The organism is Bradyrhizobium yuanmingense (assembly GCF_029167105.1).
Lineage (GTDB): Bacteria > Pseudomonadota > Alphaproteobacteria > Rhizobiales > Xanthobacteraceae > Bradyrhizobium > Bradyrhizobium yuanmingense_A.
Window position 1 is genome coordinate 7501 of the sequence record NZ_JARFML010000034.1, and the last position, 56644, is coordinate 64144.

Consider the following 56644-nt stretch of genomic DNA (forward strand, 5'->3'; position numbering starts at 1 on the left):
GCGACGCCGTGTTGATCGCGGCCTGATAATGCTTCGGCAGCGCGTTCCACTTCTCGAGGTTCATGACGTTGTGGCCCTGGCCGGTGCCTTCCCACCAGCCGGGATAATAATAGTACTTTGCCACCTTCACGAAGCCGAGCTTCTCGTCGTCATAGGGACCGACCCACTCCGCCGCGTCGATCGTCCCCTTCTCCAGCGCCGGATAGATGTCGCCGGCCGCGATCTGCTGCGGCACGCCGCCGACCTTGGCGATGATCGTGCCGGCGAAGCCGCCGACGCGGAATTTCAGGCCCTTGAGATCATCGACGGTCTTGATCTCCTTGCGGAACCAGCCGCCCATCTGAGCCCCGGTCGAGCCGGTCGGCACGCCGATCGCCTTGTGCTCCTTCAAGAGATCGTTGAGCATGTCCTGACCGCCGCCCCACAACAGCCAGGAGATGTGCTGACGTGTGTTGAGGCCGAACGGCAGTGATGTGCCGAAGGTGAAGGCTGGATTCTTGCCCCAATAATAATAGAGCGCGGTGTTGCCCATCTCGACCGTGCCGTTCGAGACGGCGTCGAGCACCTGCAGGCCCGGCACGATTTCACCGGCCGCAAACGGCTGAATCTGGAAGCGGTTGTCGGTGATCTCCGCGACGCGCTTGCAGAAATATTCGCAGCCGCCATAGAGCGTATCGAGTGACTTCGGCCAGCTCGCCGCCAGCCTCCATTTCACCTCGGGCATCGATTGCGCGATCGCCGGCGCAGCGACTGCACTTGCGGCAAGGCCCAGCCCGCCTGCCGTCAGGAATTTACGACGTTCCATGGTATCCCTCCTGTGATGTCGTGTCCTCGACGAGGGATGGCGGTCTTGCTGCCGCTTTCGTCTCCGCCGGTGGCCGACGTTTCTTGATGTCCGAAATTCAGTATTCCCGGATCGTGGTCAGGATGACCAAAGGGGAACCGCAAATCAAGCGCACTTTGGTTGTGGAGCCGCCAACGGTCGATCAATGCTGCGGTGCGAACGCGGCTTCCATGGCCTTGCGCGTCTTCACCGTTTCGTTGCCGGAGTCGAATTCGACATCGCTCCAGCGTACCAACGTGCCATGGGCGATGTCGTGCTTAAGCTTGAGGCGATGTGCGAGCCCGATCGGCAGGGCGCCGGCCTTGAGGCTCGCGGCCGCCGGTATCAGCTTGCCCCATACCGTGTAGCCGCCTTCGCCGTCGAGCATCTCCCCGGCACGCAAGTTACGTTTGGCCACGGCGGCGATGTCGCCGCGGAAGCCGTAAGGCTGCCCGGTGGGCTCGCCCCGCAGCGCGGCCGACAGCACCGAGATGTTCAGCTCGAGCCCGATCAGGTGATACGGCTTGTACATGGCGGCGAAGCGTCCGCTGGCATCGGTCTTCAGTCCATATTGCCGGAAGCAGTCGGCGGCATAGTCGCTCGGTGCTTCCAGCACGACATAGACGCCCCAGCGCAGGTCGCGAAACACCGGCCTGCCGTCGCGCTCGAGCGAGGAGACGACTTCGACGACACCGGACCGCTCCAGCACGCCGCCGCGCGAGCGCGGCCGCATGATGTGCGGCAGATCGTCGACGCCGCACGGCGGAAACGCCAGGCCCTCCGCGGGCACGTCGAGGCCGCAGGCATTGGCGATTGCGGCCATCTCGATCGCCGATTTGGTGCCGTCGAGGAAAGAGTTGAACATCTGCGGATTCATGCCGGCCGACTGCGCTTCGCCCGCGGTCAGGCCGTAATGCTGCCAGACCCCGTCGGGCGTCACGTCGTGATAGGCGGGCAGGTACTTCGTGCCCTTGCCGGCGGCAACGACGTGAAATCCTGTGGCGCGGGCCCAATCGACCATCTCCGCCGTCAGGGCCGGCTGGTCGCCATAAGCGAGCGAATAGACCACGCCGGCTTTGCGCGCTTCCTCGGCGAGCAGCGGGCCCGCCAGCACGTCGGCCTCGACATTCACCATCACGATATGCTTGCCCGCCGCGATCGCGGCGCGCGCGTGGCGGATGCCGACGGCGGGATTACCGGTCGCTTCCACCACCACGTCCATGGCGCCGCCGGCGACGGCGCGCACGCCGTCATCGGTGAACACGGTCGCGGCGATGCGCTCGGCGTCCCAGCCGACGGTGCGGCAGGCCTCGCGCGCGCGGTCGCGGTCGATGTCGACGATGATGGGCACCTCCAGCCCCGGCGTGTGCGGCACCTGTGCGAGGAACATCGAGCCGAACTTGCCGGCGCCGATCAGCGCGACGCGAACGGGCTTGCCGGCGGATGCGCGGGCTTGCAGGAGGCGGAAGAGGTTCATGTTTATTTTTCCAGTGATACGGAAGTCGTGAGAGGCATGTCTCTATCAGCTCGTCATGGCCGGGCTTGACCCGGCCATCCACGTCTTCCTGCCGGCGAACACGTCAAGACGTGGATGCCCGGGTCAAGCCCGGGCATGACGACTGAGAATGTTGCACGAGACCTGTTTCACTCCGCCGCCTGGCGCGGTGCCCGTGCCAGCCGCAGCAGCGCGTCGTCGTCCACCGTCTTGATCGGCGTGAAATCGCGATGCGCGATGTAGTCCGGCCGCGTCGGTGTACGGATATGGTTCGAAACCGCGTTCAGCGTCAGGTACACGATCTTGCGCGGATAGGGTGTGATGTTGCCGCTGGAGCCGTGCACGAGATTGCCGTGGAACATCAGCATGCCGCCCGGCTTGCCGGTGGGCGCGACGATGCCGCCCTGCTTGACGAGGCGCGTCACCGTGTCCTCGTCCAGCGTCCATAGCGGATAAGAGGTGGTGGCGAGGTCATGCGAAGCCTCGAGATCGCCGGCGTTCTGGCTGCGCGGCACCAGCATCAGGGGACCGTTGATCGGCATCACCTCGTCGAGGAAGATTGCGATGTTCATCGCCCGCGGCTCCGGCATGCCGTCGTCGCGCTTCCAGGTGCCGTAATCCTGGTGCCATTGCCAGACGTCGCCGGTGAAGGCCGATTTGGCGTTGATCTTGAACTGGTGCATGTAGACGGGCTCGCCGAACAATTGCTCGACCGGCTCGATCATGCGCGGATGCGCGCCGAGGATTGCGAACGCCTCGTTGTAGAGATGCGCGGCAAAGGCCGTGCGCGGCGCGCCGCTCTTCTCGCGCCAGACCTCCGGCCGGTTGGCCTCGTAAATAGTGACCGCCTCGCGCGCGAGCAGGTCGACCTCCTCCTGGGCGAACAATTCGGGCAGGAACAGCCAGCCCTCGCGGTGGAAGAACTCCAATTGCTCCTGAGACAGTTTCATGGGTCGTCCTCCTGTTGCATTGTTTTTGTCATTCCGGGGCGCGACGAAGTCGCGAGCTACGGTGCGCAATTGCGCACCTGAGAATCCATTCATCTACAGTCTCTGCCGCTCAATGGATTCCGGGTTCACGCTTCGCGTGCCCCGGAATGACGGTGCAAATGGCTACGCCGCCTCTTCCGTCGCCCGCAATCTCTCCTCGGTCATCCGTCCCGCCGTCTGCGCGTGCGCGAGCGCGGCGCGTTCGGCCGCTTTCGCGTTGCCGCTGAGAATGTGTCCGGCAATATCGGCATGCTCTGCCCAGGCGCTGGCGCGATAATCGAGCTCGGAGAGCACCGTCGCCATCGAGCGCCGCATGTGCGGCCATTGCGGCGCCATGGTCTCCTCGATCACTGGATTGCCGGCGAGTTGATAGATTGCGCGGTGAAAATCGACATCGAGCGTGATGAGCTCGGATAGAATCGTGTTGCGGTCGCTGCGGCGCCCGGCGGCGAGCGCTGCCTCCAGTCGCGCGCGTCCCGCCGCGTCGCTGGCCGCGCGCGGAGCGGCAAGCCCGGCCGCGAGCGCGTCGATGGCGCCGCGCACCTCGTAGAGCTGGCGGATGCGCGCGGGATCGAGCTGCGTCACCTCAAAGCCGCGGCGGCCGCTCTCTGCAACCAGGCCCTGCCGATGCAACAGATGCAGCGCATGCGACACCGGCTGGCGCGACACGCCGAGCCGATCGGCGAGCTCGTTCTGCCGGATGCGTTGGCCGGGCTGAAGCGTGCGGTCGGAGATCGCCTCCAGGATCCGCGCATAGACCTGGTCGATCAGGTTCGGGAGCGGGTCGAGAGGGATCACGCCGGCAGCTCCAGAAGAACGAAGGAATACGGAATTCCGTATTCGAGCTTACGTGAAAGCGCCAAGAGTTTCAAGTGGTATCATGAAACCGCAGAAAACTCCTTCACTGCCCGGCCAAGCTATTGATTTTGCTGGCGCCCTCTACTGTGCATGGGGTTGTTTTCGAGAGAATACGAATCTCCAGAGGCTGCCGTGAGAGCGCCTACTCCGTCAGGAATCTGCTCACCACCTCGCCGAACTCGAGCGGCGCCTGCTCGAACATCCAGTGGCCGGCGTTCGCGATCACCGCCGTCTGGGCGCCCGCGATGTGCGCGGCCAGCACGCGCCACATCACCGACAGGCTGCCGGTGGTGGCGCTGCCGCCGATCAGCAGCGTCGGCGTCCTGATCGCCTGCGCATCGCCGAGCGTGTAGGGCCGGCGCTGCTCGTTGATCTGGCCGAGGAAGGTCAGCGCATTGTCGCGCAGTTGCTGCTTGGCCGCAGCCGGCACGCGCCGCCAGGAGCCGTCGCCCTCGATGCCTTCGTAGAAATTCTGCAGCGCGCCTTCGATATCGCCGGCGCGGATCATCTCGACCGATCGCGCGGTGCGGGCCGCGATGGGCGGATGCGCGGGCGTGCCTTCCGGCACAGGGAGCGATGCGTCGAGATCGCCGCCGGGCTCGGCCAGCACCAGCTTGCGCAACAGATCAGGCCGCGCCTGCGCCACGCGGAAGGCGATGTGTCCGCCGCGCGAATGGCCCATCAGGTCGACGGGGCCGGGCTTGACCTGCGCGATGAAGGCGATCGTATCGGCAACGTGCTGCGCCATCTTGTAGTCGTCGCCGACGGCGTCCCAATGCTCGGGAAAGAAGTGCCGCAGACTCACCGCGATCACGCGATGGGATTTCGACAGCGGACCGAGCACCGAATACCAGGTGCGGAAGTCGCCGAGTGTGCCGTGTACGCAGACCAGCGGCGGGCCCTCACCGACTTCGAGATAGGCCATGTCGTAACCGGTGACGCGGAAGCTTTGCATGGTCAGCTTGCCAGAAAATCCAAAACCACTTCGGAGAATTTCTGCGGCGCCTGCTCGAACATCGGATGCGTCGCGTTCGGGATGATCGCCGTCTTGGAATAGGGCACATGCGCGGCCAGCGCATGCAGCACTTTCGGCAAGAGGCCCTTGGTTCGCGCGCCCAGGATGAACAGCGTCGGCATCTTGATCGCCTCTGCGTCCGCCCTGGAGAACGGCGGGCGGCTGTCGCGGACCTGGCCGATCAGGGTATAGGCGTTGTCGCGCAGATTCTGCTTCACCATCGCGGGCAATCGCGGCCAGGTGCCATGGCCTTCCAGCGTGTCGACGAAGACGGCGAGCCCGCCGTCGACATCGCCGGCCGCGATCTTCTCGGCCGAGGCCGTGAAGCGCGCCAGCAGTGGCGAGGGGCCGCCGACGTAATCCGGATCAAGGCTCGCATCGAGCTCGCCCCCGGGCTCGGCCAGGATCAGCCGGCGAAGCAGGTCGGGTCGCTGCTGCGCCACGCGGAAGCAGATGTGCCCGCCGCGGGAATGGCCCATCAGGTCGACCGGTCCGAGATCGAGCTTGTCGATGAAGGCGACGACGTCGCTGGCGTGCTGCGCGATCGAATAGGTGGCACCCACGCCGTCCCATCGCTCCGGGAAGAAATGCCGCAGGCTGACGGCGATCACCCGGTGGCGCTGCGTCAACGGCCCCAGCACGCAGCCCCAGACGCGGAAGTCATTCAGCGATCCATGCACGCAGACCAGAGGCGGGCGGCCCCTGTCCTCGCCCACGTCGAGATAGGGCATGTCGTAACCGTTGACGTGGAGGCTCTGCATTATGGACTCGCGGGAGAGGATTGGAACGCCTGTGCAAGATTCCCGGAAACCGGGTGGATCGCAACTATTTCCAAGCCTAGATTTGGCGCGAGAAGAAAGTGGGGCCTGCAACGAAAGCAATCCAGGAACCAAGCCATGACCGACCAGCATTTTGCCCTGTTCGACACCAGGATCGGCCTGTGTGCCATCGCCTGGGGCCCGCGGGGCATCAACGGCACGCAATTGCCGATGGGCGGCGAGCAGAAGATCCGCACCCGCATCAGCCAGCGTCACGCCGACGCCGTCGAGACCGAGCCGACCGCCGAGGTGCAACAGGCGATCGACCGCATGACAAAACTTCTCGCGGGCGAGCCGGATGATCTCACGGATATCCCGCTCGACCTCGACGGCGTGCCCGAGTTCAATCGCGGCGTCTACGAGATCGCCCGTGCCATTCCACCCGGCAAGACCATCACCTATGGCGACATCGCCAAGCAGCTCGGCGGCGTCCAGCTCTCGCGCGACGTCGGCCAGGCGCTCGGCCGCAACCCGTGCCCGATCGTCGTGCCCTGCCACCGCGTGCTCGCCGCCGGCAACAAGCCCGGCGGCTTCTCCGCCAATGGCGGCGTGGTCACGAAGCTGAAGATGCTCGAGATCGAAGGCGCGCTGGTGAACCACACGCCGAGTTTGTTCGATTGAGGATGCGAAAGCTTGCTCGGCGTCATGGCCGGGCTTGACCCGGCCATCCACGTCTTCCCTCGCAGTACAAAGAACGTGGATGCCCGGGACAAGCCCGGGCACGAGGGGGTTGGGAGCGGCCGCTCGCCCTAAATCTTCGCCGCCGTCTTCGGCCAGTATTTGTCGCGCAAATGCCGCTTCACCAGCTTGCCGGTCGGCGTGCGCGGCAGCTCGGCTTCGAAATCGATCGAGCGCGGGCACTTGATCGCGGAGAGGCGGCTCTTGCAATAGGCGATCAGATCGGCCTCCAGCGCCTTGCCGGCGCGGCTCATGTCGTGCGGCTGCACCACCGCCTTGACCTCTTCGCCCATCTCCTCGTTCGGCACCCCGAACACCGCGACGTCGGCGACCTCGGGGTGCGTGATCAGCACGTCCTCGGTCTCCTGCGGATAGATGTTCACCCCGCCGGAGATGATCATGTAGGACTTGCGGTCGGTGAGATAGAGGAAGCCGTCCTTGTCGAGATAGCCGACATCGCCGAGCGTCGACCATCCCTTGGCGTTGTAGGCCTTCTTCGTCTTCTCGGGATCATTGTGATAGGTGAAGGCGGGCGCGTCGGCGAAATAGACGGTGCCGATCTCGCCGACCGGCTGCTCCTCGTCGTTCTCGTCGAGAATCTTGATCTTGCCGACCACGGCGCGGCCGACGCTGCCGCGATGCTCCAGCCATTGCTGCGAGTTGCAGACGGTGACGCCGTTCCCTTCAGACCCGGCGTAATACTCGATCAGGATCGGTCCCCACCATTCGATCATCTTCGCCTTGACGTCGACCGGGCAGGGCGCTGCGGCGTGGATGGCGCCCTTCAGGCTGGAAACGTCGTATTTGGCGCGCACCTCGTCCGGCAGCTTCAGCATGCGCACGAACATGGTCGGCACCAGCTGCGATTGCGTCACCTTGTACTTCTCGACCAACCTCAGGAACTCTTCGGCATCGAAGTGCTCCATGATGATGGAGGTGCCGCCGAGCACGATCGCCATCATGTTGAACCGCAAGGGCGCCGCGTGATAGAGCGGCGCCGGCGACAGATAGATGCTCTCCGCGTTCACGCCGCACATGTCGGCACAGAGCACGCGCAGGAAGGCGTTCGGCACGTCGATCCTGTTGCCTTCGAACGCCTTCTTGATTCCCTTCGGGCGGCCGGTGGTGCCCGACGAATACAGCATGTCGTAGCCAGCGACCTCGTCGGCGATCGGTGTCGTCGGCTGCGCGGCGGCTTCCTTGTCGTAGGAGCGGAAGCCGGGCAGGGGGTCGTCCATCATGTAGAAGATCGGCTCCCCTAGCGCGCCCCTGATCAGGCCCTTGATCTGATCGGCGCATTTCGGCGTGGTGATCACGACCTTGGCGCCGCAATCGGCGATGATGTAGTCGATCTCGTCCTGCTTCAGGTAGCGGCTGATCGCGGTGTAATAGAGCCCGCTGCGCTGTGCCGCCCAGCACAGCTCCATGAAGGCGAGGCGGTTCTCCATCAACAGCGCGATGTGGTCGCCGGCCTTGAGGCCGAGCGAGCGGAACAGATGCGCGCCCTGGTTCGAAAGCTCGTCGAGCTCGCGATAGGTGATCGCCTTGCCGGTCCCGGCCATCTGGTAGGCGATCTTGTCGGGCGTCGTCTTGGCGTGGATACAGGGGTGGGTCATGGCGTTTCCTCAAAACGCGAATGGCGAGTAGCGAGTGGCGAATAGGGAAGAAGGGCAAACCGCTCCTCTCCTACTCACGATCCGCTACTCGCCACTCACTGCTCGCTTTTGTTTTTCTTACAGCCGCTCCACGATCGTCACGTTGGCCATGCCGCCGCCCTCGCACATGGTCTGCAGGCCGTAGCGCTTGCCGCGCTGGTGCAGGGCGTGGACCAGCGTCGTCATCAGCTTGGTGCCGGAGCCGCCGAGCGGATGGCCGAGCGCGATGGCGCCGCCGTTGACGTTGAGACGCTCCGGGTCGGCGCCGGTGGTCTTCAGCCAGGCGGTCGGCACCGAGGCGAAGGCCTCGTTGACCTCGAACAGGTCGATGTCGCCGATCTTCATGCCGGCCTTCTCCAGCGCGCGCTTGGTGGCGTGCAGGGGAGCATCGAGCATGATCACGGGATCGCCGCCCGTCATGGTCATGTGATGGATGCGGGCGAGCGGCTTGACGCCGAGCTGCTTCAGGCCCTTCTCGTTCACCACCATGACGCCGGAGGCGCCGTCGCAGATCTGGCTGGCGCTGGCCGCAGTCAGCTTGCCGTTCTCGGCGATCAGCTTGACGCCCTTGATGCCGTCGAGCGTGACATCGAAGCGGATACCTTCGTCGATGTGGTGGGTGTCCTTGCTGCCGTCGGCACGGGTGATCTCGAGCGGCACGATCTCCTTCTTGAAGTGACCTCCTTGCGTCGCCGCGATCGCGCGCTGATGGCTGTCGTAGGAGTACTGGTCGAGCTCATCCTTGGAGAGGCCGTACTTCTCGGCCATCATCTCCGCGCCGGTGAACTGGCTGAACACGATGTTCGGATACTTCTTCTCGATGCCCGGGCTCTTGTAATTGCCAAAGCCATTCTTGGCCGGAAGCTGCGACGACAGGCCCATCGGCACCCGCGTCATGGATTCCACTCCGGCGGCGATCACGACGTCCATCGCACCCGACATCACCGCCTGCGCGGCGAAGTGCAGCGCTTGCTGCGAGGAGCCGCACTGGCGGTCGATCGAGGTGCCCGGCACGCTCTCCGGAAGCTTCGAGGCCATGATCGCGTTGCGCGCGACGTTGTTGGACTGCTCGCCGACCTGCATCACGCAACCCATGATCACGTCCTCGACCTGGGCCGGGTCGACCTTGGTACGGTCAACCAGCTCGTCCAGCACCTTCGCGGCGAGATCGGCCGGATGCCAGCCGGCGAGGCGGCCCCCCTTGCGCCCGCCGGCGGTACGCGCAGCGGCGACGATGTAAGCCTCGGCCATTCGGTCTCTCCCATGATTGTTTTGGATTGGGTTGTCGGGGCGGATTTAAGGGGCGGACCATCGTTTAGTCAATCGATCAATTAACTCTTGTGATGAGGCGCTGCATGCGCTTATCTGCGCCCCGCTTCCAGCGGCCAAACAGGGATCTCCGTGTCGACCAGCGTACCGAACAGGCTCCCCAGCGGGAAAAATTCCACGGCAGAGAAATTGCTGGTGGCCGCGAGCGAGCTGATGATCGAACGCTCCTCGATCGAGATCTCGCTGTCCGACATTGCGCAGAAGTCGGGCGCCAACGCCGCGCTGGTCAAATACCACTTCGGCAACAAGGACGGCCTGTTGCTGGCGCTGCTGGCGCGGGATGCCGCGACCGAGATGACCAACCTCGAATATCTGCTGGCGCAGCCGATCACGTCGACGGCGAAGCTGAAGCTGCACATCGCCGGCATCATCCGTGCCTATCACCGGTTCCCCTATATGAACCGGCTGATCCACTATCTCTTGCACGAAACCAGTGCGAGCTCTGCCGACGAAGTCTCGAAATTCTTCGTTGCGCCGCTGCTGGATTTCCACCGCCGCCTACTAGCCGAAGGCGTCAGCCGCGGCGAATTCCGCCAGACCGATCCGGTGCTGTTCTACACCAGCCTGATCGGCGCCTGCGATCACCTGTTCTTCGGCCGGCACGCGATGTCCCGCGCGACGGGCGTCGGCCCGGTCACCGACGATGTCTGCCGGCAATACATCAAGCACATGGAAACGCTGATCTGCGGCGGCATCCTCACGCAAGCCGGGGAAGCGGCCGCGGCCGGATAGTCCGGCCGTCACTTCACAAGTCCAGAGAAGAAACGCCCAAGGAAAGGTACACGCGATGCAGTTGAAAGACGTAGCCGTTCTCATCACCGGCGGTGGTTCGGGCCTTGGTGCCGCGACCGCCCGCGCCATGGCGGCCAAGGGCGCCAAGATCGGCGTGATCGACCAGAGCAAGGAAAACGCCGAGAAGGTGGCTGCCGAAGTGAAGGGCGTCGCGCTGCATGCCGACGTCACCAGCGAGGAGCAGATCAAGGCGGCGATCGCCAAGGCCGAAGCCGCACACGGCGTCGCCCGCGTGCTGATGAACTGCGCCGGCATCGGCGGCTCGCAGCGCATCGTCGGTCGTGACGGTGTCTATCCGCTGGAAAAGTTCGCGCGCATCATCAACGTCAACCTGATAGGCACGTTCAACTGCCTGCGTCTGTTCGCCGAGCGCCTCGTCACTGCGGAGCCCATCGGAGAAGAGCGCGGCGTCATCATCAACACCGCCTCGGTTGCGGCCTACGAAGGCCAGATCGGCCAGATCGCCTATTCGGCGTCAAAGGGCGGCGTCGTCGGCCTCACGCTGCCGGCCGCGCGCGATCTCGCCAGCCAGAAGATCCGCGTCAACACCATTGCACCCGGCCTGTTCTTCACGCCGCTGCTGATGGGCTTGAACGAAGAGGCGCGCAAGAGCCTCGGCGCCCAGGTGCCGCATCCTTCGCGTCTCGGCGATGCCAACGAATACGGCATGCTCGCGGTGCACATCGTCGAAAACCCGATGTTGAACGGCGAGACCATCCGCCTCGACGGTGCCATCCGCATGGCGCCAAGGTAGGTACTTTCTTCCTTCTCCCCTTGTGGGAGAAGGTGGCATAAGCGGCCTTCGGCCGCCGTCCTTAAAAGGACGCCGAAGCGAAGCTTCGGCTATGGCGCCGGATGAGGGGTTGTCTCCACAATCTCATCTGTGGAGGCAGACCCCTCACCCAAGCGAGTGTGCGGCTAGCGATTTACATGCCCTCTCCCACAAGGGGGAGAGGGCGCAGCCAATCGGCGCCGCGACCCGCGGCAAGCACGAGGCCCCCATGTCCCAACCGCTGCTGATCGAACACAACGACGGCGTCGACCGGGTGACGCTCAATCGGCCCGAGCACCTCAACGCCCTCGATCCCGCGCTGATCGAAGCGCTCAACGACTATTTCCAAGGCTTGCAACGCAATCGCGACACCCGCGTCGTCGTGCTCAAGGGCGCCGGCAGGAATTTTTGTGCCGGCCTCGATCTCAAGGCTGCGATGGCGCGCCGGGCCGGACAGCAGGAGCCACCCGGCGTCACGGAGTCGCTGGATTCGCAGCGGCGCATCGCCGACATCGTGATGCTGATGCGGCGCTGTCCGCAGCCGATCCTGGCGCTGGTGCAGGGCGCGGCCGCCGGCGGCGGCTTCGCGCTGGCACTGGCGTCCGACATCCGTATCGCAACCAAGTCAGCGCGGATGAACTGCGCCTTCATCAAGCTCGGTCTCGGCGGCTGCGACATCGGCACCAGCTATTTTCTGCCGCGCCTCGTCGGCGTCTCCGTCGCATCCGAGCTGATCCTCACCGGGCGCTTCATCGGAGCGGAGCGCGCGCTCGCGGTCGGTCTCGTCTCGGAGGTCGTGGACGAGGACAAGCTCGACGACGCGGCCGCGCCTTACGTCGAGGCGATGTTGACGGCCTCGCCCGTGGGCCTGCGGCTATCCAAGGAATGTCTCAACATGAGCGTCGATGCCGGCTCGCTGGAAGCTGCGATCGCGATGGAGGATCGCAACCAGGTCCTGTGCAGCCGCTCGGAAGAGTTTTCGGAAGGCATCAGGGCCTTCCTTGAGAAGCGAAAGCCTGTCTATATCAGGCGCTGAACGATGAAGATCCGCAAAGGACAGTAATTCCGGGAGACGCAAAATGAGTGGAAGCGCGGCGGCGGTGATGACGAAGCCCGCCTTTCGCAAGGTCCAGTGGCTCGCGCGCGACATCGACGTCGAGCGCCGCGGCGACGGCACGGTGGTGCTGAAATCGCGCATTCCGCTGCAGCCTTATGAGAAGCACATCCCGGCGTCGCTGGCGAAATGGGCGAAGGAAGCGCCCGAACGCATCTGGCTGGCACAGCGCGGCGGTGCGAACCGCGAATGGCGCAAGGTGTCCTATGGCGAAGCCAAGCGCATCGTGGACGCGCTGACGCAAGGCCTGCTCAATCTCGAGCTCGAGGGCCGGCCCGTCACGATCCTCTCCGGCAATTCGATCGAGCATGCACTGATGACGCAGGCCGCAATGCAGGCGCGCGTCCCGGCAGCGCCGGTGTCGCCGGCCTACTCCTTGATGAGCCACGATCACGTCAAGCTCAAGTACCTGTTCGACCTGATCAAGCCGGCCGTGCTGATGGTGCAGGACGGCCCGACCTTCGAAAGGGCGCTGAAGGCGCTCGATCTCAGCGGCGTCACCGTGGTTCACGTTGCGCGGCCCTGCGAGGGCATCAAGAGCGTCAGCTTCGCCGAGCTCGCGGCAACGCCTGTCACGGCCGATGTCGAGGCCTCGATTGCGAAGATCACGCCGCAGACCGTCGGCAAGCTGCTGTTCACGTCGGGCTCGACCGGCATGCCCAAGGCCGTCATCAACACGCAGGAGATGATGTGCGCCAATGCAGCCATGATGATGCAGGTGCGGCCGCGCGATCCGAACGGGCCGATCTCGACCATGCTGGACTGGATGCCCTGGAACCACACCATGGGCGGCAATGCCGCGTTCCACCCGATCCTGGTCGACGGCGGCACGCTCTATATCGATGACGGAAGGCCGATGCCGGGCCAGTTCGAGGAGACGCTGCGAAACCTGCGCGAGATCTCGCCGACTTATTACGCCAACGTGCCGGCCGGCTACGCCGCTCTCGCCGCCGCCATGGAGAAGGACGACGCGCTCTGCCGCTCGTTCTTCAAGAACCTTGCGATCATGGCCTATGGCGGTGCGCGGCTGCCCGACGATCTCTATGAGCGCATGCAGACGCTGGCGGTAAAGACCACCGGCGAGCGCATCGTGTTCTACACGGGCTGGGGTTCGACTGAGACCGCGCCGACCTCGACCGGCACCTATTGGGACACCGAGCGCGTCGGCCTGATCGGCCTGCCGTTTCCCGGCGTCGAGTTGAAGATGGTGCCCTGCGGCTCGAAGTACGAATTGCGCCTGCGCGGCGTCAACGTCACGCCCGGCTATTTCGGCCAGCCGGAGCTGACCAGGAAGATGTTCGACGAGGAAGGTTTCTACTGCATCGGCGATGCCGGCATCTTCGTCGACGATGCCGATCCGGTGCAAGGCATCATCTTTGCCGGCCGCGTGGTGGAAGACTTCAAGCTCACCACGGGCACATTCGTGCATGTCGGCTCGCTGCGGACCGATGCGATCGCGGCCGCCACGCCTGTCGTGCACGACGCGCTGGTCGCGGGGCAGGATCGTCCCTTCATTGGTCTGTTGGCCTGGCCGAACCTGCACGCCTGCCGCCAGCTGGTCGGCAATCCCGATCTGAGTTTTGCCGATGCGGTGAGACATCCCGAGGTGATCGCCTGCTTCAAGCGCGGCCTGGAAGCCCACAACCGGGAGTGCGAAGGCGCCAGCAGCCGTATCATCGCGCGCGCGATGCTGATGGTCGAGCCGCCCTCGATCGACGGCAACGAGCTCACCGACAAGGGCTACATCAACCAGCGCGCCGGCCTGGAACGCCGCGCGGCGCTGGTGGAGCGGCTCTATGCGGACGCGCCGGATGAAGATGTGATCGTGCTGAAATGAGCGCTCAACTCTCTCACCTCGTCATTCCGGGATGCGCCGCGAGGCGCAGGCCCGGAATCCATAACCCCGGCTTGTGGCTATGGATTCCGGGCTCGCGCTACGCGCGCCCCGGAATGACGGTGCCAATAATTGACAACGAATAAACAAAGGTAGCCCGCCATGAACTTCGATTTCTCCGACGATCAAAAACAGCTCCGCGACCAGGCGCGCAAGTTCCTCACTGAAAAATGCTCGCCCAAGGCGGTGCGTGTCGTGCTCGACGGCAAGGCGCCGTATGACAAGGAGCTGTGGAAAGGCCTCGCCGAGATGGGCTTCCTCGGTGTCGCCATTCCGGAGGAGTTCGGCGGCGCCGGCGCCGGTCATCTCGAGCTGTGCGTAATCGCGGAAGAAATGGGCCGGGCGAATGCGCCGGTGCCGTTCTCCTCGACCGTGTACCTCGCTGCCGAAGCGCTGCTGATCGCGGGCAGCGACGCGCAGAAGAAGAAATGGCTGCCGGCGATTGCTTCCGGGGAGGCCATCGGCACGCTGGCGCTGTTCGAGGGCAAGGGCAATCCGGCTCCGAAGAACGTCAAGCTGACGGCTGCGAACGGGGTGCTCAACGGCGTCAAGAAGCCGGTCGCCGACGGTGCGATCGCCGATTTTGCGGTGGTTGCCGCGCGCGCGGGATCGAGCGGGCGCGAGGCCGACATCTCGCTGTTTCTGGTCGATCTCAAAGCCGGCGGCGTCGAGGTCAAGAACCTCACCAATCTCGATCCGACCCGCGGGCAGGCCGAGATCACCTTCAAGGACGCCAAAGCCGAGCCGCTCGGCGCTGCGGGCGAAGGCTGGAGCATCCTCACCCAGGTGCTCGACCGCGCCGCGGTGCTGTGCGCGTTCGAGCAGGTCGGCGGCGCCGATCGCGCGCTCGAGATGGGGCGCGACTACGCGCTGGACCGCATCGCCTTCGGCCGGCAGATCGGCTCGTTCCAGGCCGTCAAGCACATGCTCGCCGACATGTACGTCTCGGCGACCCTGGCGCGCTCCAACAGCTATTACGGCGCCTGGGCGCTCTCGACGAATGCGGCCGAGCTGCCGGAAGCCGCCGCTGCTGCGCGCATCAGCGCGACGCAGGCGTTCCAGCACTGCGCCAAGAACAACATCCAGGTCCACGGCGGCATGGGCTTCACCTGGGAGTTCGACTGCCACATGTACTACCGCCGCGCCAACGCCATGGCGCTGGGCCTGGGCAGCCTCACTTATTGGGAAGATCAGCTGATCGATCGGATGCGGAAGAAGAACGCGGCGTAGTTCCTGTCGTCATTCCGGGGCGCCGCAAAGCGGCGAACCCGGAATCTCGAGATGAGGCCGTAACCTCTGGATTCCGGGTTCGATGCTTCGCATCGCCCCGGAATGACGGAAGAGAGAGAACATATGAACTTCGACGACACCCCGCAGGAAGCCGAGTTCCGCGCCACCGCCCGCGCCTGGATCAGCGCCAATGCACCTAAGCAATACGAGGAGGAGCTGCGCAAATCCTCGCTCGGCCGCACCGTGCTCAAGAACGCTGACATCCTCCAGGTCGCAAAAGCCTGGCAGAAGAAAAAGGCCGACGCTGGTTGGGCCTGCCTGCACTGGCCGAAGGAATATGGCGGCCGCGGCGCCTCGCCGATCGAGCGCGTGATCTGGCAGCAGGAGGAGGGGCCGTTCGGCCAGCTCTCCCGCATGTTCATCATCGGCCACGGCATGTGCGGGCCGACCATGATGGCGTTCGCGCGCGAGGAGCATAAGCGCACCTATCTGCCGCCGCTCGCCTCCGGCGAGAAGGTCTGGTGCCAGCTGTTCTCCGAGCCCGCCGGCGGCTCGGACGTTGCTGGCCTGCGCACGCGCGCGGAGAAGGACGGCGACGACTGGATCATCAACGGCCAGAAGATCTGGACCTCGGGCGCGCATTATTCCGACTACGGCATCCTGCTCACCCGCACCGATCCGACCGTGCCCAAGCACAAGGGCCTCACCATGTTCTTCCTGGACATGAAGAGCCCGGGCGTCGAGGTGCGGCCGATCAAGCAGGCGAGCGGCGCCTCCGACTTCAACGAGGTCTATTTCACCAATGTCCGCATCCCCGACCATCAGCGCCTCGGCGAGGTCGGTGACGGCTGGAACGTCTCGCTGACCACGCTGATGAACGAGCGCAGCGCGATCGGCGCGGCCGTGTCGACCGGCTTCCCCGAATTGTTCGAGTACTGCTCCAGCCTGATGCTCGACGACGGCCCGGCGATCGAGGATCGCGCGGTCCGCTCCAAGCTGGCGAACTGGGCGGTGAAGGCGAGCGGCCTGAAATACACCAGCATGCGCGCGATCTCGGCGCTGTCGAGGGGCGAACGCCCGGGGCCGGAGAACTCCATTGGCAAGCTGGTGGCCGGCTCCATGATCCAGGACGTCGCGACCTATGCACTCGATCTGCAGGGCGCGTCCGGCGTCGTCAGCGGCGAGGATGGCGAGCTGGCCGGCCGTTTCCAGGCCATGCTGCTGCGTGCGCCGGGTACGCGGGTCGAAGGCGGCACCGACGAGATCATGCGCAACATCATCGCCGAGCGCGTGTTGGGCCTGCCCGGCGACATCCGCGTCGACAAGGACGTGCCGTTCAACAAGATCCCGACGAAGGGAAGAAATTAGCCGTCATTCCGGGGCGGCTCGAAGAGCCGAACCCGGAATCTCGAAGTGAAAGATGCAAGTTCTAGCTTCCGGGTTCGCGCGTTGCGCGCCCCGGAATGACAAGAAAGGGAAGCGCCATGAATTTCGATGACACCCCGCAGGAAGCCGCGTTCCGTGAGACCGCGCGCAAATGGATCGAGGCCAATGCGCCGAAGGAACTGCATGGCGAGCTGTCAAAGTCCTCCCTCGGCCGCATCCGCCTTGCCAATCACGACATCGTCGATGTCGGCAAGGCCTGGCAGAAGAAGAAGTTCGAGGGCAATTGGGCCTGCCTGCACTGGCCGAAGGAGTATGGCGGCCGCGGCGCGACGCCGATCGAAAAGGTGATCTGGCAGCAGGAGGAGGGCGTCTACGGCAAGCTGACGCAGCCGTTCCAGATCGGCGAAGGCATGTGCGGCCCGACCGTGATGGCGTTCGGCAGCGAGGAGGCCAAGCGCCGTTACTTGCCGAAGCTCGCATCGGGCGAGGAGATCTGGTGCCAGCTGTTCTCCGAGCCGTCCGCCGGCTCCGATGTCGCAGGGCTTCGCACCCGTGCCGAGAAGAAAGGCGACAATTGGGTCGTCAACGGCCAGAAGATCTGGACCTCGGGCGCGCATTATTCCGACTACGGTCTATTGATCGCGCGCACCGATCCGAACGTGCCCAAGCACAAGGGCCTCACCATGTTCTTCCTGGACATGAAGAGCCCGGGCGTCGAGGTCAGGCCGATCAAGCAGGCCAACGGCATGCAGGAGTTCAACGAGGTCTATTTCACCGATGTGGTGATTCCCGACAGCCAGCGGCTGGGCACTGTGGGCGACGGCTGGAACGTCTCGCTGACCACGCTGATGAACGAGCGCATGTCGATCGGCGCGCGGCTCGCGACCGGCGTGCCTGAAATGTTCGAGTTCTGCTCCGATTTGATGCTGGAGGATGGCCTCGCCATCGACGATCCCGCCGTGCGCTCGAAGCTCGCCAGTTGGGCGGCCAAGTCGAACGGGCTGAAATACACCAGCTACCGCACGATCTCGGCGCTGTCGAAGGGCGAGCGGCCGGGTCCGGAGAATTCGATCGGCAAGCTGGTCTCGGGCATGATGCTGCAGGACATCGCGACTTACGCCATGGACCTGCAGGGCGCGGCCGGTGTTCTCACCGGCAACGACGAGGAAACGGCCCAGGGCCAATTCCAGCAGATGCTGCTGTCCTCGCCCTCGATGCGCATCGCCGGCGGCACCGATGAGATCCTGCGCAACATCATCGCCGAGCGCGTGCTGGGACTGCCCGGCGACATCCGCGTCGACAAGGACGTGCCGTTCAACAAGATCCCGACAAAGGGGCGGTGATCGCGCGCCGCGTGGCTATCCCAGGTGGGCAAAGGCGCACGGCGCCGTGCCCACCCTTGCCTGTTGCTCACTCCACCCCGATCGTCGTCAGGTCCTGGAACCAGTGCTGCGCCTGCACGAACTGCTTGATCTTCGGTGACAGCGCGTGCGGATTGGTGTCGTGGACGACCCACACCAGCGTGGCATCGTCCACGATCAGCGCATGCGCCTGCGCCAGCAATTGATCCTGCTTGGTGCTATCGAAAGTCTGCTTGGCCTCGTCGATCAGCGCGTCGACCTTCGGATTCTTGTAGCCGCCCCAATTGACGCCAACCGGCGCGATCTGGCCGGAATGGAAGAAGCGGACGATGGCGTAGAGCGGATCTGAGGTGACGTAGGCGATGTTGTTGGAGGTGATGCCGGCGTTCATCTCGTCGGCGGCGCCCTTGCGCCAATGCGTATAGAGCGTCTCCAGCTCGACCACCTTGAAGTCGATCTCGATGCCGATCTCCTTGAAGCTTTGCTGCAGGAATTCGTTCATCGGCAGCGACAGCATCTGGCCGGTGCCGCCTTGCGCGATGATGAAGGTGGTCTTCAGCGGCTTTGCTTTGGAATAGCCCGCTTCCTCCACCAGCTTCTTGGCGGCGGCGAGATCATATTTCAGCTCGAAGCTGGGCTTGCCGAACCACGGGCTCGACGGGTCGACCTGGCCCTTGGCGGGCTTGGCGAGGCCGTTCATCAGGCCGACGACTTCGTCGCGGTTGATCGCAAGATTCAGCGCCTTGCGCAGGCGGATGTCGGTCCAGGGCGAGCCCGGCAGCACGCTGAGGTGATAATTCCACACATGCGGCGTGACGTTGTCGACCAGCTTCATGCCGGCCGCCTTCAGCTGCGGCACGGCATCCGGCGCCGGCGTCTCGATCAGGTCGACCTGGCCGGCGAGCAGCGCATTGGTGCGCGTCAGCGCTTCCGGCATCGGCACCAGCACGATCTTGTCGACCTTCGGAATGCGCTTCTTGTTCCAATAGTCCGGATTTTTGCTGAGCTCGGCGAGCTCGCGCGGCACCAGCTTCGTCAGCTTGAACGGGCCGGTTCCGGAGGGCTGGCTGGCGAACTTGTCCCAATCCTTGCCGAGCTTTTCATATTGCGCCGGGCTCGAGACCAGGAACCACAGCATCTGATAGGGGAAGAAGGAATCCACCGTCTTGGTGGTGATCTCCACGGTGAAGTCGTCGATCTTGGCGTAGCTGGCGACGGAGGGGAGGCGGGTCTTCACCTGCGCGCTCTGCCGCTTGTCGAATTGCGGCGCCTTGTCGTTGAGCACCTTGTCGAGATTCCAGATCACCGCATCGGCGTTGAAATCGCTGCCGTCGTGAAACTTCACGCCCTTGCGCAGCGTGAAGCGCCACTTCGTCTTGTCGGCGTCGTCCACCTTCCATTCGGTGGCGAGGCCCGGCACCAGCTTGCCGGGGCGGTCGGCGACGTCCATCTCCCAGGCCACCAGCGGATCGTAGATCGTGTAGGCCGTGAACTGATAGGCGCCGGCGCCACGATCTGGCTGGCCGGTGGTGAGTGGAATATCCGCCATCGAGATGCCGTAGCGCACCATTGTTTCGGCGTGCGCCGTGATTGCGGACACCGCCAGTGCAAGCACGGCGAGACAGGTCGATAGACGAATACGCATGGCCTAAAGCTCCAGGGGGATCTGGGACCAAACCTGCAATCTTGATGCCAGAATAGGCAGCGCGCCGATTTCGCCCGTGCGTCATCACAAGGACTTGTCGTCGCAGGGGCAATTCGCAGAAAAAGTTTTCCCTTGGCATAGCCATTGCATACGATTGCATCAAAATTAATCATCGGAAGCCGGAAAGGGACTGAGGCGATGTTTATCAAGAACAACAACACACGGGCGGCGCTGATCGCGCTGTTGGCGCTGGGCAGCGCGGCCGCATGGCCGCGGGTGGCGGCTGCCGAAACTGTGCTGCGCATCGGCATGACTGCTGCCGATATTCCGCGCACGCTCGGCCAGCCCGATCAGGGTTTTGAGGGCAACCGCTTCACCGGCCTCACCATGTACGATGCGCTGACCAGCTGGGACCTGTCCTCTGCCGACAAGGCGAGCGTGGTGATCCCCGGCCTTGCCACCGAATGGAAGGTCGACGATGCCGACAAGACCAAGTGGACCTTCAAGCTGCGCCCCGGCGTCACCTTCCATGACGGCTCGCCGTTCAATGCCGATGCGGTGGTGTGGAATGTCGAGAAGGTGCTGAAGCAGGATGCGCCGCAATTCGACGCCAGCCAGGTCGGCGTCACGGCCTCGCGCATGCCGACGCTGGCCTCCGCGAAGAAGATCGACGACATGACCGTCGAGCTCACCACCAAGGAGCCCGACAGCTTCCTGCCGATCAACCTCACCAATCTGTTCATGGCGAGCCCTGCGAAGTGGCAGTCCTTCTACGACAAGGCCGAAGGCGCCGACGCCAAGGCGAAGTCGCAGGCCGCATGGACCGCCTTCGCCAAGAGCGCCTCGGGCACCGGCCCGTGGAAGATGGCGAGCTTCACCCCGCGCGAGCGGCTCGAGCTCGTCAAGAACCCGGACTACTGGAACAAGGCGCGCGTGCCCAAGGTCGACAAGATGGTGCTGCTGCCGATGCCGGAAGCCAACGCGCGCACCGCGGCGCTGCTGTCCGGCCAGGTCGATTGGGTCGAGGCGCCGGCACCGGACGCGCTGCCCGAGCTCAAGCAGCGCGGCTTCAAGCTCTACTCCAACGAGCAGCCGCACGTCTGGCCGTGGCAGTTCTCGCGCGTCGAGGGCTCGCCCTGGAACGACATCCGGGTGCGCAAGGCCGCGAACCTCTGCGTCGACCGCGAAGGCCTCAGGGACGGTCTGCTCGCGGGGCTGATGGTGCCGGCGTCCGGCACCTTCGAGCCCGGCCATCCCTGGCGCGGCAATCCCACCTTTCAGATCAAGTACGACAAGGCGGCTGCGCAAAAGTTGATGCAGGAGGCCGGCTACGGTCCTAACAAGAAGCTGACCGTGAAGACGCAGACGTCGGCGTCCGGCTCGGGCCAGATGCAGCCCTTGCCGATGAACGAGTATCTCCAGCAGGCGCTGGCCGAATGCTATTTCGACGTTCAGCTCGACGTCATCGAATGGAATACACTGTTCACCAACTGGCGCCGCGGCGCCAAGGATCCCAGCGCCAACGGCTCGCACGCGACCAACGTCACCTACGCGGCGATGGACCCGTTCTTCGCGCTGGTGCGCTTCCTGCAGTCGGGCATGGCGCCGCCGGTCTCGAACAATTGGGGCTTCATCAACAACCCCAAATTCGACGAGCTGGTGAAGAAGGCGCGTCAGACCTTCGATCCCGCCGCGCGCGACGCCGCACTCGCCGAATTGCACGCAGCCTCCGTGGATGACGCCGCCTTCCTCTACGTCGCCCATGACGTCGGCCCGCGCGCCATGAGCCCGAAGGTGACAGGCGTCGTGCAGCCGAAGAGCTGGTTCATCGACTTCTCGCCGGTGTCGATCGCGCAGTAAGGTGAGCACGCTCTATCGACGCGTCATGCCCGGGCTTGACCCGGGCATCCACGTCTTTCTTCCGTCATTCCGGATTCACCCTTCGGGTGCCCCGGAATGACGGCGCAAGCGGCGCGTGGATGGCCGGGTCAAGCCCGGCCATGACGATCCGCGAAGTCTACGCACTAACCTGAGTAACCCAACGTGCTCGCCTATATCGCCAGACGCATTGTCTACGTCGTCCCGATCGTCATCAGCGTCGCGCTGGTGTGCTTCCTGCTCGTGCACATCACGCCGGGCGATCCGCTGGTCGCCGTGCTGCCGGCCGACGCGTCGCAGGAGCTCGCCGCGCAGCTGCGCGCCGCCTACGGCTTCGACCGGCCGTTGCCGGTTCAGTTCGGCCTGTGGCTGTTGCGTGCCCTTCACGGCGATCTCGGCAATTCCATCGCGACGGGCCGTCCGGTGCTGGCCGAGGTCATGCGCGCGGTCGGCAACACCGTCACGCTCGCGATTGCCGCCGCCATCATCGGCTTCACCATGGGCGTCCTGCTCGGCCTGATCGCCGGCTATTTCCGCGAGACCTGGGTCGACAAGGTCGCGACCTCCTTTGCCATCGCCGGCGTCTCGGTGCCGCATTACTGGCTCGGCATGCTGCTCGTCATCATCTTCTCGGTCCAGCTGAACTGGCTGCCTGCGGTCGGCGCCGGGCCCAGTGGCTCCAACTCCTGGGCCTGGGATTGGGCGCATCTCAAATATCTCGTGCTGCCCGCGATCACGACGTCGGTGATCCCGATGGGCATCGTCACCCGCACCGTGCGTGCGCTCACCGGCGACATTCTCTCGCAGGATTTCGTCGAGGCCTTGCGCGCAAAAGGCCTGCACGAGCGCGGCGTGTTCCGCCACGTCATCAAGAACGCCGCGCCCACCGCGCTCGCGGTGATGGGGCTGCAGCTCGGCTACATGCTCGGTGGATCGATCCTGATCGAGACCGTGTTCTCCTGGCCGGGCTCGGGCTTCCTGCTCAACTCCGCGATCTTCCAGCGCGACCTGCCGCTGCTGCAGGGCACGATCCTGATCCTGGCGCTGTTCTTCGTCTTCCTCAATCTTCTGGTCGACATCGCCCAAGCCGCGATCGACCCGCGCATCAAGCGGGGCTGATGCAATGAGCCCAGCTGTTGCCAGGCAAACGGTGCGCTCCCTCCCCCGCCTGCGGGGGAGGGTTGGGGAGAGGGTGTTTCCGCTCGCGAGAACCCCCAAGAGGCGAAAGCCCTCACCCGTCGCTTCGCGACGACCTCTCCCGCAAGCGGGAGAGGTTAAGGGAGCCCGCAATTCGCACCGACTACACCCATACGCGACGGGAGCCAGCCGATGAGCGAGCTCCCGTTGTCCGCCACCGCCGATGCTGCGCTGCAGGCCGCGCCCGCCACCAAGGCGCGCGGCTATTGGGCGACCGTCGGCCGCCGCATCATGCGCGACAAGGTCAGCATGGCCTGCGCGCTGGTGCTGCTGCTGATCTTCCTGTCCGCGATCCTCGCGCCGTGGCTCGGTCTCGAGGATCCCTACAAGGGTTCGATGATCCGGCGGCTCCGCCACATCGGCACCACAGGCTATCCGCTCGGCACCGACGAGCTCGGCCGCGACATGCTGGCGCGGCTGATCTATGGCGGGCGCCTGTCGCTGGTCATCGGCATCCTGCCCGTGATCCTGGCCTTCTGCATCGGCACCTCGCTCGGCATCATCGCCGGCTATGTCGGCGGCAAGCTCAACACCGCGATCATGCGCACGGTGGACGTGTTCTACGCCTTCCCGTCGGTGCTGCTGGCGATCGCGATCTCCGGCGCGCTCGGCGCCGGCATCCTCAACTCCATCGTGGCGCTGACCATCGTGTTCGTGCCGCAGATCACCCGCGTCGCTGAGAGCGTCACCACCGGCGTGCGCAACATGGACTTCGTCGAGGCCGCCCGTGCCTCCGGCGCCGGCGCCTTCACCATCATGCGCGTCCACATCCTCGGCAACGTGCTCGGCGCGATCTTCGTCTATGCCACCAGCCTGATTTCGGTCTCGATGATCCTGGCCGCCGGTCTGTCCTTCCTCGGCCTCGGGACAAAACCGCCGGAGCCGGAATGGGGCCTGATGCTGAACACGCTGCGCACCGCGATCTACGTCAATCCCTGGGTCGCAGCCCTGCCGGGCGCGATGATCTTCGCGGTCTCGATCTGCTTCAATCTCCTTTCGGACGGCCTGCGCAGCGCCATGGACATCAGGAACTAGGCCATGAGCGAGATCAACGCATCTGTCGCCATGCTGGAGCCGGTCGAGGACCGCGGTGGGCTCGCGCAGCCGCTACTGCAGGTCAACGGCCTGACCAAGCATTTTCCGGTGCGCGGCGGCCTGTTCGCCGCCAAGCGCACGGTGCGTGCCGTCGACAATGTCTCCTTCTCCGTCGCCAAGGGCGAGACGGTCGGCATCGTCGGCGAGTCCGGCTGCGGCAAGTCCACCACCGCGCGGCTCCTGATGCACCTGATGCCGCGCGATGACGGCGACATCATCTATGACGGCATGTCCGTGGGCCAGTCGCTGAGCTTGCGCGAGCTGCGCCGCGGCATGCAGATGGTGTTCCAGGATTCCTACGCCTCGCTCAATCCGCGCCTGACGATCGAGGAGTCGATCGCTTTCGGGCCCAAGGTCCACGGCATGGCCGATGGCGCGGCGCGCACGCTCGCGCGCGAGCTGCTCGGCAAGGTCGGCCTGCGCCCGGAAAACTTCGCCAACCGCTATCCGCACGAGATTTCCGGCGGCCAGCGCCAGCGCGTCAACATCGCCCGTGCGCTGGCGCTGTCGCCGCGGCTGGTGATCCTGGACGAGGCGGTCTCGGCGCTCGACAAATCCGTCGAGGCGCAGGTGCTCAATCTGCTCGCAGATCTCAAGCGCGAATTTGGCCTCACCTATCTCTTCATCAGCCACGACCTCAACGTCGTGCGCTACATCTCGGACCGCGTGCTGGTGATGTATCTCGGCGAGGTCGTCGAGCTCGGCCCGGTCGACCAGGTCTGGGACAGCCCGGCGCATCCCTATACCCGCGCGCTGCTCGCGGCGATGCCGTCTTCCGATCCCGACAGGCGCACCGAGACGCCGCCGATCACGGGCGACCCGCCCAATCCGATCGATCCGCCGCCGGGCTGCCGTTTCCACACCCGTTGCCCGTTTGCGGAGCCGCTCTGCGCAAATGCGACACCAAAGCTCAGCGCGCTGGATAATATGGGCCACGAGGCCGCGTGCTACATGGCGATACCGGGTTCAGGCCACAGCCGCGCCCCCAGGGGAGACACCGCATGACGAGACCGACACCGAAAGAGATCAAGCCGATCGCGCACATCGCCGGCGTGCCCGTGGACGACGAGATCGCGATCCGCATCTCCAATGCCATCGGCCCCGCCTTCGAAGGCTTCGCCGCGATCGCCGGCACGCTGCCGTTCGATCTGGAGCCCGCCACCTATGTGCTCGCGCAGACGCAGAAGGTGTCGAAATGAGCCGTGAGCCCGCCTTGATGACGCTCACCGAGGTCGCGCGCGCGATCGCGATGAAGCAGGTGTCCTCGCACGAGGCGACGCGTGCGCTGCTGCAGCGCATCGCGCAGTGGCAGCCGCATCTCAACGCCTTCATGTCGATCGAGGCCGAGGCTGCATTGAAAGCGGCGGATGCCGCCGATGCCGAGCTCGCCAAGGGCAATCTCCGCGGTCCCCTGCATGGCGTGCCGCTCGCGCACAAGGACATGTATTACGATGCCGGCCACGTCTCGACCTGCGGCTCGCTGATCCGCCGCGACTTCGTGCCGAACGTCACGTCCACCGCCTTGCAGCGGCTGAAGGACGCCGGCCAGGTCCGGCTCGGCACGCTGCATCTCGCCGAATTCGCCTATGGCCCGACCGGGCACAACGCCCATTACGGTCCGGTGCGCAATCCCTGGAACGTCGCCCATATCACCGGCGGCTCCTCGTCGGGCTCCGGCTCGGCGGTTGCCGCGCGCCTGACCTATGCGGCGCTCGGATCGGACACCGGCGGCTCGATCCGCATGCCCGCACATTTCTGTGGCGTCACGGGGCTCAAGACCACGGTCGGCCGCGTCAGCCGCGCCGGCGCAATGCCGCTGTCGCAATCGCTCGACACCGTCGGCCCGCTGGCCCGCACTGCCGAGGATTGCGCGCTCTTGCTGGCGCTGATGGCCGGCCCCGATCCCGCCGATTCGACCTGCAGCCACGAGCCGCTCGCGGACTACGTCGCAGCCACCAAGGCTTCGCTGAGGGGTCTCAAGATCGGCGTGCCCGCCTCGTTCTACGTCGACGATCTCGACAGCGAGGTCGCGCGCGTGCTGGACGAGACCATCGCGGTGCTCAAGCGCGAGGGCGCCGACATCGTCAAGGTCGAGCTGCCGGACCAGCGGCAATTGTCCTCGGCCAGCCAGCTCGTGCTCGCCGCGGAAGCTGCCGCCTTCCACAAGCGCTGGATGATCGAGCGTCCACAGGATTACGGCGCGCAGGTTCTGATGCGGCTCCAGAACGGTCTCACGGTCCCTGCCATCACTTACCTCGAGGCGATGCGTTGGCGCGGGCCGGCGCTCGCGGCCCATAATGCCGCGACCTCAGGCGTCGATGCGGTGATCGCGCCGGCGTCCCCGGTGCCGGCGCCGACGATCGAGGAGAGCGACGTCGGCGGCGGCCCGAACGCGCCGGCGCTGCTGCAGCGGCTGACGCTGTTCACCCGCCCGGTGAATTTCCTGGGCTTGCCGTCGCTGACCATTCCTTCGGGCTTCACCACGACCGGCCTGCCGGTCGGCATGCAGCTGATCGGCCGCTCCTTCGACGAAGCCACCCTGCTGACCATTGGCGCCGCGTTCCAGCGCGTCACCGATTATCACGACCGATTGCCGAAGCTGCCGTCATGACAAACCTCGTCGAGATCTCAGGCCTCAACATCCGCTTCACCGGCGAGCGCACGGTCTATGCCGTGAACGATCTCAGCCTCTCGCTGGGGAACAGCGAGGTGTTGGGCCTGCTCGGCGAATCCGGCTCGGGTAAGAGCGTGACGCTGCGTGCCTTGATGCGGCTATTGCCGAGGAAGCGCACGCAGATTTCGGGCACGGTCAACGTCATGGGACAGGACGTGCTGGCCATGAACGACGAGCAGCTGTCGTCATTTCGCGGCCAGACCGTCTCGATGATCTTCCAGGAGCCGGCGCTCGCGCTCGATCCGGTCTACACGATCGGCGCGCAGATCGCCGAAAGCGTGGTGCGCCACGAAGGCAAGAGCTTTGCGGAAGGGCGGGCGAGGGCGCTGGAGATGCTCGAGGTGGTGCGCATTCCCTCGGCCAAGCGCCGGTTAGATGCCTATCCGCACGAAATGTCCGGCGGCATGCGCCAGCGCGCCATGATCGCGCTGGCGCTGGCCTGCCGGCCCAAGATCTTGCTCGCGGACGAGCCGACCACCGCGCTCGATGCCACCGTGCAGATCCAGATCCTGCTCTTGCTGCGCGAGCTGCAGCGCGAGTTCGGCATGTCCGTCATCTTCGTCACCCATGACATCGGCGTCGCGATCGAGATCTGCGACCGCGTCGCGGTGATGTATGCCGGCCAGATCGTGGAGCAGGGGACCTTGCGCGACATCGTCCGCTCGCCGGTGCATCCCTATGCCAAGGGCTTGCTCGCCTCCACCATCCACGGCGCCAAGCGCGGCCAGCGGCTGGAGACCATCCCCGGCACGCCGCCCTCGCTCGCCGAAAAGCCGCACAATTGCTCCTTCGCCCCCCGCTGCAAGCTCGCCGAGCCGCGTTGCCTGGAGCAATTGCCTGCCAATGTCGAGGTCGGACCGGGTCGGACGGCGAGGTGCGTGCTGGCAGAACCGGTCGCCGTGGTGTCATAGTTCGGATGAATTGAGCCGGGCTGAGCGAGCCTCCAGCATTCACACCCCATTCATTCCGGTTCCCGTTCCATGGCTCCGTTTACGGAGAGGGACCTCACCCGATGTACATTTCCAACGAAGGCCTGCTCGTCATCCTGTTCGTCGGTCTCGTCGCCGGCTGGCTCGCCGGCAAGATCGTGCGGGGCGCCGGGTTCGGCCTCATCGGAGACATCGTGATCGGCATCTGCGGTGCGCTGGTGGCAAGCCTGCTGTTTCCAAAGCTCGGCATCCGCCTCGGCACCGGGTTGATCTCCCAGATCGTCTATTCTGCCATCGGCGCGGTCATCCTGCTGCTGGTGGTGCGCCTGGTGCGCGGCGGTGGCCGGCTCTAGCCCCCGCATTCGGCTGAGCGGAACTCGAGCCGCACTTTTCGCGGAAGCGGCTGAAAGCCTGCAAGAAAAAGCCGCATGCCTGTGAAATTCCGGACTTGCGCGGCAGGCTGTCGGGGGTAGATGTGGCCCAGGAGGCCTCGGATTAAATTCGACCGCGTTGGACGGCCGGAAAACAGATGTTAATCCGAGGCGAGTACTCCTCGAATCGCCTTTGAAATCAGGGCTTTGCCCGTTAGCCGAAAGAGATCAGACTGATGGCAGCCATCCCTGGCGTCCGCCGTTCGGAGCTCGGTGACGCCTTGCGCGCTTGTCGCACGGCCTTCATCGGCGTCGGCCTGATGAGCTGCATGATCAACCTGCTCTATCTGACCGGGTCGATCTTCATGCTGGAGGTCTATGACCGGGTGCTGCCGAGCCGCAGCATCCCGACCCTGGTCGGCCTCATCATCCTCGCCAGCTTCCTCTACATGGCGCAGGGCGTGCTGGACATGATCCGCAACCGCATCCTGGGGCGGATCGGCACCGCGCTCGACGAGGCCCTGAACAAGCGCGTGTTCGATACCATCGTGCGCCTGCCGCTGCTGGTCGGCAGCCGCAACGAGGGCCTGCAGCCGCTGCGCGATCTCGACAATGTCCGCTCCTTCCTCGGCGGCATGGGCCCGAGCGCGTTCTTCGACCTGCCCTGGCTGCCGCTCTATCTCGCCATCTGCTTCGCCTTCCATGTCCTGATCGGCGTCACCGCGCTGGTCGGCGCCATCATCCTGGTCGGGCTGACGCTGGTCACCGAGTTCATGTCCCGCCAGCCGGCGAAGGAGGCGATGGGCCTCGCCGCCCAGCGCAACGATCTCGCCCAGGCCAGCCGCCGCAACGCCGAAGTGATGGTGTCGATGGGGATGGCCGGCCGGATGAACCAGCGCTGGAGCGAGGCCAACGAAAAATACCTCGCCGGCAATCAGCGGGCGAGCGACGTCGCCGGTGGTCTCGGCGCGGTCGCAAAGGTGCTGCGGATGATGCTGCAATCGGCCGTGCTCGCGGTCGGCGCCTATCTCGTCATCCACCAGGAGGCGACCGCCGGCATCATCATCGCCGGCTCGATCCTGTCCGCCCGCGCGCTCGCGCCGGTCGATCTCGCCATCGCGCATTGGAAATCCTTCGTCGCGGCGCGCCAGAGCTGGCAGCGCCTGACGCGCCTGTTGGAGCAGATGCCGGCGCAAACGATGCCAACCCAGCTGCAGGCGCCGACCAGCCGGCTCTCGGTCGAGGGCGTCGCCATGGTGCCGCCCGGCGATCAGCGTCTCGTGGTGCAGGATGTCACCTTCACGCTCGCCGCCGGCAACGGCCTCGGCGTGATCGGCCCGAGCGGTTCCGGCAAGTCGTCGCTGATCCGCGCGCTGGTCGGGGTCTGGCAGCCGGTGCGCGGCAAGGTGCGGCTCGACGGCGCGGCGCTCGATCAATGGACGAGCGACGCGCTCGGCCGCCATATCGGCTATCTGCCGCAGGACGTCGAATTGTTCGGTGGCACCATCGCGCAGAACATCAGCCGGTTCGATCCCGAGGCCACCTCCGAGGCGATCATCGCCGCGGCCAAGGAGGCCGGCGTGCACGAGATGATCATCAAGATGCGCGAGGGCTACAACACCCAAGTCGGCGAGCAGGGCGCCGCGCTTTCCGCAGGTCAGGCCCAGCGCGTGGCGCTGGCGCGCGCGCTCTACGGCAACCCCTTCCTGATCGTGCTCGACGAGCCCAATTCCAATCTCGACACCGAAGGCGACGAGGCGCTGACCCGCGCCGTCCGCTCGGCGCGCGAGCGCGGTGCCATCGTCGTCGTGGTGGCGCACCGCCCGATCGGCGTCGAGGCGGTCGACCAGATCCTGGTACTGCGCGACGGTCGCATGCAGGCCTTTGGACCGAAGGAGCAGGTGCTCGCCCAGGTGCTGCAGCCACGCGTGACGCCGCCGGCGCCGATCAAGATCGTCAGCGAAGGCGGAGTGGCCAAACCATGAGCACGAAGCCATGAGCACGATGGCCATCGGCGGCCCCAAGGCGGCCGCGAAGACCGTACGCGACTCCATCAGGTTCCACCTGATGCTCGGCCTCGCCATCGTGGTGGTCCTGGTCGTCGGCCTCGGCGGCTGGGCCTCGACCGTCCTGATCTCGGGCGCGCTGATTGCGCCGGGCCAGATCGTGGTCGAATCCAACGTCAAGAAGGTGCAGCATCCGACCGGCGGCGTGGTCGGCGAGGTGCGCGCCCGCGACGGCGACCTGGTCAAGTCCGGCGACATCGTGGTGCGGCTCGACGACACCGTCACCAAGGCCAATCTTGCCATCGTCACCAAGAATCTCGATGCGGCGCAGGTGCGTGCGGCGCGATTGCAGGCCGAGCAGCGCGGTCTCGACCGAATCGAGTTCCCGCAAGGCCTCATCGAGCGGGCGGGCGATCCCGACGTCAAGGTGCTGCTCGCGGCCGAAACCAAGCTGTTCGAGGTCCGCGTCAATGGCCGCACCGGGCAGAAGGCGCAGCTCCGCGAACGCATCACGCAGCTCAACGAGGAGATCGCCGGTCTCAGCGCCCAGGAAAAAGCCAAGGACCAGGAGATCGCGCTGGTGCTGAACGAGCTCACCGGCGTGCGCGAGCTCTACGAGAAGCGTCTGGTGCAGATCTCGCGCCTGACCCAGCTCGAACGCGACTCGGCCCGTCTCAACGGCGAGCGCGCGCAGTACATCGCCGCGCGCGCCCAGGCCAAGGGCAAGATCACCGAGACCGAGCTCCAGATCATCCAGATCGACAAGGACGTGGTCAGCGAGGTCTCCAAGGACCTGCGCGAGACCAACGACAAGATCGGCGAGCTGATCGAGCGCAAGGTCGCCGCCGAAGACCAGCTCCGCCGCGTCGACATCCGCGCGCCGCAGGACGGCATGGTGCTGCAATCGAGCGTGCACACGATCGGCGGCGTCGTCACCGCCGGCGATACCTTGATGCTGATCGTGCCGCAGGCCGACGATCTCCAGGTCGAGGCCAAGGTCAATCCGGTCGACATCGACAAGCTCCAGATCGGCCAGAAGACGCTGCTGCGCCTGTCCGCGTTCAACCAGCGCACCACGCCCGAGCTCAACGGCGTCGTCAGCCGCGTCTCGCCCGACGTCACCACCGACCAGCGCACCGGCCAGAGCTACTACACCATCCGCGTCTCGATGCCGCCGGAAGAGATCGCCCGGCTCGGCGACGTCAAGATGATCCCCGGCATGCCCGTGGAAGCCTTCGTCCAGACCGGCGACCGCACCATGCTGTCCTATCTGATGAAGCCGCTGCACGACCAGCTGATGCGCGCGTTCCGCGAGAAGTGACGCGCGACAGCGCGTCACCTTCATCCGTCATTGCGAGCGCAGCGAAGCAATCCAGTCTGTTCCCGCGGAGGGACTATTGGATTGCTTCGCTGCGCTCGCAATGACGACTTGGCTGTCAGGTCTCGTAGGGTGGGCAAAGGCGCGATGCGCCGTGCCCACCGTTCCGCGCACGGTCAGCATGATGGTGGGCACGCTGCGCTAACCAACCCCACAACACCGCCTTCTTTGCTATAGTCGACTCAAGCCCAAATAATCCGGCGGTCGAACAATGCAATCTCCTCCCCCCATCCCCACTGAATCCTTCTCCGACGCGGACCTCGCCGTTGCCCGCCTCGAGGAGATCTACGAGCGCAACACGAAATTCCTGCGCGACCGGTTCGAAGCCTATGTCGGCGGCGAGGCGATCACGACGCGGGTTCGCGCCTACTATCCCTTCGTCCGTATCACCACCGCGACGCATGCGCGGCTGGATTCGCGTCTTGCTTACGGCTTCGTCGCCGGACCCGGCGTGCATGAAACCAGCGTAACGCGGCCGGATCTGTTCCGCAGCTATCTCACCGAGCAGATCGGCCTCTTGATCCAGAACCACGGCGTGCCCGTCGAGATCGGCGAGTCCGCCGAGCCGATCCCGATCCACTTCGCCTATCGGCGCGACATCAATATCGAAGCCGCCATCACCACCAGCGAGAATTCGCCCGTCACACGCTCGCTGCGCGATGCGTTCGACGTGCCCGTTCTGGCGACGATGGACGATTCGATCGCCGATGGCACCTTCGAGCTGCAGCCCGGCGCACCCGAGCCGCTGTCTCTGTTCCGCGCCGCCCGCGTCGATTACTCGCTGCGCCGGCTCTATCACTACACCGGCACCGATCCCGAATATTTCCAGAACTTCGTCATCTTCACCAATTACCAGTTCTATGTCGACGCCTTCGCGCAAGCGTGCCAGCAGCGGCTGCAGTCCGGCGAAGCCGGGCTCGAAGCTTTCGTCGCGCCCGGCAATTTGATCACGAACAGCGGCGGCGCGATCAGCGGCACCGCGCCGGCTCGCGCACCGCAGATGCCGGCCTTCCACTTGGTCGTGTCAGGCTATCGCGGCATCACGCTGATCAACATCGGCACCGGCCCGTCCAATGCGCGCAATGTCACCGACCACGTCGCGGTGCTGCGGCCGCATGCCTGGCTGATGCTCGGCCATTGCGCGGGCCTGCGCAACACGCAGCGGCTCGGCGATTACGTGCTCGCGCACGGCTATGTGCGCGAGGATCACGTGCTCGACCGCGAGCTGCCGTTGTGGGTGCCGATCCCGGCGCTGGCCGAGATGCAGGTCGCGCTCGAGGAGGCGGTCGAGGACGTCACCGGGCTCGAAGGCTTCGAGCTCAAGCGCTTGATGCGTACCGGCACGGTCGCGAGCGTCGACAATCGCAATTGGGAAATTTCCGGGCCTGAGGTGATCCGCCGCCTGTCGCAATCGCGCGCGGTCGCGCTCGACATGGAATCGGCTGCAATCGCCGCCAACGGCTACCGCTTCCGCGTTCCCTACGGCACGCTGCTGTGCGTCTCCGACAAGCCGCTGCATGGCGAGATCAAGCTCGCGGGCATGGCCAGCGAATTCTACCGCCGCCGCGTCGGCCAGCATCTCGAGATCGGCCTGAAGGCGCTGGAGCGGCTCAAGCAGCAGGAGTCGGAACGGCTGCATTCGCGCAAGCTCCGCAGCTTTGCCGAGGTGGCGTTCCAGTAGGGCCGAAGCCGCACTTTGCTGCTGACAAGCGCAGCGATTTTCAGCATTGTCCGGCGCGGGGCTCGACCGGGACGACTTGATGCCGCTCATGCGCCACAAGATCATTGGCCATGATCTGGAACGGCTGGCCTTTCGCTTCACCATGTTGAACGACGGCGAGGTCGTGCAGTGCCAGATCAGCGACGCTGCGATGGACGAGCTCGCGGGCATGCAGGGCACCGAAAGCAGCGCGCGTCAGGCGCAATTCCTGTCGCTGCGCGAGACCATCGAGCGCATCGCGTCGGATCTCTACGACGAAGCGCCGCGCTTTCACGGCTATGTGGTGCGCATTTTCATGCGGCATTTGGCGAAATAAGCCAGCCTGCATGCGATCCGCCAGGCGGTGAAAGGTTGCGAAAGGATTCGTTAACGGCAGCCTGTAGTTGCAATGGATGGCGCCGACCCCGGCGTGCGATGATGTCTCGCGGTTATTCACGCCCGACATTCTCGCATGACCAGAAGATCACTCCTGCTGCTCGTCGCCGTCGCCCTGCTGGCCGGAAATCTGGCATATGCCGGCCTCTCCGGGCCCAGCGGGTTTGCACGCGATTTCGATCGGAACCTCGCGCGATTCCCAATGGCGGCGTCTATCGCCCGCAGCGATCCCGCCCTCCGGGAGGTCTTGCTCCGAAAGACCGAGGCGGCGTTCAATGAAGGCGGATGGCCCGCCGCAAATGGCGTGCTCAACATCATTCTGGCGAACGAGATGGAAGCCTATGCCGATGACGAACACATCAATGCGGTGGACCGCGCAGAGCTGACAGCCCTTCTGACGCTCATGAGCGACCCATTGGCATGCAAGTCCTTCCTCATGGCGGGTTCCCAACGCGGCGAGTTTTCGGACGCAGCACAAGAGCTTGCGGAGCTAGGGGCGGCTCACGGGGCGGCGATCGCGAACGGATTCGAACGCAAGACAAAGGGTGTCGCCCGGGCGCAGGCTGACGACGAGGAGCTCGGAGCGATCGAGATGCAATTGCGTCGGGGGCCTTTCGCGGAGCTCACCCGGCAGGAGCTCGGGGCAGAGTCGAGATACCTCGACGGCAACCCCGCTTTGATGTGCAGCGCGGCCATCAAGAAGCAGCTCAATCTGCTGTCAGCAGACAGAGTTTACTCGGCTTACGCCTCGCGCCTGCGGCGAGCCAGGGATAACAAAATCGATGTCGTCGAGGTCCGCGCGAAGCTGTGCCGCGAACCCGGTAATAGCTTGTCTTGCCCCTGAGCAGGGGCATCGATGGTGAGATGAGCGTGGGCTCCGCTCATCCCTCAAGCTTTCTCAACAACAGCTTCAGCGCCGTCGCCGCGAATACCTCCATGTTGCCGAACCGGTCGTTGCTTCCCGTCTCCAGCGTCATCACCTCTGACGCGGGTCCCGCAACCGCCATGCAGCTGTGGCCCGCCGCATCGCCGTAGCGATTGCCGGTGGGGCCGGCGGCGCCGGTCTCGGACAGGCCCCAGTCGCTGCCGAAGCGCGTTCGCATCTGCTCGGCCAGCAATTGCGCGTAGGGCTCCGACGAGGATCGAAAGCCCTTCATTCCTTCGTCCGAAATATCCATCAGCACGCGCCTGGCATCGCGCGTATAGACCACCGCGCCGCCGAGGAAATAGGCGGATGCGCCGGGCACCGCGAGCAGGCTGGCCGCGATCAGGCCGCCGGCGGAGGATTCGGCAACCGCAATGGTCTGTTTGCGCGCGATCAGTTTAGCGGCGACCTGTTCCGCAATGCCGACGAGCTCTTTCATATCGTAACCTCTCATTCCTTCGCAACCGAGCTCGGCCTTCCTAGCATACGACAGGACGCTTGGCCGAGTTGCGGGCGGCGGGCAGGCCTGCTTGAATGGCGGGGACAAGTAGAGACATGCGAGGAAACGTGAGAAGGGAGACGTGATGGCGTCCCTGATCGCCGGCGGCATCGACTGCGACGTGCATCCGGCCGTGCCGCATCTGACCAGCCTGCTGCCGTACCTGAACGATTATTGGCGCGATCAGGTGACGACGCGCGGCATGGTCGACCTTATCTCGCAATCCTATCCGCAGAACTCGCCGATCACCGCGCGGCCGGACTGGCGTCCCGAGACCGGCAAGCCCGGCGAGAGTCTGGAGGCCATGCAGCGCCACGTGCTCGATGCATTCAGGCTCGAATGCGCCATCTGCAACCCGCTCTACGGCGTGCAGATGGTCTTTTCGGAAGACATGCAGGCCGCCTTCTGCCGCGCGCTGAACGATTGGCTGGCCAAGGAATGGCTCGATCGCGACCCGCGGCTGCGCGGCTCCATCGTGATCCCGACGCAAAGCGTCGAGAAAGCCGTTGCCGAGATCGAGCGCTGTGCACACGACAAGCGCTTCGTGCAGGTGCTGATGCTTGTCATGGGCGATACGCCGCTCGGCAAGCGCGCGCTGTGGCCGATCTACGAGGCCGCGGAACGCCTGGAACTCCCGGTCGGCATCCACGCCGGTTCCGCCTATCACAATCCGCCGACCGCCGTGGGTTGGGGGTCCTATCACATCGAAGATTATGTCGGGCAGGCCCAGGCGTTCCAGACCCAGCTCACCAGCCTGATCGTCGAGGGCGTATTCGCCAAATATCCGCGGTTGAAAATGGTGATGCTGGAGTCCGGCGTATCCTGGATCGCGCCCTATCTCTGGCGCCTGCACAAGTTCTGGCGCGGGGTACGGATGGAGACGCCGTGGGTCGATCGCGCGCCGCTGGAGATTGTGCGCAGCAACATCCGCTTCTCGTTACAGCCATTTGATGCGCCGCCGGAACCTCAGACATTAATTCGCCTGTTTGATCATATGCAGTCGGACGAATTGGTCCTATTCTCCACGGACTATCCGCACTGGCAGTTCGACGGCCAGGACGCGCTGCCCGAAGGTCTGTCCCCCGATCTCGTGCGCAAGATCATGATCGACAATCCGCATGCAACCTATCCCCGCCTGAAATGAGCCCGCTGCCAAAGGAGGCAAGGCGATGAATATCCAGTTCCGCGAGAACCAAGAAGCCGCTTCGCCATTGACCGTCAAGACCGCAATCGCGGACTGCGACATCCATCCGGCGCGCACGACCCACACCGAGCTCTATCCCTACCTCGCCAAACGCTGGCAGCATCACCTCGAAGTCTACGGCGTCCATGCCTATCAGGGCATGATGGAAGGCCCGCCCTATCCGAAGGCCCAGCCCAACGCCTCGCGCCGCGATGCCTATCCGCCGGAAGGCGGCCCGCAAGGTTCCTCGCTCGCCTTCATGCAGAAGCAACTGCTCGATCCCAACAACGTGCAGCTGGGCGTGCTCAATCCGCTCAACACCGGACAGGGCATCCGCAATCACGAGCTCTCGGCCGCTCTGTGCTCGGCCATCAACGATTGGCAGATCGACAAATGGACCAGCAAGGACAAGCGGTTGAAGGCCTCGATCGTGGTCGGCAATGAGGACGGGCTGTCGGCCGCCGCCGAGATCCGCGAGCGCGCCGGGGACAAGAACTTCGTGCAGGTGCTGCTGCTCAGCCGCAATGTCGAGCCGCTCGGCCAGCGTCGCTATTGGCCGATCTATCAGGCTGCGGAAGAAGCGGGTCTTCCCGTCGGCGTTCACGCGTTCGGCTTCGGCGGCAATCCGATCACGCCCTCGGGTTGGCCGTCCTATTATATCGAGGAGATGGTCGGGCATTCGCAGTGCCAGCAATCGGCGCTGGCGAGCCTGGTTCTGGAGGGCGTGTTCGAGCGCTTCCCGAAATTGAAGATGGTGATGATCGAGGCCGGCTTCGGCTGGGCGCCGTCGCTGGCGTGGCGGCTCGACAAGGCCTGGCAGCGGCTCCGGAGCGAGGTGCCGCATGTGAAGCGGCCGCCGTCGGAATATATCCGCGAGCAGGTGTGGTGGACGACGCAGCCGATGGAAGATCCTGAAAGGCGCGAGGATCTGTTCGATGTCATCAAATGGATCGGCTGGGACAAGTTGCTGTTCGCAACGGATTATCCGCATTGGGACTATGACGAGCCGTCGCGCGTGCTGCCGGCCGGCGTCAGCGAGGCCGACCGCGAGGCGTTCTATCTCGGCAATGCAAAGAAGCTGTACGGACTAAATTGATGGCGCGGCATGTGATTGCCGCGGTCGACGAGCTTCCGCCGGGCACGCGAAAATTCCTGGAGATTGAGGGGCGGCCGATTGCAGTCTTCAACATCAAGGGCGAATATTTCGGCCTGATGAACCGCTGCCCGCATCAGGGTGCGGCACTGTGCGAGGGTCCGCTGATCGGTCTCGCACAGTCGAGCAATCCCGGCGAGATCGAATACACCAAGCTCGGTGAGATCATCCGCTGCCCCTGGCACGGCTGGGAGTTCGACATCCGCACCGGCCAATCCTATTGCGATCCCCGCCGTTTCCGCGTGAAGGCCTATCCCGCCCATGTCGAGCCGGGCGCGAGCGTGGTAAAGGGGCCCTATGTCGCCGAGACCATCCCGGTCAGAATCGAGAGCGACTACGTGGTGGTGGAGCTGTAACTCCTCTCGCCGTCATTCCGGGGCGCGCATAGCGCGAGCCCGGAATCCATCGTGCGACAGGAATGCTCGGAGAAATGGATTCCGGGCTCGCCTCTTCGAGGCGCCCCGGAATGACATTCCAGGGGGAAGAAGCTACCGATTTTTCACACCTTGTTCTGCGCCGCCGCGAGCACCCATTGCCGAAACGCAGCCAGCTTCGGCGCCTCGCGACGACCGTCCGGCGCGACCAGGTAGAAGCCGGCGTCCGCCGGCAGTGCGATCTTGAAGGGGACCACGAGCCGGCCTTTGGCGATGTCGTCCTGCACGTAGGAGGTCCGTCCCATCGCGACGCCGATGCCGTCGATCGCCGCCTGGATGGTCATGAAGATCATGTCGAAGGTGATGCCGGGGTGTCTTGCGATATCGGCCGGCAGGCCCGCCGCGGTCAGCCACAGCCGCCAGTCGTCGCTGTTGGTGCTCGACGTGTGCAGCAGCGGATGGTTGCGCAGGTCCTCGGGGCGGCGCAGCGGCTTGTCGCCGCGCAGCAGCGACGGGCTGCACACCGGAAACAGCTCGTCCGCCATCAGCCAGTCGGCGCGAAGGCCGGGCCATTGGCCGCGGCCATAGCGGATCGCGGCATCGACATTGTCGCGCTGGAAATCGACGAGGCTGGTCGAGGTGGTGATGCGCACATCGATGCCGGGGTGCTGCTCCTGGAAATCGGTCAGCCGCGGCAGCAGCCATTTGGCGGCGAGCGAGGCCAGCGTCGACACTGTCAGCACCTTGTCGTCGTCCTTGCGCAGCAGACGGTCGGTGGCGAGGCGCAAATCGTTGAAGGCGGCGCGGACGCCCGGCAAATAATCGCGCGCCTCCGGCGTCAGCGCCAGCGCGCGGTTCTGCCGGATGAACAGGCGGATGCCGAGCTCCTCCTCCAGCCTGCGGATCTGATGGCTGATCGCGGTCTGGGTCACGTTCAGTTCGCTGGCAGCGAGCGTGAAGCTGAGATGGCGCGCGGCGGCCTCGAACGCCCGCAATCCGTTCAGGGAGGGCAATCTGGCAGTCATTTGGCAGCAGGATGCATGACGTTATTTCATGCGAAAAGGTACAAATTGTCGTTTGTCGCGGCGCAGCAGAAGGCAGATATTAGCGGTCAACTTAGCTCCAGGAGCTGAAAATGTCTACATTGACCGACAATTCGATGACAAATCATCATGCACACGGCCTCCTCTACCAGATCGGCGAGGTTCTCCACGTCTGGCACGAGCGGTACCGGACCCGGCGCGAGCTGACCCACTGGACCGCCCGCGATCTCCAGGACGTCGGGCTGTCGTGGTCCGACATTGCCTACGAGGCCGAGAAACCCTTCTGGCGGGCCTGACAGGCCGCCAGGCCGGCGCCGCCTGAGCACAGGGGCGCCGGCGGTCCCTTTTCCGCAAGGCATGTGTCATGAGCTCGCTTCGCCTCGAAGACCTCAAGCAATATTCGGACGTGCTGCGCACAAGGCACGGTGAGCGGCTCAATGTCCGCTTCGTCGAGCCGCGCGACACCGATGAGCTGCAGCACTATTTCCGCTCGCTCTCGACCCGCTCCCGCTACAACCGCTTCTTCGGCGCGATCAGCGAATTGCCCAAGGGCCTGCTGCACGATTTCCTCGAGGTCGGCGAGCGCGAGCGCTTCACCGTCGTGGCGACCATGATGGTCGACGGCTTCGACACCATCGTCGCCGAAGCGCGCTATGCCTTCCATGCCGAGACCGCGACGCTCGAGTTCGGCCTCTCGGTCGATGACCGCTGGCAGGGCCACGGCATCGCCACCGCGCTCATGAAGAACCTCGAATGCCGCGCGGCCGCGCTCGGTGCGGAGCACATCTACGGCGACACGCTGCGCGCCAACGAGGCCATGGTCTCGCTCGCGCGCAAATCCGGCTTCACGTTCGCCAACCATCCTGATGACTGGAAGCTGGTGCGCTTCGACAAGGAGATCAACCTCGCTCCGCAAGACATTCCCTGCGCGAGCTGGCGCCTCGCCGCCCTTTCCCGTCAGGCCGACAGCCCCTCAGCCTCGGCTTGACATGACTGCAGCCCGGCCTGGCCAAGCCAGAGCCGGGCGTTTTTTTGTTGCGCGGTCTCTTTTCAACGTCATTCCGGGGCGCGCGGAGCGCGAGCTATGATGCGCAATTGCGCATCTGAGAATCCATTTCACCGCGCGTTTGCGGCCCAATGGATTCCGGGCTCGATGCTGCGCATCGCCCCGGAATGACGCTGTAGATGTTAGGCGCGCCTACTTCCCCGTGAACACCGCCTTGCGCTTGTCGATGAAGGCCTGCACGGCCTCCTTGTGGTCGGCGGTCGTGGTGAGGCGGACCAGCCGCTCGGCTTCGTGGTCGCGCGCGGTTTCGAAGTCGAACAGCAGGGCCTCGTCGAGATTGTCCTTCATGTAGCGCAGCGCGAGGCGCGGGCCTTCGGCGAGCGATCTGGCCAGCGCGAAGGCCTCGGCTTGCAGCTTGTCATCAGGCACCACGCGGTTGACGAGGCCGATGGCTTCGCAACGCGCCGCATCGACGCGATCACCGGTGAACATCAATTCGCGCGCCCGCGCGGTGCCGACCAGCCGAGTGAGCAGCCAGGCGATGCCGTAATCGCCTGACAGCGCGATGCGGGCATAGCCGGTGGCGACGAAGGCGGATTGCGCGGCGATGCGGATGTCGCAGGCCATGGCGATGGCGAGCCCGGCGCCGACCGCGGGGCCGGGGAGCGCGGCGATCGTCGGCTTGCGCACAGACACCAGCGCGCCGGTGAGCCGCCGCTGCCGCTCCTGCAGGTCGGCGACCTTGTCGTCAAAGGACATGTCGAGCTTGGCCTTGTCGCGATGCGCACCCATGCCCTTGACGTTGCCGCCGGCGCAGAAGGCTTCGCCCGCGCCGGTCAGCAGCAGCGCGCCGACATCGGGATTCTCGCCGCAGCTCCGGATCATCGTGCGCAGCGCCGGTGTCAGCGCATCCGACAGTGAATTGCGCGCCTCCGGCCGGTTCAGCGTGATCACAGCGACGCGGTCGCGGATCGTGCAGAGGAGCTCGCTGGTGCCGGTATCGATGGTGGTTTCCGTGGTCATGTCGCCTCCCTCGTTCGTCATTGCGAGCGAAGCGAAGCAATCCAGAATCTTTCCGTGGAGCCGGTCTGGATTGCTTCGTCGCTTCGCTCCTCGCAATGACGGGTGTTGTTGTCAGCTTGCCGTCAAAACCTCTCCACCCAGGGCCGCAGCTCCAGCTCCCAGCTCCAGGCGCTGCGCGGCTGCTGTAGCACGTTCCAATAGCTCTGTGCGATCGCGTCGGGATCGAGCATTGAATCCGGCTTGTCCGCCGGCTCGCTTCGCGTCGCGCTCCTGATGCCGCCGTCGATGACGAAATGCGCGACATGGATACCCTGCGGCGACAATTCGCGCGCCATGCTCTGGGCAAGTCCGCGCAGCGCGAACTTGCCCATGGCGAAGGGAGCGGACTGCGCATAGCCCTTGACGCTGGCCGAGGCGCCGGTGAACAGGATCGCGCCGTGCTGGTTCGGCAGCATGCGCTTGGCCGCCTGCTGCGCCACCAGGAAGCCGCCATAGGCGCTGACCGCAATCGCCTGCGCGACGTCGGCCGGCACGAGATCGACGAACGGCCCGCGCGTGCGGCCGGAGGCGTTGTAGACGACGAGATCGGGCGTGCCGATCTCGCGCTCGACCAGGCCGAACAGCCGCTCCACCTCGTCGGGCTCGGTGGCGTTGCAGGCATAGGCCTTGGCCCCGGTCTCGGTGCAGAGCGCGCCAAGCTTCTCGATCTTGCGTGCGGCGAGCGCGATGCGGATGCCCTGCGCCGCAAGCAAGCGCGCCAGCGAAGCGCTGAGGCCTTCGCCGGCACCGACGATGAGGGCGATCCTGTATTTCGGGTGTTCCATGGCGTGATCTCTCGGAAGAAGGGAGCCGTTGATCTATGCATGGTCCCTGCGGACAACCAGCGGGGCGATCACAATTCCGCAGGGCGAATTGCTCCCTCGCGGCGATCATGCCGGCCTGACATTTTGCGGCTTTATCGTTGTCCGCGGCTGGAGCATGATCGACATCATCCAAAGCGGCAAGCGCAAAGAATTGCCGTCGGACGGAAACGAAGAGGAAGATCATGCCCGGACCGGTCACAGCGCAGCCAAAAGATGTCGCGGCCGCACCCTCCGGCCTGCTCGCGCCCGATACGTCGGGCATGAATTTCTACCGCGCCGATCCCGCGCTCACCGACCTGCTGCGCATTCATCTGCCGGAGAACCTGTTCCGTCACATCGAGCCGCATCTCGACCGCCTCGGTGAGCTCGCCGGCGGCCGTCTCGACGAATGCGCGCGGCTCGCCGACCGCCACACGCCCATTCTGCACCAGCGCGACAAGTTCGGCCGCGACGTGCAGTGGATCGAATATCACCCGGCCTATCGCGAGCTGGAGAACGCCGCGTTCGGCGAGTTCGGCATCCATGCGCTCTCGAACGCTAAGGGCATCATGGGCTGGCCGGACAAATATCCTGTTGTCGCCAAGCATGCTTTCACCTTCCTGTTCAACCAGACCGAATTCGGCATGGGCTGCCCGATCAACGTCACCGACGGCTGCGCCAAGCTGCTCGCCAATTTCGGCAGCGAGGCGCTGAAGGCGAAATATCTGGATAGCCTGACCTCGACCGATATGAGCAAGCTGACCCAGGGCGGCCAGTTCATGACCGAGAAGGAGGGCGGCTCCGACGTCGGCACGCTGACCACGCGCGCGGTGCAGGAGGGCGACCATTGGCGCCTCTATGGCGAGAAATGGTTCTGCTCGAATGCCGATGCGAAAGTCGTGATGCTGCTGGCGCGGCCTGAAGGCGCCGGCCCCGGCACGCGCGGCGTCGGCCTGTTCCTGATGCCGCGTTTCCTCGACGACGGCACGCAGAACTATTACCGGATCGTGCGCCTCAAGGACAAGCTCGGGACGCGCTCGATGGCCTCGGGCGAGATCAAGCTCGAAGGCGCGATCGCCTACGCCGTCGGCAAGCTCGACCGTGGTTTCGTGCAGATGGCCGAGATGGTGAACTCCTCGCGGCTGTCCAACGGCGTCAAGTCCACCGCGCTGATGCGCCGCGCCTATCACGATGCGATGACGGTGGCGACCAACCGGGTCGTGTTCGGCCAGCGCATCATCGATCTGCCGCTGGGACGGCGGCAGATGCTCAAGATCATGCTGCCGGTGGAGCAGGGTCTGTCGATGAGCTTCCTCACTGCTGATGCCCTCGACCGTGCCGAGGCCGGCAGCCAGGACGCCGCGGCGCTGCTGCGCATTCTCACCCCGACGCTGAAATTCCGCGCCACGCGCGATGCGCGCAAGGTCTGCGGCGATGCGCTCGAGATGCGCGGAGGTATCGGCTATATCGAGGAATTCGCCACCGCCCGCCTGCTGCGCGATGCGCATCTCGGCTCGGTCTGGGAAGGCACCGGCAACATTGTCGCGATCGATGCGCTGCGGCGGGCTGTGGGTCGTCATGGCGCGGAATCCGCGCTCGCGGCCGATCTGCACGCCCGGCTCGACGACAGCGGCTCGGTACCGCAGGCCTGGCGCGATCATCTGCGTGGCCTCACCGACCGCGCCGTCAGCTTCGCACGTGAAGTTGCGGCCAAGTCCGAGAACGAAGCCGATGCGCGCCGCGCCACCAGCGCGCTCTATCACGTCGCCAGCGCAGTCGCGTTCGCCTGGGAAGCACATCGCATCCACGGCATGCGCGGCGATGCACGCCGGCTGCTGCTGTCGCGCCTCGTGATCGACCATCGGGTGACGCCGAGCGATCCGTTCCGGCTGACGGAAAATACCGCGCAGGCGAAGATCGGCGAACTGCTGCTCGGCGATCGCGCCGCCGGCATGAGCGAGGTTGGCGAACTGGTCCTGGCGGCGTAGGCTGCGCGACTGCGATCAAACAAAAAGCGCGATAGGGAGTGTTCGATGAAGGCCGCCGTCCTTTATGAAGTCAACCAGCCGCTCGTCATCGAGGACATCAGCCTGCCCAAGCCCGGCCCGCGCGAAGTGCTGATCCGCACCGCGGTGGCAGGCCTCTGCCATTCCGATCTGCATTTCATGGAAGGGCTCTATCCGCATCCGCTGCCGGCGGTGCTCGGGCACGAATCCGCCGGCGTCGTCGAACAGGTCGGCTCCGACGTCACCTACGTCAAGCCTGGCGACCACGTCGTCACGTGTCTGTCCGTCTTCTGCGGCACCTGCGACAATTGCACCACCGGCCGCACCGTGCTCTGCACCGACGCCACGGTGAAGATGCTGCCGGGCGTCTCCAACCGGATGCAATGGTCGAAGCCGGAGAAGCTGCACCAGTTCCTCAACCTCTCCTCCTTCGCCGAGCAGATGCTGGTGCACGAGAACGCCATTGTGAAGATCCGCAAGGACATGCCGCTCGATCTCGCCGCGCTGATCGGCTGCGGCGTCATCACCGGCTATGGCGCGGTGGTGAACACGGCGAAGGTGACGGCCGGCGAGACCGTGGCGGTGATCGGCTGTGGCGGCGTCGGCATGGCCGCGATCAACGGCGCGCAGATCGCCGGCGCCGGCCGTATCATCGCCATCGACACCAATCCCGCAAAACTCCAGCTCGCGACCAAGCTGGGCGCGACCGACATCATCAACCCGGCCGAGGGCGATGTCGTGAAGCAGGTGCGCGACCTCACCAACGGCGGCGTGCACCATGCCTTCGAGGTGCTCGGCCGCAAGGAGACGGCCGAGCAGGCTTTTGCGATGCTCGCCTCCGGCGGCACCGCCACCATCGTCGGCATGATCCCGTTCGGCCAGAAGATCGAGCTGCACGGCTTCGACTTTCTGCGTGAGCGCAAAATCCAGGGCTCCTCGATGGGCTCGAACCACTTTCGCGGCGACATGCCGCGCCTGGTCGATTTCTATTTGCGCGGCCGGCTGCATCTGGAAGACTGGATCTCGGCCAAGCTGAAGCTCTCCGAGATCAACGAGGGCTTTGCCAACATGAAAGCGGGCAAGACGCTGCGCAGCGTGATCGTGTTCGATAGTTGATTCCAGAATCGCTGTTTTCTCTCCGTCATTGCGAGGAGCCCTCGCGACGAAGCAATCCAGCAGTCTTCGCGGAGATGGTCTGGATTGCTTCGCTTCGCTCGCAATGACGTGAAGGAATCAATCATCGAACATCTTCGGCGGCACGAAGCCGCCGAACTCGCGCTCGATCAGCTCGGCGAGCTTGAGTGGCGTCCTGTCCTCGAGGAAGGGACCCACGATCTGAGCGCCGACGGGCAGGCCGTGTTTCGACAGGCCGAGCGGAACCGCCGTTGCCGGCAGGCCGGGAAGCGTTGCGATGCCCGGCCAGGCGAGCTGGTCGGAATAGGGGTAATCCTCGCCGTCGATGCTGATCGTTCGCAGGCGCTGCTCCGGCGAATGATCGTGCGGAAAGGCCGGCGTCGGCATGATCGGGCAGATCACCGCGTCGAAGCTCTTGAACAACGCCCGCCATTGCGCGCGCAGGACGGCGCGGCTACCCGCATCGAGCACCCAGGCGCGGTGGCTCGCGGTGATGCCGCGCAGTCGCTCCGTGACGAGGCTGCGATCTTCCGGCGAGAGCTGACTTGCCCGCGCCTGCGCATCCGCCAGCTCGTCGGGAGGTAGGAACGCGCCGAGGAAGCCCAGCAGCATGCGCATGTAAAGCCGCGACGTCTCCGCGAAGTCCGGGAGCAGCGCGCTCTCGCGCGCGACGGTGACGCTGGCCGTCGCAAGATCGGCCGCGAGCCTGTCGATTGCGGCGCGGACATCCCGGTCGCTCGGCAGCAGGGGATGGCTGTCGATCACCAGGACACGAAAATCCCGCAGCGACTGATGCCGCGCGGCCGGCAAATCGAGCTTGTAGGCGATACCGGAATCGAGCGGATCGGGCCCCGCCATGACGTCGAGCAGCAAGGACAGATCCGCCGCCGTGCGCGCCATCGGCCCGATGACGGCGAGGTCGCCCTCGCGCGGAATGGCTGGAAACGGCGGCGGGGTCTCGCCGCGCGCCGCGCAGAGATTGAGGGTCGGCTTGTGCGCGAACACGCCGCAATGAAATGCCGGCACACGCAGGGAGCCACCGATGTCCGAGCCGGTGGCGAGCGCGCAATAGCCTGCAGCGAGAGCTGCCGCCGAGCCACCGGACGAACCGCCCGGCGTGCGGCCGAGATCGTAGGGGTTGTTGGTGGTGCCGTAGATGTCGTTGTAGCTCTGCCAGTCGCCGAGCCCGACCGGCACGTTGGTCTTGCCGAGGATCACGCCGCCGGCCTGCTTGATGCGGGTCACCGCCAGCGCGTCTTCTACGGGCTTGAAGTCCTTCTGCGGCACGAATCCCCAGGTCGTCGGCAGGCCGGCGATGTTGAAGGATTCCTTGATCGTCGTGGGCAGGCCGAGCAGCGGCTTGCGCTCGCCGCGTGCCAGCGCCGCATCCGCCTCGCGCGCCGCAGCGAGCGCGCGATCGAAGTCGCGCACGCACACCGCGTTGATCTTGCCGTCGTGCCGTTCGATACGCGCGATCGCCTCCTGCGCGAGCTCGACCGCCGAGACCTTCTTCGCACGCAACGCGGCCGACAGTTCGACCGCACTCCTGAAACTCCATTCCGATCCGGCCACGGCGCTTCTCCCGCTCTGGTTGCTGAAGGATGATGCGCAGTCTGGCCGAATCTCGCAACGGCTGTTTGATGGAGATTGATGTGCTGCTAGCCGTAGACAGCGAGTGTGATACGAGCTACGCCGCCCCCAGCCGTGGTTCCCCTGTCCAAATCAGGCCACGCCCGCCTTGGCGAGGAAGTCGAGCAGCAGCCTGCTCACGGCGGCCGGCTGCTCCTGCTGGACCCAATGGCCGGCGCCGTCGATGAGATGGCAGCCGAGCATCTTCGTGCACGCGCTGCGCTGCATCGTCTCGAATACGCCGGGCCGCTGATAAGTGCCCCAATCCTGCTTGCCTGAGATGAAGCAGGAGGGCACGTCGATGCTGCGGCCGGCAAACAATTGCATCTCGTTGTTGAGCATGCCCGACGTGCCGTAGCGGTACCATTGCAGCCCGCCCTGAAATCCGGTGCGGCTGTATTCGGCGCTGTAATAGGCAAGGTCGCTGTCCGGCAGCCATTTGTTCGTGGCGATCGCGGCCGGCGAGGGCATCTCCTTCGCGACCGTCTCGGCCATGGTCTCGTGCAAGTCCATTACGTAATAGGTCGGCAGCTTCGCCAGCTCCTGTGCCGACCATGCTTGCAGCGGATAGGGCTTGTTGTCGGTCCAGTCCGCGCTCTTGTGATGATAATAGGCGCGCAGGAAATCGTGCACGCCCTGCGGTGCGCGGTGCATGGCGGCGTTCGCCTCGCGCGTCGAATAGTACCATTGGTAGTGCTTGCGTGGCCGCGGCAGCGCGGCGAGTTCGCGATGCACGGGGTCCTCCACCGCGGGCTCCGCCGGATTGTCGACCGTGCCGAACGGCAGCGGCGGCGGTCCGCCGAATGGCGCGCTCAGCATCGTCACCGAACGAAACACGTCGGGCCGGATCAAGGCGCACCAGGCTGCGACCGGGCTGCCAAAATCATGTCCGACCACATCGACCTGCCTGTAGCCGAACGCCGACACCAGCCCGAGCGCATCGCGCACGAGATTGAACAGCGAGAACGGCGCGAGAGGGCCGTCGTACTCCGCGCTCCATCCCGTGGTGCGCCCGTAGCCGCGCTGGTCCGGTGCGATCACGTGGTAGCCGGCCGCGCCAAGCGCCGGCATCACCTTGCGCCAGGAGAAGGCGAGCTCGGGAAAGCCGTGCAGCAGCAGGATGCAGGGTCGTCCCTTGGTCTCGAAACCGGCCTCCAGCACATGCATCCGCAAGCCGTTGATGCCGTCGACGGTACGCGAGCGGATGCCGGCGGGCAGGGGAATGTCGGCGAGTGCGGTCATGGTATTCTCCACACGGGCAGTATCGTAGGGCGGGCAAAGGCGCAAAGCGCCGTGCCCACCGTTTTCAACGCGAGACGGCGTGGGCACGCTTCGCTTTGCCCATCCTACGACACCGCCGCGCAAACGAACGCGTTGCCCTTGCGCCGGATCTTCCCCACTGACGGCGAGGGAAAATGCGCCGTGCAGCACAGCGTGTCGGTGTCGCAATAGCGCTCCAGGAAGCTGCGGCGCGTCTTCGCGGCTGCGGCCGGATCGACGTCGAACTTGATCGACAGCTCCGGGTAGAGCGTCTGCAGGGGCGAGTGCATGAGATCGCCGGAGAACACCGCATCGTCCTTGCCGCGGCCCATCGCGATGGCGATATGGCCCGGCGTATGGCCAGGTGTCGGCAGGATGCGGACGTGGTCGCCGATCTCGTGGTCGTTGCCGACGAGCTCGTGCCTGTTGGCCTCGACCACCGGCAACACGCTATCGACGAAGGGCGGAATCTCCGTCTTCGCGTTCTGCGCGGACCAGTGATCGAACTCCTGCTTGGCGAACACATAGCGCGCCTTGGGGAAGGTCGGCACCCAGCGGCCGTTCTCCAGACGCGTATTCCAGCCGACATGATCGACATGCAGATGCGTGCACATCACGAAGTCGATGTCGTCGACCGAAAACCCCGCGGCATCGAGTCCCCGCAGGTAGGTATCGTCCGTCTTCATGTTCCATTTCGGACGATTGGGCCGCGGCTTGTCGTTACCGATGCAGCTGTCGACCAAAATGGTGTGATGCGGCGTCTTCACCACGTAGGACTGGAAGCACAGCAGCAGCACGTCCTCTTCGTCCAGCGCCTTCGCCTCGCGCATCCAGGCCCGGTTCTCGGCCAGCACCTCGGCCGTCAGCCCCGGCAGCATTTCCAGCGCCGGGACGAACGAGGTCTCCTGCTCGATGACGCGATGGATGGTGAGATCGCCGACCGAGAACTTGAGGCTCATGAGGACTCCTGAGACTTATGCCGCTGGCGGCACCGAGATCTTGACGGAGGGCCGCTCCAGCATCTTCTGGTGGAAGGCGTCGAGCTTGGGAAAGGCCTTGCGCCAGCCGCAATCGGCGAAGCGGAAGTCGGCATAGCCGAGCACGCAAACGAGGCCGATCTGCGAGATGTCGAACGGGCCGTTCAGCACGTCAGGCATGTTCTCGAAGCGCGCCATGCCGGTCCAGGCCCTGTTCCAGTGATCGTCCGACCAGGCCTGCCATTGCAGGCCCTGCGGCCGCACCATCTTCTCGTAGCGGCACAGCAGCATGGAATCGAGCATGCCGTTGATCAGCGAGTGATTGGTCTTGGCCTTCCAGCGCCGCGGGCCGTAATCCGGGACCAGGCTGCCGCCGGCGATCTCGTTGAGATATTCGACGATGACGTAGGAATCCAGGATCACCTCGCCGTCGTTGTTGATCAGCACCGGCAGCTTCTTCAGCGGCGTGATCTTCGAATAGTCCTCGTTGGCCGTGCCCGGCACGACGCTCGCAGGCACGAGCTCGATCTTGTCGATCAGCCCGAGCTCGATCGCGGCGATGCGCACCTTGCGGGCAAAGGGCGAGGCGGGGGAGAAGGTGAGCTTCATGGGAATTCCCTGGGCGGTGACCGGCAACTGGTTTTCGTCATTGCGAGGAGCGAAGCGACGAAGCAATCCAGAGTGTCGCCGCGGAGGGATTCTGGATTGCTTCGCTTCGCTCGCAATGACGGCGAGAGACGGAGGCCTTACGCCGCCACGACCTCCTGGCGCTGCTCGCCGAGGCCTTCGATGCCGAGCGTGACGACGTCGCCGACATTGAGGAAGGTCGGCGGCTTCATGCCGAGGCCGACGCCGGGCGGGGTGCCCGTGGTGATGACGTCGCCGGGCAGGAGCGTCATGAACTGCGAGACATAGGAGATGCACTTGGCCATGGAGAAGATCATGGTCTTGGTCGAGCCGGTCTGGCGGCGCTGGCCGTTGACGTCGAGCCACATCGACAGGTTCTGCACGTCCTTGATCTCGTCCTTGGTGGCAAGCCAGGGTCCGAGCGGGCCGAACGTGTCGTGCGACTTGCCCTTGGTCCATTGACCCAGGCGCTCGATCTGGAAGGCGCGCTCGGAGACGTCGTTGCAGACGCAATAGCCGGCAACGTGGTTCAGCGCGTCGGCTTCCGAGACGTATTTGGCGCGGGTGCCGATGATGGCGGCGATCTCGACCTCCCAGTCGAGCTTGGTCGAGCCGCGCGGCTTCTCGACCGGATCGTTCGGGCCCGACAGCGAGGTGTTGGCCTTCATGAAGATGATCGGCTCGCTCGGGATCTCGGCGCCGGTCTCCTTGGCATGGTCGGAATAGTTGAGGCCGATCGCCACGAATTTCGAGATGCCGGTGACGGGGGCACCGAACCGCGGCTTGCCGGAGACGGCGGGCAGCGAGGCGGGATCGAGCGCCGCCAGCTTCTTCAGGGATTCCGGCGAATAGGCCTCGCCGGTGAGGTCCTTCACATGCGCCGACAGGTCGCGCAACTGGCCGGATCTGTCGATCAGGCCGGGCTTTTCCGCCCCCTTCTCGCCATAACGAACAAGCTTCATTCTCGTTTCTCCCTGGAGATTGGACCGATCGGTTGAATAGCTTCTTGGAACAGGGCGGCGGGAAATTCAACCGCTCAAAACGGAGATCACCCCAGCGCCATAAACCTGAACGCGTCGCCGTCGCGCTCGATGTGCCCGGCCGAAAAGTGCCCGCCGATCACCAGCGTCGGCGTGTCGGCGAAGCGGCCGAACAGCGCCGCCCTGGTCGTAGCGGATTGCCCCTGGTCGGAATCGGCGGTGGAGGACCAGTCGAGATGCGCCATCTGGCAGGGGTGGTGGGCGACGTCGCCGGTGAGCAGGCCCTGCTCGCCGTCGGACCGGATCAGGACGCTCATATGGCCGGGGCTGTGGCCCGGGGTCGGGATCATGCTGATCTCCTCGCAGATCCTGTGGTCGCTCGCGATCAAATCGGCCCTGCCGGCATCGACGATCGGCTGGACGGAATCGCCGAACACGGCCTGCTTGTCCGGCTCGGTCGAATGGTCGCGCCAATATTCGTATTCGGTCCTGCCGAAAATGTAGCGCGCCTTCGGAAAGGTCGGCACCCATGAGCCGTCGACCAGCTTCGTATTCCAGCCGACATGGTCGACGTGGAGATGCGTGCACAGCACGGTGTCGATGCTGTCAGGCGGAAACCCCGCTGCTGTCACGGTCTCCAGAAAGGGTGTGCTGCGGTTGTTCCAGGTGGGGACGCCGCGGCCCTGCTTGTCGTTGCCAAGGCCGGTGTCCACCACGATCCGGCGCGTCGGCGTCTGCACCACCAGCGAGTGGATCGACATCTTCAGACGCCCTTCTGCGGTGGCGAAATGCGGGATCAGCCAGGGCAGCTTCTGGATCTCGTCATGGGTCGCTGCCGGCAGGATGAAGCGGGTCGAGCCGACCGTCTCCATTTCGACGAATTTCGTGATCCTGACCTTGCCGACTTTCCACTGCATCCGGCGCCTCCCCCGCATTCTTGCTCTTGCGCTGGAACATGCCCATTTTCTGCCATCGAGCGCAATGGATCATCTGAGGTGATGTGGCGTTATCGCGGGGAACTGGACAGTAGCCGAAGAGGACGCCATGCCAGAGCTTGCGATTTCCGCGGAGAAGGTCGCCTTCATTATCGAAAAGGCGCGCGAATTCGACGTCAAGGAGGGGGCTTCTGATCCCGACTCCGGCTCGAACGCCGCCGACGACGATATGATGGACGTCCTCGACGACGACGGCTCCGATCCTGTCGTCCAGGAGCTCGGCAGCTTCATGATCGCGCTGAACGAGGACGAGCAGCTCGATCTCGTCGCGCTGACTTGGCTCGGCCGCGGCGACGGCACGATCGATGAATGGGACGATCTGCGCGCCCGCGCGGTGGAGGCGAGGCGTGAGTATCGCAGCCCGCGCCGCGAGACTGTGCACTATCTGCTCGGCGAGCCCATGCTGGGCGACCTGCTCGCAGACGGGCTCGACGAATTCGGCATCGACTGGACCGATGAGCGCACCACCGCCGATTCCTCCGCTCCGAGCCAGCAGGATGAGGACGAGCCGACCAAGCAGCGGTGATGATCTTACCTCGCCCCGCTTGCGGGGAGAGGTCGGCGCGAAGCGCCGGGTGAGGGGGACTCTCCACGAGTCCAGCTCTCACCGTGTTTGTCGAAGCAGCCCCTCACCCCAACGCTCTCCCCGTAAGAACGGGGAGAGGGAGAGGACCAGTTACAGCGTCCCCGGGAAAGCACCGCCATCGAGCAGGATGTTCTGGCCCGTGATGAAGCCGGCCTTGGCGCCACATAGGAAGGCGCAGGCATAGCCGAACTCGTCGGGCTGGCCGAAGCGGCCAGCGGGGTTGAGCTTGGCGCGCTCGGCCAAAATCTGCTGCGGTGTGACACCGCGCTTGTCGGCCTCGCCCTTCGCGGTGCTGGTCAAGCGATCGGTCTCGAACGGGCCCGGCAACAGGCCGTTGATGGTGACGTTGTTGATGACAGTCTTGCGCGACAGGCCGGCGATGAAGCCTGTGAGCCCGGCGCGCGCGCCGTTGGAGAGGCCGAGGATATCGATCGGCGCCTTGACCGCGGCCGAGGTGATGTTGACGATGCGGCCGAACTTGCGCGCCATCATGCCGTCGACCGTCGCCTTGATCAGCTCGATCGGGGTCAGCATGTTGGCGTCGATCGCCTTGATCCAGTCATCGCGGGTCCAGTTGCGGAAATCGCCGGGCGGCGGGCCGCCGGCATTGTTGATCAGGATGTCGGGCTCGGGGCAGGCCTTCAGCACCGCCTCGCGGCCCGCGGGCGTCGTGATGTCGCCGACGATCTCGGTGACCGTCACGTCGGGATAGGCCTTGCGGATCTCGTCGGCGGTCTTCTTCAGTGCTTCGGCGCCGCGCGCGGTCAGCGTGACGTGAACGCCGGCCTCGGCCAGCGAGACGGCGCAGGCGCGGCCGAGGCCCTTGCTGGATGCGCAGACGATGGCGCGGCGACCTTTGATCCCAAGATCCACTGTTTCACTCCCGTATATGTCAGGCAGGTTTTGGACAGGCCGCACTCTAGCCAAATGCGATGCTGCTGATAAGAGACGGGCTCGCATCAAAATGCATGGCGCGCGCCTGGGTGATGCAAATGCGCGGGCATGATCCGGACTAGATGCGCCGCTCCTGCTTGAGGCGGTCGATCGCGGCGGCGGCTTCCGGCGGCAGCGACTTGAAGCCCATCTGGCCCAGGGTCGAGAACAGCGGCCGCAGATGCGAGCCGGCGAGGAAGGGCGGCTGGCGGTTCGCCGGCACGATCTGGTCGAACACCAGTACCAAGGTGGTGGCGACGAGGCCCACCCTGGCGGCGCCGAGCGCCGCGCCGCCGAACCGGTCGCCGATGCCGGCCTCGCCGATCGTGTCGTTCAGCGCGATGCGGCCGATATGGCCGAACAGCATTCCGACGACAACGAAGATGGCGAAGAACCAGATCCAGTTCTGCAGCAGCGGCGAGTTCGGATTGCCGGCGATCTGCGGTGCGATCAGCGGCATCAGTGCCACCGCGATCGGCGCGGCGAGCAGATAAGCGAGGATGGTCATCGCGCTGCGCAGCAGCCCGGTCCTGAACCCCAAGCCGACCGCGACGGCCAGCGTGGCATAGACGGCGAGATCGAAACTGTTCATGCGAAAAAGCCCTGCCTCGACGGAACGAATGAACGCCGAGCCGATCATTCCGGTTTCAGATCGCTAAAATCGTCTGTATTGGTGGCTCCAAAGCTTAAGGGAACCGCGCAAGGAACGCGTCATGTCAGACCTATTCGACGTCAGTAAAGAAACCATCCTCGTCACGGGTGCGAGCCAGGGGCTCGGCCGGCAATTTGCCCGGGTGCTGGCGGCGCATGGTGCGGCCGTCGCGCTCGCTGCGCGGCAGACCGACAAATTGAGGAGCCTGGAAGAGGAAATTCGCGGCAAGGGCGGCCGTGCCGCGGCAGTCTCGCTCGACGTCACCGACACCGCCTCGATCGCCAGGGCCGTCGATGCCGTCGAAGCCGCGCTCGGCCCGGTCACGGTGCTGATCAACAATGCCGGCATCGCCATCGAGAAGCTCGCGACCGAGCAGACCGAGGCGGATTGGGACGCGGTGGTCGGCGCCAATCTCAAGGGCGCCTATTTCCTCGCAACCGAAGTGGCGCGCCGCATGATCGCGCGCAAGCAGCCGGGCAACATCGTCAACATCGCCTCCGTGCTCGGCACCGGCGTCTTGAAGGCGCTCTCGCCTTACGCGATCTCCAAGGCCGGCATCATCCAGGCGACGAGAGCGATGGCACTTGAGCTCGCGGGCCAGAACATCCGCATCAACGCGCTCGCGCCCGGCTATATCGATACCGAGATGAACCACGCCTTCTGGTCGACGCCGGCAGGCGAGCGCCTCGCCAAGCGCATCCCGCAACGCCGCGTCGGCGCCGAGTCCGATCTCGACGGCGCGATCCTGCTGCTGGCATCGAATGCGTCGCGCTACATGACGGGCAGCGTGGTGACCGTGGACGGCGGGTTCTTGCTGAGTTGAACGGTATTCGCCGCCCTATCCACGGGAATCAATTACCGCATCTCCCCTCTGATCATATCCGCCGCCTTCTCCCCGATCATGATGGTCGGCGCATTGGTGTTGCCGCCGATCAGCGTCGGCATGATCGAGGCGTCGACGACGCGCAATCCTCCGACGCCATGCACCTTCAACGCGGGATCGACCACGGCCATCGCGTCCGTGCCCATCTTGCAGGTGCCGACGGGGTGATAGACGGTGTCGACACGCGCGCGCAGAATGGCGCGGATGTCGTCATCCGTTGTCACACCGGATGTGAACATGTCCTTCTTCTGCAGCGCGCGCAGCGCAGGCGTCTCCATCAGCCGCCGCGTCGTCTTGAAGCCGGCCACCATCGCCTCGAGATCTTCCGCCTCGCCCAGAAAGTTCGGGTCGATCATCGGTGCTGCGAGCGGATCGGCGCTTTTCAGCCTAATACTGCCGCGGCTCTTCGGTCTGAGCAGACAGAAATGGCATGAGAAGCCTGCCTCCTTGTGCTTCTTGCGGCCGTGGTCGTCGAGCATCGCGATGACGAAGTGGAGCTGGATGTCCGGTATGTCGAGATCGGGCCGGGTCTTCAGAAAGCCGCCGCACTCGGCGAAATTGGTGGTCATCACGCCGCGCCGCTCGCGGCGATATCGCTGGATACCGCGCAGCAAGGATGGCAGCCGATTGATCGAGGCGTGAACGAAGTGCGGATAATCGGAGGCGTAGACGAATACGAAATCCGGATGGTCCTGCAGATTGCGCCCGACGCCGGGCAGGTGATGCACGACGCCGATACCGTGCGCGGCCAGCGCGTCGCCGGCACCTAGTCCCGACAGCATCAAGAGCTGCGGTGACTGGAAGGCGCCGGCGGCGAGGATCACCTCGCGGCGGGCGCGCAGCTGCTTTGTCTGCTTGCCCTGCACATATTCGATGCCGACCGCACGCCCTGATTCAAACATGATTTTCGTTGCTTGCGCCCCGGTCTCGACCCGCAGATTCGGCCGCTTGCCCAGATGGGGCGCCACATAAGCCCGCGCCGCGCTCCAGCGCTCGCCGCCCCGCTGGGTCACTTGGTAGCTGCCGAGCCCTTCATGGTCCTCGGCATTGAAGTCCTCGCGGATGCGGAACTGCGCCTCGCGCGCGGCCTGATGGAAGATGTCGTGAATCGGGTTGTCCGAGCGCAGCCGGTTGACATGCAGCGGTCCGCCCTTGCCGTGATATTCGCCGTCGAAATCGGCGTTGTCTTCCGAGCGCTTGAAGTAGGGCAGCACGTCCGCATAGGACCAGCCGGAATTGCCGAGCGCGGCCCAGTGGTCGTAATCCCATTTGTGGCCACGGATATAGACCATGGCGTTGATCGCCGAGGACCCGCCGAGGCCCTTGCCGCGCGGCTGATAGCCGATGCGGCCGTTCAATCCCTTCTGCGGCACGGTATCGAACCCCCAGTTGGCCGCGGCGTAAGGCAAGGCGAGCCCGAATGGCGTCGTGATCCGCCAGGTGTCATTGCGTCCGCCCGCATCGAGCAGCGCAACGGATGTCGGCGCATCCTCCGACAGCCGCCCCGCAATTGTGCAGCCGCCCGAGCCGGCGCCCACGACGACGAAATCGAATGTGTCGGTCAATGTTGTTCCCCCCCGTTCACCGTCATTCCGGGGCGCGCGAAGCGCGAACCCGGAATCCATTCAGCCGCATGACGTGCTGTGAGATGGATTTTCGGGTTCGATGCTGCGCATCGCCCCTGAATGACACTCCGGGCGTTTCGCCCTTAATCTTGTTGCCCCAGGCTGGCGTTTTGTGGAACTTCTGGCAAGAGCGCGCGGATTGGTGCGGAAATTGGTCGATTCCCCTGTCATAAAGTCGAAAAAAACGTTCCCGCAGCCCTTTCCAAAGGCAGCCCGCCTTGATACATACCGCCCGCACCCGACGGGCATTGCCCCTGGGGTCGCCTTCCAAGGAAGCCTTTGGGACGGAAGCGGAGAGCCAGCGCGACCAGCGCCGGCCTCAACCGACCGTCCCCAGGATGCAACCGAAGGCGCGCAAAGGTTTAACGCGGGGTGGAGCAGCCCGGTAGCTCGTCAGGCTCATAACCTGAAGGTCATAGGTTCAAATCCTATCCCCGCAACCAAGGAAACCTAAGCCCCTGAAATCGTGAGATTTCAGGGGCTTTGTATTTCAGGCTCCTGTTGAAGCCGCAACCAATCTTCCTAGTCTATTGATGCTGGTTCACCTGAGCGCACGGCTTCTTGGATGTGCAGAGCGATCTCGTCTTCGCTGCGGCCACCGTTGATCGCGGCGCGTCCGCCAAAGATGAAATGGGGCACCGAGCGGACGCCTGCCTCCGCAGCCAGGACCGCCTCGTGCTCGACACGTCTGTGTTGCTCGGGATCGAGCGCTATCGCACGAGCTTCTTCGCGTTCGAACCCATAGGCCACGGCGATATCCGCGAGGACATCGGCGTCTGAGATGTTCTTTGCTTCCAGAAAATGGGCACCGGTGATCGCGACCGCGAGCTGA

The 56644-nt window shown here is 64.9% G+C and carries 53 protein-coding genes and 1 tRNA gene (2 of these 54 running past the window's edge); 31 read left to right on the plus strand and 23 right to left on the minus strand.

The annotated features are described in order from the left end of the window. The 6 genes from P0R31_RS32040 to P0R31_RS32065 all read right to left on the minus strand — a co-directional run. Positions 1–805, minus strand: partial view of a TRAP transporter substrate-binding protein gene (locus tag P0R31_RS32040; protein WP_275518566.1) — the 5' portion only. Its footprint begins 284 nt before the window's first position; the window shows 805 of its 1089 coding nt (coding positions 1–805); the start codon lies at positions 803–805; the stop codon falls past the left edge of the window. A 181-nt stretch (positions 806–986) separates the two neighbouring features. Beyond that, the gene (locus P0R31_RS32045; protein ID WP_275518567.1) at positions 987–2300 is read right to left on the minus strand and encodes an NAD(P)H-dependent oxidoreductase; all 1314 of its coding nucleotides are present in this window, start codon (positions 2298–2300) and stop codon (positions 987–989) included. Positions 2301–2467: 167 nt separating this feature from the next. Then, the gene (locus tag P0R31_RS32050) at positions 2468–3268 is read right to left on the minus strand and encodes a phytanoyl-CoA dioxygenase family protein (protein WP_275518569.1); all 801 of its coding nucleotides are present in this window, start codon (positions 3266–3268) and stop codon (positions 2468–2470) included. Between the two features lie 162 nt (positions 3269–3430). After that, positions 3431–4105, minus strand: coding sequence for a GntR family transcriptional regulator (locus P0R31_RS32055; RefSeq protein WP_275518570.1), 675 nt, complete (start codon positions 4103–4105; stop codon positions 3431–3433). A 202-nt stretch (positions 4106–4307) separates the two neighbouring features. Then, positions 4308–5120, minus strand: a complete 813-nt coding sequence (locus tag P0R31_RS32060; RefSeq protein ID WP_275518571.1) for an alpha/beta fold hydrolase — start codon at positions 5118–5120, stop codon at positions 4308–4310. A 2-nt stretch (positions 5121–5122) separates the two neighbouring features. Further along, positions 5123–5941 (minus strand): alpha/beta fold hydrolase, encoded by an 819-nt coding sequence (locus P0R31_RS32065; protein ID WP_275518572.1) that lies wholly within the window; start codon positions 5939–5941, stop codon positions 5123–5125. 135 nt (positions 5942–6076) lie between these two features. On the opposite strand from P0R31_RS32065, the gene P0R31_RS32070 reads away from it, so the two are divergent. Beyond that, positions 6077–6619, plus strand: a complete 543-nt coding sequence (locus P0R31_RS32070) for a methylated-DNA--[protein]-cysteine S-methyltransferase (RefSeq protein ID WP_275518573.1) — start codon at positions 6077–6079, stop codon at positions 6617–6619. 128 nt (positions 6620–6747) lie between these two features. On the opposite strand, the gene P0R31_RS32075 is transcribed toward P0R31_RS32070, so the two are convergent. Continuing rightward, positions 6748–8292, minus strand: a complete 1545-nt coding sequence (locus tag P0R31_RS32075) for an acyl-CoA synthetase (protein ID WP_275518574.1) — start codon at positions 8290–8292, stop codon at positions 6748–6750. 117 nt (positions 8293–8409) lie between these two features. Beyond that, on the minus strand, positions 8410–9582 hold the full coding sequence (locus P0R31_RS32080) for an acetyl-CoA C-acetyltransferase (protein WP_225149379.1): 1173 nt from the start codon (positions 9580–9582) through the stop codon (positions 8410–8412). Positions 9583–9789: 207 nt separating this feature from the next. Here P0R31_RS32080 and P0R31_RS32085 point away from each other — a divergent pair, with 207 nt between their 5' ends. The 7 genes from P0R31_RS32085 to P0R31_RS32115 all read left to right on the plus strand — a co-directional run bounded on the left by P0R31_RS32085 (position 9790) and on the right by P0R31_RS32115 (position 18191). After that, positions 9790–10392, plus strand: coding sequence for a TetR family transcriptional regulator (locus P0R31_RS32085; RefSeq protein WP_275518576.1), 603 nt, complete (start codon positions 9790–9792; stop codon positions 10390–10392). Between the two features lie 55 nt (positions 10393–10447). Continuing rightward, positions 10448–11206: an SDR family NAD(P)-dependent oxidoreductase gene (locus P0R31_RS32090; protein WP_024337318.1), complete on the plus strand. Its 759-nt coding sequence runs from the start codon at positions 10448–10450 to the stop codon at positions 11204–11206. A 247-nt stretch (positions 11207–11453) separates the two neighbouring features. Beyond that, positions 11454–12260, plus strand: a complete 807-nt coding sequence (locus P0R31_RS32095) for an enoyl-CoA hydratase/isomerase family protein (RefSeq protein WP_275518578.1) — start codon at positions 11454–11456, stop codon at positions 12258–12260. 43 nt (positions 12261–12303) lie between these two features. Next, a complete protein-coding gene (locus tag P0R31_RS32100) occupies positions 12304–14175 on the plus strand; it encodes an AMP-binding protein (RefSeq protein WP_275518579.1) in 1872 nt (623 codons plus the stop codon). Between the two features lie 159 nt (positions 14176–14334). Continuing rightward, positions 14335–15462 carry an acyl-CoA dehydrogenase family protein gene (locus P0R31_RS32105; RefSeq protein WP_275518580.1) on the plus strand — a complete coding sequence of 376 codons (1128 nt, stop codon included), beginning with the start codon at positions 14335–14337 and terminating at the stop codon, positions 15460–15462. A 123-nt stretch (positions 15463–15585) separates the two neighbouring features. Next, positions 15586–16830, plus strand: a complete 1245-nt coding sequence (locus P0R31_RS32110) for an acyl-CoA dehydrogenase (RefSeq protein ID WP_275518582.1) — start codon at positions 15586–15588, stop codon at positions 16828–16830. Between the two features lie 116 nt (positions 16831–16946). Further along, on the plus strand, positions 16947–18191 hold the full coding sequence (locus tag P0R31_RS32115; RefSeq protein WP_275518583.1) for an acyl-CoA dehydrogenase: 1245 nt from the start codon (positions 16947–16949) through the stop codon (positions 18189–18191). Between the two features lie 67 nt (positions 18192–18258). On the opposite strand, the gene P0R31_RS32120 is transcribed toward P0R31_RS32115, so the two are convergent. Further along, positions 18259–19854: an ABC transporter substrate-binding protein gene (locus tag P0R31_RS32120; protein ID WP_275518584.1), complete on the minus strand. Its 1596-nt coding sequence runs from the start codon at positions 19852–19854 to the stop codon at positions 18259–18261. Positions 19855–20052: 198 nt separating this feature from the next. Between P0R31_RS32120 and P0R31_RS32125 the strand changes: the two genes are divergently transcribed. The 13 genes from P0R31_RS32125 to P0R31_RS32185 all read left to right on the plus strand — a co-directional run bounded on the left by P0R31_RS32125 (position 20053) and on the right by P0R31_RS32185 (position 34321). Then, positions 20053–21714 carry an ABC transporter substrate-binding protein gene (locus P0R31_RS32125; RefSeq protein WP_275518585.1) on the plus strand — a complete coding sequence of 554 codons (1662 nt, stop codon included), beginning with the start codon at positions 20053–20055 and terminating at the stop codon, positions 21712–21714. Positions 21715–21897: 183 nt separating this feature from the next. Further along, the gene (locus tag P0R31_RS32130) at positions 21898–22851 is read left to right on the plus strand and encodes an ABC transporter permease (protein WP_275518586.1); all 954 of its coding nucleotides are present in this window, start codon (positions 21898–21900) and stop codon (positions 22849–22851) included. A 210-nt stretch (positions 22852–23061) separates the two neighbouring features. Beyond that, on the plus strand, positions 23062–23964 hold the full coding sequence (locus P0R31_RS32135; protein ID WP_057028343.1) for an ABC transporter permease: 903 nt from the start codon (positions 23062–23064) through the stop codon (positions 23962–23964). 3 nt (positions 23965–23967) lie between these two features. Then, positions 23968–25029, plus strand: coding sequence for an ABC transporter ATP-binding protein (locus P0R31_RS32140; protein WP_275518589.1), 1062 nt, complete (start codon positions 23968–23970; stop codon positions 25027–25029). Beyond that, on the plus strand, positions 25026–25223 hold the full coding sequence (locus tag P0R31_RS32145) for a hypothetical protein (protein ID WP_036020905.1): 198 nt from the start codon (positions 25026–25028) through the stop codon (positions 25221–25223). Before P0R31_RS32140 ends, P0R31_RS32145 begins: the two co-directional genes overlap by 4 nt. Further along, positions 25220–26635: an amidase gene (locus tag P0R31_RS32150; protein ID WP_275518590.1), complete on the plus strand. Its 1416-nt coding sequence runs from the start codon at positions 25220–25222 to the stop codon at positions 26633–26635. Before P0R31_RS32145 ends, P0R31_RS32150 begins: the two co-directional genes overlap by 4 nt. Beyond that, positions 26632–27609, plus strand: coding sequence for an ABC transporter ATP-binding protein (locus tag P0R31_RS32155; protein ID WP_275518593.1), 978 nt, complete (start codon positions 26632–26634; stop codon positions 27607–27609). Before P0R31_RS32150 ends, P0R31_RS32155 begins: the two co-directional genes overlap by 4 nt. A gap of 101 nt (positions 27610–27710) precedes the next feature. Further along, positions 27711–27980, plus strand: coding sequence for a GlsB/YeaQ/YmgE family stress response membrane protein (locus P0R31_RS32160; protein WP_035997080.1), 270 nt, complete (start codon positions 27711–27713; stop codon positions 27978–27980). Positions 27981–28234: 254 nt separating this feature from the next. Then, positions 28235–29983, plus strand: a complete 1749-nt coding sequence (locus P0R31_RS32165; protein ID WP_275518594.1) for a type I secretion system permease/ATPase — start codon at positions 28235–28237, stop codon at positions 29981–29983. Between the two features lie 10 nt (positions 29984–29993). Further along, entirely contained in the window at positions 29994–31325 is a 1332-nt protein-coding gene (locus P0R31_RS32170; protein ID WP_275518595.1) for an HlyD family type I secretion periplasmic adaptor subunit, read from the plus strand. A 268-nt stretch (positions 31326–31593) separates the two neighbouring features. Continuing rightward, positions 31594–33063 carry an AMP nucleosidase gene (locus tag P0R31_RS32175; protein WP_275518596.1) on the plus strand — a complete coding sequence of 490 codons (1470 nt, stop codon included), beginning with the start codon at positions 31594–31596 and terminating at the stop codon, positions 33061–33063. A gap of 79 nt (positions 33064–33142) precedes the next feature. Further along, positions 33143–33418, plus strand: coding sequence for a DUF1488 family protein (locus tag P0R31_RS32180; RefSeq protein WP_275518597.1), 276 nt, complete (start codon positions 33143–33145; stop codon positions 33416–33418). A 135-nt stretch (positions 33419–33553) separates the two neighbouring features. Next, entirely contained in the window at positions 33554–34321 is a 768-nt protein-coding gene (locus tag P0R31_RS32185) for a hypothetical protein (protein ID WP_275518598.1), read from the plus strand. Between the two features lie 37 nt (positions 34322–34358). Here the strand turns inward: P0R31_RS32185 and P0R31_RS32190 are convergent, their stop codons facing one another. Continuing rightward, positions 34359–34841: a CinA family protein gene (locus P0R31_RS32190; RefSeq protein ID WP_275518599.1), complete on the minus strand. Its 483-nt coding sequence runs from the start codon at positions 34839–34841 to the stop codon at positions 34359–34361. Between the two features lie 145 nt (positions 34842–34986). Here P0R31_RS32190 and P0R31_RS32195 point away from each other — a divergent pair, with 145 nt between their 5' ends. From P0R31_RS32195 to P0R31_RS32205, 3 genes are read left to right on the plus strand one after another with little or no spacing between them, the layout of a single operon-like run. Beyond that, entirely contained in the window at positions 34987–36045 is a 1059-nt protein-coding gene (locus P0R31_RS32195; RefSeq protein ID WP_275518600.1) for an amidohydrolase family protein, read from the plus strand. Positions 36046–36070: 25 nt separating this feature from the next. Continuing rightward, the gene (locus tag P0R31_RS32200; RefSeq protein WP_275518601.1) at positions 36071–37180 is read left to right on the plus strand and encodes an amidohydrolase family protein; all 1110 of its coding nucleotides are present in this window, start codon (positions 36071–36073) and stop codon (positions 37178–37180) included. Continuing rightward, the gene (locus tag P0R31_RS32205) at positions 37180–37593 is read left to right on the plus strand and encodes a Rieske (2Fe-2S) protein (protein WP_063686670.1); all 414 of its coding nucleotides are present in this window, start codon (positions 37180–37182) and stop codon (positions 37591–37593) included. Before P0R31_RS32200 ends, P0R31_RS32205 begins: the two co-directional genes overlap by 1 nt. A gap of 143 nt (positions 37594–37736) precedes the next feature. On the opposite strand, the gene P0R31_RS32210 is transcribed toward P0R31_RS32205, so the two are convergent. Further along, positions 37737–38636, minus strand: coding sequence for a transcriptional regulator GcvA (locus P0R31_RS32210; protein WP_275518603.1), 900 nt, complete (start codon positions 38634–38636; stop codon positions 37737–37739). Between the two features lie 110 nt (positions 38637–38746). On the opposite strand from P0R31_RS32210, the gene P0R31_RS32215 reads away from it, so the two are divergent. Together P0R31_RS32215 and P0R31_RS32220 are read left to right on the plus strand one after the other, a co-directional pair. After that, a complete protein-coding gene (locus tag P0R31_RS32215; RefSeq protein WP_275518605.1) occupies positions 38747–38950 on the plus strand; it encodes a DUF1127 domain-containing protein in 204 nt (67 codons plus the stop codon). Between the two features lie 68 nt (positions 38951–39018). Beyond that, complete coding sequence (locus P0R31_RS32220; protein WP_275518606.1) at positions 39019–39642, plus strand: GNAT family N-acetyltransferase; 624 nt, start codon at positions 39019–39021, stop codon at positions 39640–39642. Positions 39643–39852: 210 nt separating this feature from the next. On the opposite strand, the gene P0R31_RS32225 is transcribed toward P0R31_RS32220, so the two are convergent. Together P0R31_RS32225 and P0R31_RS32230 are read right to left on the minus strand one after the other, a co-directional pair. Next, positions 39853–40683, minus strand: a complete 831-nt coding sequence (locus tag P0R31_RS32225; protein WP_275518607.1) for an enoyl-CoA hydratase — start codon at positions 40681–40683, stop codon at positions 39853–39855. Between the two features lie 122 nt (positions 40684–40805). Continuing rightward, entirely contained in the window at positions 40806–41507 is a 702-nt protein-coding gene (locus P0R31_RS32230) for an SDR family oxidoreductase (RefSeq protein WP_275518609.1), read from the minus strand. A 221-nt stretch (positions 41508–41728) separates the two neighbouring features. Between P0R31_RS32230 and P0R31_RS32235 the strand changes: the two genes are divergently transcribed. Together P0R31_RS32235 and P0R31_RS32240 are read left to right on the plus strand one after the other, a co-directional pair. Continuing rightward, positions 41729–43513, plus strand: a complete 1785-nt coding sequence (locus tag P0R31_RS32235; RefSeq protein WP_275518611.1) for an acyl-CoA dehydrogenase family protein — start codon at positions 41729–41731, stop codon at positions 43511–43513. 45 nt (positions 43514–43558) lie between these two features. Continuing rightward, on the plus strand, positions 43559–44647 hold the full coding sequence (locus P0R31_RS32240) for a Zn-dependent alcohol dehydrogenase (protein WP_275518612.1): 1089 nt from the start codon (positions 43559–43561) through the stop codon (positions 44645–44647). Between the two features lie 117 nt (positions 44648–44764). Here P0R31_RS32240 and P0R31_RS32245 read toward each other — a convergent pair whose 3' ends face one another. The 6 genes from P0R31_RS32245 to P0R31_RS32270 all read right to left on the minus strand — a co-directional run bounded on the left by P0R31_RS32245 (position 44765) and on the right by P0R31_RS32270 (position 51055). Beyond that, positions 44765–46237, minus strand: coding sequence for an amidase (locus P0R31_RS32245; protein WP_275518613.1), 1473 nt, complete (start codon positions 46235–46237; stop codon positions 44765–44767). A 150-nt stretch (positions 46238–46387) separates the two neighbouring features. Further along, positions 46388–47536 carry an alpha/beta hydrolase gene (locus tag P0R31_RS32250; protein WP_275518614.1) on the minus strand — a complete coding sequence of 383 codons (1149 nt, stop codon included), beginning with the start codon at positions 47534–47536 and terminating at the stop codon, positions 46388–46390. Between the two features lie 104 nt (positions 47537–47640). Beyond that, positions 47641–48513 carry an MBL fold metallo-hydrolase gene (locus P0R31_RS32255; RefSeq protein ID WP_275518615.1) on the minus strand — a complete coding sequence of 291 codons (873 nt, stop codon included), beginning with the start codon at positions 48511–48513 and terminating at the stop codon, positions 47641–47643. Positions 48514–48528: 15 nt separating this feature from the next. Then, a complete protein-coding gene (locus P0R31_RS32260) occupies positions 48529–49140 on the minus strand; it encodes a glutathione S-transferase family protein (protein WP_275518616.1) in 612 nt (203 codons plus the stop codon). A 137-nt stretch (positions 49141–49277) separates the two neighbouring features. After that, complete coding sequence (locus P0R31_RS32265) at positions 49278–50120, minus strand: fumarylacetoacetate hydrolase family protein (protein ID WP_275518617.1); 843 nt, start codon at positions 50118–50120, stop codon at positions 49278–49280. Between the two features lie 86 nt (positions 50121–50206). After that, positions 50207–51055 carry an MBL fold metallo-hydrolase gene (locus P0R31_RS32270; RefSeq protein WP_275518618.1) on the minus strand — a complete coding sequence of 283 codons (849 nt, stop codon included), beginning with the start codon at positions 51053–51055 and terminating at the stop codon, positions 50207–50209. A 127-nt stretch (positions 51056–51182) separates the two neighbouring features. On the opposite strand from P0R31_RS32270, the gene P0R31_RS32275 reads away from it, so the two are divergent. After that, positions 51183–51659, plus strand: a complete 477-nt coding sequence (locus tag P0R31_RS32275) for a DUF3775 domain-containing protein (protein WP_275518619.1) — start codon at positions 51183–51185, stop codon at positions 51657–51659. Positions 51660–51809: 150 nt separating this feature from the next. Here the strand turns inward: P0R31_RS32275 and P0R31_RS32280 are convergent, their stop codons facing one another. After that, positions 51810–52592: an SDR family oxidoreductase gene (locus P0R31_RS32280; RefSeq protein ID WP_275518620.1), complete on the minus strand. Its 783-nt coding sequence runs from the start codon at positions 52590–52592 to the stop codon at positions 51810–51812. A gap of 139 nt (positions 52593–52731) precedes the next feature. Next, on the minus strand, positions 52732–53244 hold the full coding sequence (locus P0R31_RS32285; protein WP_275518621.1) for a CvpA family protein: 513 nt from the start codon (positions 53242–53244) through the stop codon (positions 52732–52734). A 121-nt stretch (positions 53245–53365) separates the two neighbouring features. Between P0R31_RS32285 and P0R31_RS32290 the strand changes: the two genes are divergently transcribed. Beyond that, a complete protein-coding gene (locus P0R31_RS32290) occupies positions 53366–54127 on the plus strand; it encodes an SDR family oxidoreductase (RefSeq protein ID WP_275518622.1) in 762 nt (253 codons plus the stop codon). Positions 54128–54159: 32 nt separating this feature from the next. Here the strand turns inward: P0R31_RS32290 and P0R31_RS32295 are convergent, their stop codons facing one another. Then, complete coding sequence (locus tag P0R31_RS32295) at positions 54160–55752, minus strand: GMC family oxidoreductase (RefSeq protein WP_275518623.1); 1593 nt, start codon at positions 55750–55752, stop codon at positions 54160–54162. 426 nt (positions 55753–56178) lie between these two features. Between P0R31_RS32295 and P0R31_RS32300 the strand changes: the two genes are divergently transcribed. After that, positions 56179–56255: transfer RNA gene (locus P0R31_RS32300), tRNA-Met, on the plus strand. A 79-nt stretch (positions 56256–56334) separates the two neighbouring features. On the opposite strand, the gene P0R31_RS32305 is transcribed toward P0R31_RS32300, so the two are convergent. After that, positions 56335–56644 carry the 3' portion of a DsbA family oxidoreductase gene (locus tag P0R31_RS32305; RefSeq protein WP_275518642.1) on the minus strand. Its footprint extends 341 nt past the window's final position, so 310 of the gene's 651 nt are visible here — the last part of the coding sequence; the start codon falls outside the window, past its right edge — the gene reads right to left on this strand; its stop codon occupies positions 56335–56337.

Excerpts from the sequence above, each read along its gene's own strand:
- P0R31_RS32045 (WP_275518567.1), bottom strand. The coding sequence starts at position 2,300 with ATGAACCTCTTCCGCCTCCTGCAAGCCCGCGCATCCGCCGGCAAGCCC.
- P0R31_RS32050 (WP_275518569.1), bottom strand. The coding sequence starts at position 3,268 with ATGAAACTGTCTCAGGAGCAATTGGAGTTCTTCCACCGCGAGGGCTGG.
- P0R31_RS32060 (WP_275518571.1), bottom strand. The coding sequence starts at position 5,120 with ATGCAAAGCTTCCGCGTCACCGGTTACGACATGGCCTATCTCGAAGTC.
- P0R31_RS32065 (WP_275518572.1), bottom strand. The coding sequence starts at position 5,941 with ATGCAGAGCCTCCACGTCAACGGTTACGACATGCCCTATCTCGACGTG.
- P0R31_RS32070 (WP_275518573.1), top strand. The coding sequence starts at position 6,077 with ATGACCGACCAGCATTTTGCCCTGTTCGACACCAGGATCGGCCTGTGT.
- P0R31_RS32075 (WP_275518574.1), bottom strand. The coding sequence starts at position 8,292 with ATGACCCACCCCTGTATCCACGCCAAGACGACGCCCGACAAGATCGCC.
- P0R31_RS32080 (WP_225149379.1), bottom strand. The coding sequence starts at position 9,582 with ATGGCCGAGGCTTACATCGTCGCCGCTGCGCGTACCGCCGGCGGGCGC.
- P0R31_RS32090 (WP_024337318.1), top strand. The coding sequence starts at position 10,448 with ATGCAGTTGAAAGACGTAGCCGTTCTCATCACCGGCGGTGGTTCGGGC.
- P0R31_RS32095 (WP_275518578.1), top strand. The coding sequence starts at position 11,454 with ATGTCCCAACCGCTGCTGATCGAACACAACGACGGCGTCGACCGGGTG.
- P0R31_RS32100 (WP_275518579.1), top strand. The coding sequence starts at position 12,304 with ATGAGTGGAAGCGCGGCGGCGGTGATGACGAAGCCCGCCTTTCGCAAG.
- P0R31_RS32105 (WP_275518580.1), top strand. The coding sequence starts at position 14,335 with ATGAACTTCGATTTCTCCGACGATCAAAAACAGCTCCGCGACCAGGCG.
- P0R31_RS32110 (WP_275518582.1), top strand. The coding sequence starts at position 15,586 with ATGAACTTCGACGACACCCCGCAGGAAGCCGAGTTCCGCGCCACCGCC.
- P0R31_RS32115 (WP_275518583.1), top strand. The coding sequence starts at position 16,947 with ATGAATTTCGATGACACCCCGCAGGAAGCCGCGTTCCGTGAGACCGCG.
- P0R31_RS32120 (WP_275518584.1), bottom strand. The coding sequence starts at position 19,854 with ATGCGTATTCGTCTATCGACCTGTCTCGCCGTGCTTGCACTGGCGGTG.
- P0R31_RS32125 (WP_275518585.1), top strand. The coding sequence starts at position 20,053 with ATGTTTATCAAGAACAACAACACACGGGCGGCGCTGATCGCGCTGTTG.
- P0R31_RS32135 (WP_057028343.1), top strand. The coding sequence starts at position 23,062 with ATGAGCGAGCTCCCGTTGTCCGCCACCGCCGATGCTGCGCTGCAGGCC.
- P0R31_RS32140 (WP_275518589.1), top strand. The coding sequence starts at position 23,968 with ATGAGCGAGATCAACGCATCTGTCGCCATGCTGGAGCCGGTCGAGGAC.
- P0R31_RS32145 (WP_036020905.1), top strand. The coding sequence starts at position 25,026 with ATGACGAGACCGACACCGAAAGAGATCAAGCCGATCGCGCACATCGCC.
- P0R31_RS32150 (WP_275518590.1), top strand. The coding sequence starts at position 25,220 with ATGAGCCGTGAGCCCGCCTTGATGACGCTCACCGAGGTCGCGCGCGCG.
- P0R31_RS32155 (WP_275518593.1), top strand. The coding sequence starts at position 26,632 with ATGACAAACCTCGTCGAGATCTCAGGCCTCAACATCCGCTTCACCGGC.
- P0R31_RS32160 (WP_035997080.1), top strand. The coding sequence starts at position 27,711 with ATGTACATTTCCAACGAAGGCCTGCTCGTCATCCTGTTCGTCGGTCTC.
- P0R31_RS32165 (WP_275518594.1), top strand. The coding sequence starts at position 28,235 with ATGGCAGCCATCCCTGGCGTCCGCCGTTCGGAGCTCGGTGACGCCTTG.
- P0R31_RS32170 (WP_275518595.1), top strand. The coding sequence starts at position 29,994 with ATGAGCACGATGGCCATCGGCGGCCCCAAGGCGGCCGCGAAGACCGTA.
- P0R31_RS32175 (WP_275518596.1), top strand. The coding sequence starts at position 31,594 with ATGCAATCTCCTCCCCCCATCCCCACTGAATCCTTCTCCGACGCGGAC.
- P0R31_RS32180 (WP_275518597.1), top strand. The coding sequence starts at position 33,143 with ATGCCGCTCATGCGCCACAAGATCATTGGCCATGATCTGGAACGGCTG.
- P0R31_RS32185 (WP_275518598.1), top strand. The coding sequence starts at position 33,554 with ATGACCAGAAGATCACTCCTGCTGCTCGTCGCCGTCGCCCTGCTGGCC.
- P0R31_RS32190 (WP_275518599.1), bottom strand. The coding sequence starts at position 34,841 with ATGAAAGAGCTCGTCGGCATTGCGGAACAGGTCGCCGCTAAACTGATC.
- P0R31_RS32195 (WP_275518600.1), top strand. The coding sequence starts at position 34,987 with ATGGCGTCCCTGATCGCCGGCGGCATCGACTGCGACGTGCATCCGGCC.
- P0R31_RS32200 (WP_275518601.1), top strand. The coding sequence starts at position 36,071 with ATGAATATCCAGTTCCGCGAGAACCAAGAAGCCGCTTCGCCATTGACC.
- P0R31_RS32205 (WP_063686670.1), top strand. The coding sequence starts at position 37,180 with ATGGCGCGGCATGTGATTGCCGCGGTCGACGAGCTTCCGCCGGGCACG.
- P0R31_RS32210 (WP_275518603.1), bottom strand. The coding sequence starts at position 38,636 with ATGACTGCCAGATTGCCCTCCCTGAACGGATTGCGGGCGTTCGAGGCC.
- P0R31_RS32215 (WP_275518605.1), top strand. The coding sequence starts at position 38,747 with ATGTCTACATTGACCGACAATTCGATGACAAATCATCATGCACACGGC.
- P0R31_RS32220 (WP_275518606.1), top strand. The coding sequence starts at position 39,019 with ATGAGCTCGCTTCGCCTCGAAGACCTCAAGCAATATTCGGACGTGCTG.
- P0R31_RS32225 (WP_275518607.1), bottom strand. The coding sequence starts at position 40,683 with ATGACCACGGAAACCACCATCGATACCGGCACCAGCGAGCTCCTCTGC.
- P0R31_RS32230 (WP_275518609.1), bottom strand. The coding sequence starts at position 41,507 with ATGGAACACCCGAAATACAGGATCGCCCTCATCGTCGGTGCCGGCGAA.
- P0R31_RS32235 (WP_275518611.1), top strand. The coding sequence starts at position 41,729 with ATGCCCGGACCGGTCACAGCGCAGCCAAAAGATGTCGCGGCCGCACCC.
- P0R31_RS32240 (WP_275518612.1), top strand. The coding sequence starts at position 43,559 with ATGAAGGCCGCCGTCCTTTATGAAGTCAACCAGCCGCTCGTCATCGAG.
- P0R31_RS32250 (WP_275518614.1), bottom strand. The coding sequence starts at position 47,536 with ATGACCGCACTCGCCGACATTCCCCTGCCCGCCGGCATCCGCTCGCGT.
- P0R31_RS32255 (WP_275518615.1), bottom strand. The coding sequence starts at position 48,513 with ATGAGCCTCAAGTTCTCGGTCGGCGATCTCACCATCCATCGCGTCATC.
- P0R31_RS32260 (WP_275518616.1), bottom strand. The coding sequence starts at position 49,140 with ATGAAGCTCACCTTCTCCCCCGCCTCGCCCTTTGCCCGCAAGGTGCGC.
- P0R31_RS32265 (WP_275518617.1), bottom strand. The coding sequence starts at position 50,120 with ATGAAGCTTGTTCGTTATGGCGAGAAGGGGGCGGAAAAGCCCGGCCTG.
- P0R31_RS32270 (WP_275518618.1), bottom strand. The coding sequence starts at position 51,055 with ATGCAGTGGAAAGTCGGCAAGGTCAGGATCACGAAATTCGTCGAAATG.
- P0R31_RS32275 (WP_275518619.1), top strand. The coding sequence starts at position 51,183 with ATGCCAGAGCTTGCGATTTCCGCGGAGAAGGTCGCCTTCATTATCGAA.
- P0R31_RS32285 (WP_275518621.1), bottom strand. The coding sequence starts at position 53,244 with ATGAACAGTTTCGATCTCGCCGTCTATGCCACGCTGGCCGTCGCGGTC.
- P0R31_RS32290 (WP_275518622.1), top strand. The coding sequence starts at position 53,366 with ATGTCAGACCTATTCGACGTCAGTAAAGAAACCATCCTCGTCACGGGT.